This window comes from Streptomyces sp. NPDC047974, assembly GCF_040653375.1.
Classification (GTDB): Bacteria; Actinomycetota; Actinomycetes; order Streptomycetales; family Streptomycetaceae; genus Streptomyces.
Genome location: NZ_JBEZNU010000002.1, coordinates 430,017 through 487,687, shown reverse-complemented (window position 1 = coordinate 487,687; position 57,671 = coordinate 430,017). Strand labels below are relative to the sequence as shown.

The window sequence follows — 57,671 nt, the reverse complement described above, 5'->3', positions numbered from 1 at the left end:
CGGCCGTGCTGCGGGTCGCCTGCTTCGCGGGCGTCACCGCCTTCCGGGGCCTCGTCCCGCTCGTCGTGTGCACGCTGCTGCTCGCCCTCGGCAACCGCGCCGAGCAGGCGGCGAGCCCGCTGCTCGCGATCCGGCTGGCCCCGGAGGGGCAGCGCGGGCAGTGGCTCGCGCTGACCCGGGTCGCCTTCAACGCGGGGGTCGGCGCCGGGGCCCTCCTGGCCGCCGTGTTCGTCGTGGACACGGCGTCGGGGTTCGTGGTCCTCGGGGTCGTCAACGCCGTCGGATTCGCCCTCACCGCCCTGCTGTACCTCCGCGTGCCGCCGGGGCGGCCCTCCGAGGCGGCGCCGCGCCCGGGCCCGGCCGGCGGCGACGGCGTCCGCGCCGCGCCCTGGCGCGACCTGCCGTTCCTGCGGGCGGCGGGCGCCAACGCCGTGCTCCTGACCGCCGCCCTCGCGGTGGAGAGCGCCCTTCCCGTGTTCGTCCTGCGCGAGCTGCGGATGCCGTCGTGGACCGTGGGCGTGCTCTTCGCGGTCAACACCCTGCTGCTCACCGTGCTCCAGCTGCCCCTGAGCCGGTTCCTCGAACGGTTCCGGCCCGGACTCGTCCTCGCGGCCGGCGGACTGGCGTACGGGGCGCTGTACGCGGCCGCCCTGCTGGCCGGGAGCCTGTCGCACGGGACACGGATCGGGCTGCTGGTCGCGGGCATGGCCCTCTACACCCTCGGAGAGCTGGCCGTCTCCCAGGGCGCCATGCTGCTCCTGACGAGCCTGCCGCCCCAGCGGGCGCAGGGCTCCTACCTCGCGTTCAACCAGTTCTTCGCGGGCGGCGCCACGGCCCTCGCCCCGCTGCTCGTGGCCACCCTCCTCGCGAGCTTCCCGCTGACCCTGTGGTGGGTCCTGGCCGCCGGAAGCGTCCTCGCGGCGCTGCTCGCCCTGACGGTCCTCCACGCGGGAGCACCCGCCGGGCGCCCTTCCTCCTCGCACGACTGACCGAACCCGGGCCGCCGAGCATGCTCCGTTTCCCGGCCGGTGGGGTAGATACCGGGCAGGGGAACGACACACCGTGCGGCAAGGGGGAGACCGTGGGGGAAGCGGTGCTCATCTTCGTAGGAATCATGCTTGTTTGCGTGTTCCTCGGAACCGTCTTCGACTCGTCCGGCTCGTCGTCGAGCAAGGACAAGGACAAGGACAAGGACGGCGGGGCCGGCGGCAGCGGGAGCGGCTGCGGGGGCTGCGGAGGAGGCTGCGGGGGCTGCGGCGGGTGAGCGACGCGCGGGGGCCCACCACGCCGCCGCTCAGCCGTCCGGGAGGCTGCGGGGGCCCGCGCAGTGGGCCCCCGTCTCCTCCACCCGGCGGCGCAGCTCCCGGTCGGCCGTGATCACCAGACACGGCCGGCCCCGGGCCCCGCGGGCCAGCTCGGCGATCAGGTCGTCGCCGCTGCCCGGCGCGTCCTCCACCCGCACACCCGGCACGGACCCGACGCCGCGGGCCCGGCCCTCGACCACCAGCACGATCTCGTACGGCCCCGGGAACGGCCCGTCGGCGGGCCCGCCGTGCGCGGCCAGCCGGTCCCGCAGGCGCTCCGCGGCGCCCCGCCGGTCGCGCCACCAGCCGTCCGGCACGGAGCCCACGACGTTGGCCCCGTCCACGACGAGCAGCGGACGGCGGGAGGGCTCGGCTTCGGCGTTCATGCGCCCAGGATGACAGCCACATCCCACCCCCAAGCGCTCACGCTCCGTGACGGAGGGGGGTCGGGGAGGCGGTCCGGGACCCCTCCGGGGGATTCCGCTCGGCGGTGCACCGGGCGCGTTTCCGCAGAGAGGAGAGGTCAATTGGCCTCTCCGCCCTCTTTCGTACGGTTCCGCTCCTCGACAACTCCTGGGCCAAACAGGCGACTTTCAGCCAATCGATATCGGCCGTCGATCGAGAGGTCGGTAGCAGATTCCCCAGGTCTACGGGCAAGTTTGCCAACTACACACCACACACGAACGGTTGACGACTACAGTGTGTGGTCGCTGATCATCGGTAGGCTCATCGCACCTGCCGTCCCCGACCGCAGCCTCCCCCGCACCACCCCCCAACCCCCCAGCCCACGAGTACCCGCAAGCACCCCTCAGTACGCCGATTTCCCGGGCACGTACCAAGGACATCCATGTCACAACTTCGCGCACCCGCCCCGCGGTCCGACCGCCGCGAGGGCGGGCGGCACGGCCGTTCGGGCGCCCGCACCACGACCACCGGCGCCAGCCAGACCAGGCCCGCGACGGCCGCCCCCGTCGAAGTCCGCATACGCCCCCAGCTGTTGCGCACCTCGGTCCTGCCCGCCGTCGCCGTCGCCCTCGGCGGCGCCGCCGCCGTGCTCTTCACCCTCCGCTCCACCGGCACCGCCCCGACGCCCGGCCTGTGGGCCGCGCTCACCGGCGCCGCCGCCCTCACCGTCGCCTCGGTGACGGCCGCCGCACTCGGCGCCGACCGCGCCGCCCGGGCCGTCCTGGACCGGGTCGGCGCGCTGCGCCGCGACGCCACCCAGACGCAGGGCGAACTCCGTACGGTCGTCGAACAGTTGCGCCGCGGCGAGGACCTGGCCCCCCGGCCCGCCCTCCCCGACACCACCCACGGCGACGAGTTCGACCGGCTCGGCGCCGAGCTCGCCCGCTCCCACGAGGCGGCCGTCGCCGCCGTCGTCCAGGCCTCCCGCCTCTCCTCCAGCGTCGGCAACGAGCAGAAGGTCGAGGTCTTCGTGAACCTCGCCCGACGGCTCCAGTCCCTCGTCCACCGCGAGATCCAGCTCCTCGACGAGCTGGAGAACGAGGTCGAGGACCCCGACCTGCTCAAGGGCCTCTTCCAGGTCGACCACCTGGCCACCCGCATCCGCCGCCACGCCGAGAACCTCGCCGTCCTCGGCGGCGCGATCTCCCGCCGCCAGTGGTCCAACCCGGTCACCATGACCGAGGTGCTCCGCTCCTCCATCGCCGAGGTCGAGCAGTACCCCCGCGTCAAGCTCGTCCCGCCGATCGACGGCACCCTGCGCGGCCACGCCGTCGCCGACGTCATCCACCTCCTCGCCGAACTCGTCGAGAACGCCACGGTCTTCTCCGCGCCGCACACCACCGTGCTGCTGCGCGCCCAGTACGTCACCGCCGGCCTCGCCATCGAGGTGGAGGACCGCGGCCTCGGCATGCCGGTCGTCGAGCAGAACAAGATGAACGCCCTGCTCGCCGACCCCGACCAGGTCAACGTCGCCCACCTCCTCCAGGACGGCCGCATCGGCCTGTTCGTGGTCTCCGCGCTGGCCCGGCGCCACGGCATCGCCGTCCGCCTCCAGTCGAACATCTACGGCGGGATCCAGGCCGTCCTCGTCCTCCCGCAGGGCATCCTCGGCGCCGACCCCGAGGGCCTCGCCCAGCACGAGCGCCAGACCGCCGCGGTCACCGGCGCCACCCCGCAGCAGCACCCGCAGCACCCGCAGCAGCCCCAGCAGCCGCAGCAGCCCCAGATCCCGGCACAGGCCCCGCAGGCCCCCGCCCCGCAGCCCCTGCACGCGCAGCACGTCGAGCCGCCGCGGCCCCGGGGCGACGCCCCGACCACGCAGCTCGCGCCGGTCACGGCCGCCGACCCCGCCCCCGTACCCACGGAGGCCCCGGCGCCGGAGCCGTACGCCTACCGGCCGCCCGCCCCGGCGGCGCCGCCCGCCCCGGAACGTCCCTACACCCCGGCGGGCTTCGGCTCCGTGCCGCCGGCGGCACGGCCCGAGGCGCCCGGCCGGCCCGACCTGCCCAAGCGGCGCGCCCAGGAGCACCTCGTCCCCCAGCTGCGCGACGAGCCGCAGGCCCGTCCCGCCGAGGAGCACGCCCTGCACGACCCCGGCCTGATGGCCGCCTTCCAGCGTGGGATCGGCCTCGCCGAATCCCAGCCCACCCCCCAGGAGTCGCTGCGTCACGGCGACGCGCACAAGGAGTAGACACACAATGGCGAGCAATGTGCCGAACGGCCATTCCTCGGATCTCGACTGGCTGCTGAGCGGTCTGGTCCAGCGGGTCCCGTACACCCGCAGCGCGGTCCTGCTCTCCTCCGACGGCCTGGTGAAATCCGTCCACGGGCTCGACCTCGACGCCGCCGACCACATGGCGGCCCTCGCCTCCGGGCTCTACTCGCTCGGCCGCAGCGCCGGCGTCCGGTTCGGCGACGGCGGCGAGGTCCGCCAGGTCGTCGTGGAGCTCGACTCGACCCTGCTCTTCGTCTCCACCGCCGGCTCCGGCACCTGCCTGGCCGTCCTCGCCGGGCGCGAGGCCGACGCCGCCGTCCTCGGCTACGAGATGGCGATGCTGGTCAAGAGCGTGCGCCCGTACCTGATGACGCCCGCCCGGCAGGCGGCCGCAGCGGCGGGTGGCGCCGGTCAGTGAACGCCTCACTCCCGCAGGAAGGGCCCTGGCTCGACGACGCGGCCGGCCGGCTGATCCGCCCCTACACCGTCAGCGGCGGACGGACCCGGCCCACCACCTCGCTCGACCTGCTCTCCCTGGTGATGGCGACCGGCTCCGGCCCCCTGCCCCACATGGGCCCCGAGCACGGCCTGGCCCTCGGGCTGTGCGGCGGGCCCACCTCGGTGGCCGAGATCGCGGCGCACTTAAGGCTGCCGGCGGCCGTCACCAAGGTCCTCCTCTCCGACCTCGTGGACTGTGGCGCCCTCACCGCGCGGGCCCCCCGCTTCCACGCCAACCCATCCGACCGTTCCTTGCTGGAGGCAGTGCTCGATGGCCTACGACAGCGGCTCTGAACGCCATGACGGTCTCGCGGCCGATCCCTTCCCCACCGCGCTGAAGATCCTGGTGGCGGGCGGTTTCGGCGTGGGAAAGACGACCTTCGTCGGAGCGGTGAGCGAGATCGAACCGCTCAGCACGGAGGAGCTGCTGACCTCGGTCAGCGCCGCCACCGACAGCCTGGAGGGCGTGGAGAACAAGACCACGACCACCGTGGCCATGGACTTCGGCCGGATCACCCTCGACGACCGCAACGTCCTCTACCTCTTCGGCACCCCGGGCCAGGAGCGGTTCTGGTTCATGTGGGACGAGCTGTCCGAGGGCGCGCTCGGCGCGGTCGTCCTCGCCGACACCCGCCGCCTCCAGGAGTGCTTCTCGGCGATCGACTTCTTCGAGCGCCGGGGCATCTCCTTCGTGGTGGCGGTCAACGAGTTCGACGGCGCCTTCCGCTACGACCGGGACGAGATCCGGCAGGCCCTCGACCTCGACGCCCTGGTGCCGATCGTCCTCTGCGACGCCCGGATCTCCAGCTCCGCCATCAGCACGCTGCTGACCCTCGTCCAGCACCTCCTCAACTCGACACCGGCCAGCGAGCCGAGCTTCGGAGTCACGCCATGACCTACGACCCGACCGGTCACCTCCTCCTGACCCCCATCGACAAGGAGGCCCCGGACCGGGTCCGGCGGCTGCGCGAACTGGGCCTGGGGGAGCGCCCGGACCCGGCCTTCGACGAGTTCGCGCAGCGGCTCGCCGAGATCACCGGCGCCCCGTTCTCGATGGTCAACTTCATCGACGAGAACCGGCAGTTCTTCGCCGGGCTGCACACCCCGGGCGGCTCCCACTCGGGCAGCGACCTGGGCGCGGCGGCGGCCGGCACCGGCGGCGTCGGCCGCTTCATGGCCCGCGACCACGGGTACTGCCCGCACGTCGTGGTCCGGCGCAAGGCACTCGTCCTGGAGGACGTCTGCGACTACCCGCGCTTCGCGGGCAACCCGGTCGTCGACGAGATCGGCATCCGGTCCTACATGGGCGCGCCGCTGATCGACCGGACCGGCGTGGCGCTCGGCACGATCTGCGTGGTCGACACCGACGTCCGGCCCTGGGGCCGTTCCGGCCTGGAGACCATCAAGCAGATGGCGGCGGAGCTCGTCGAGCAGATCCACCGTCGCGAGGACGGCCGGTTCTGACCCGCGTCCGCGCGTGGGCGAGGGCCCGTACGGCACACCGCCGTACGGGCCCTCGCGTTTCTCCGGTGTCTCAGACGGGAGCGGGCTCCGGTTCCGGGGTGCGGACCAGGTCGGAGAGCCGCTCCGACCAGCTGCCCTTGTCCTGGCCGAGGGCGACCTCGCCGAGCCGCAGGAGCTGGATGTCCGAGGTGCCGGCCGGCGCGAAGATGTGGTGCGCGTCGCGGAGGTAGCGCTCGATGGAGCGGTCGGTGAAGAGGCCGGCGGCGGCGTGGATCTCCATGGCGTTGCGGCCGGAGTCGATGGCCGATTCGACGTTCACCAGCTTGGCGTTCATCAGCTCGGTGTCGCAGGAGAGACCCTGGTCGAGCAGGTGCACCGCGTGGTACGCGGCGAGCCGGGCGGTCATCAGGCGGGACTGCATCTGACCCAGCTTGAGCTTCACCGTGGGCAGCGCGGACAGCGGCTCGCCGTAGCGGATCCGCTCGCTGGCGAAGCGGGTGGTCTCCTCCAGGATCGCGGTGTGGATGCCGAGGGAGACGGCGGTGAGGTTGGCCCGGCCGTAGAGCACGCTGGAGGAGTACGCGACGGCGAGGCCGTCGCCCTCGTCGCCCAGCCGGTTGGCGGCCGGGACCCGGCAGTCCTCGAAGATGAGCTCGCCGAAGCTGAAGCCGTGCAGGCCCATGGCCGGCTGCTGCGGGCCGAGCCGGAAGCCCGGGCGGTCGGACTCGACGAGGAAGGCGGTGAGCCCCTTCGACCCGGGTCCGGTTCTGACCACGACGCCGTGCAGATCGCCGACGTGGCTGTTTCCGACGTAGATCTTGCTGCCGTTGATGATGTAGTCGTCGCCGTCGCGGACGGCGCTCGCCTCCATGCCGAGGACGTGGCCGCCGGAGTCCGGCTCGGTGACCGCGATGGTCGGCAGGCACTCGCCCGAGGCGACCTTCGGCAGCCAGGTCTTGCGCTGGGCGTCGGAGCCGAAGTGGACGATCTTCGCGGTGCCCAGCTGGGAGGCCTGCACCATGGCGCCCATGGCTCCGCTGACCCGGGACAGCTCCTCGATGATGATCGTCTTGGCGAGGTGGCCCGCGCCCATGCCGCCGTACTCCGGGCTGATCGTCGCGCCCAGCCAGCCCTGGGCGGCGATGAGCCGGGACAGCTCGTGGTGGACCGTGCGGGAGGCCTCCATCTCGGCTATGCGGGGGCGCACCTCCCGCTCGGCGAAGTCGCGCACGGTCTCGCGCAGCCGATGATGGAGCCGGCTGCTGAAGTAGCTGTCCATACGAGTACCTCCCTGCGAAACGCCTGTCCGGCGGGGTCCGGACAGGTGGTGCATCGGCGGTGGTCCCGTCCCGAACAGGCCGACCCGTTCATGGTGTTGATCTTTCAGGGGTGGATCAATATCGCCCCCGTATTTGTCCGAAACCTGTGCTGTTGACGATCACTTCCGACTGTGTTGCGGGTGATCTGGAGCCCTGGCGTCCGCCCAGGGCTCCCATGGAGGGGCGAATTCTTGCCACGTTCCGGAGGCACGTGCCGCCGCCCGACGTCGCGCCCCGGAGTGACCCCCGTAAAGCGGTTCGTGACCATCGGGGGAAGTGCGGTATGGTTCTCTTGCACGACGGGCCAGGGGAAACCCCAGGTCAGACGGGTAACGGGACGTGGCGCAGCTTGGTAGCGCACTTGACTGGGGGTCAAGGGGTCGCAGGTTCAAATCCTGTCGTCCCGACTCGAGAGAGTCGTTGGCCGAGGGGCCGTTTCAGAGTCATCTGAAACGGCCCCTTCGGCGTTTCCGGGGACCGGTTCGGCGAGTGAGGTGGGCATCCCGTGCGGATGCGCCCCGGAGCCCGATGCGGTCGGCACCGAGGGCGATTACCGCGTAGCCCGTGAGCCCGTGAGCCCGTGCGTCGGCGGTCGGCTGCGCCAGGATATCGGCCTCATGGAAGAAATTGAAGAGATCATGCAAAAGATGCACGTGATCTGAGGTGAGGGTGGGGGCGTGCGACGCGACCCCACCGATCGAGGTGCACCCCCGGGCGCGGCGCCCCCCGGCCCGACCTGGCGGACCTGGCGTATCGGGTCTGCGAGGAGCGCAGGCGGCGGGCACTTGTCGAGCAATTACGAAACTGGCGCGATATCTTGCGTTCACTTGTTGCGGGTGGTTGAGTGTGCCGCGCCCCACAACGCAGTCGCCGACCTCGGTGGGGCGACCTCCACGTTCTTGCCCGAAGGGGACCACTCGATGAGAAGTGCCAGGCTCCGCCGTGCCCGCCGCGCCAGCGCGGTCACCCTCGTCTCCGCGATGACACTGACCGCTCTCGCCGCTTGCGGCACGAGCAGCAGCAGCGACAACGGCACCGACGGTGCTTCGCAGCCGACCGGCTCGTCCGACGCCTCCGCCCCGCTCGATCCGAAGACGAAGGTCACGCTCACGATCGACTGCATGCCGCCGGCGGCGAAGGCGGCCGAGCTGAAGGAGTGGAAGGAGGACGTCGCCGAGTTCAACAAGACGTATCCGAACGTGACCATCGAGGGCCGGTCCACGCCGGGTCAGTGCCTGGAGCCCCCGCGCTTCACCGCGATGCTGAAGGCGAAGTCGCAGCCCGACGTCTTCTACACGTACTTCACCGACCTGCCCCAGGTCCTCTCGGAGAACGGCGCCGCCGACATCTCCGCGTACGTCAACGACAAGACGGTCCCGGCACTCAAGGACATCGACCCCGACGTCCTCGGCTCCCTCAAGCAGGACGGCAAGCTCTACGGCCTCCCCACCAGCAACTACACGATGGGCCTGCTGATCAACCGCAAGCTCTTCAAGGACGCCGGCCTGGACCCGGACGCCCCGCCGCGCACCTGGGACGAGGTCCGGGCCGCGGCGAAGAAGATCGCCGCGCTCGGTGACGGGGTCGCCGGCTTCGGCGAGTACTCCGCCGCCAACACCGGCGGCTGGCACTTCACCGCCCAGCTGTACAGCCTCGGCGGGGACGTCGTCGACGCGAGCGGCACCAAGGCGGCCTTCAACGACGAGCTCGGCAAGCAGGTCGTGAGGAACCTCCACGCCATGCGCTGGGAGGACGACAGCATGGGCAAGACCCAGCTGCTCAAGTGGGGCGACCTCCAGAAGCAGATCGCCACCGACAAGCTCGGCATGTTCCTCGCCGCCCCCGACGACATCGCCTACATGGTCCAGCAGCTCGGCGCGACGTACGAGAACTTCGGCATGGGCCCGATACCGGGCGGCAGGAACACACTCGCCGGCGGCAACAACTACATGGTCAAGCAGGGCATCTCGTCCGACAAGATCAAGGCCGCCGTCGCCTGGCTCAACTTCAAGAACCTCACCGTCGGCAAGGGCCAGTTCGACTGGGCCCGCACCAAGGCCGACAAGCTCCCGGTCGGCATCCCCCAGCCGAACTTCTGGCTGAACGAGTCCAAGACCAAGGACGACGCGGCCCGCGTGGAGCACGCCACCATGCCGGTCGCGAACTTCAAGACCTTCATGGACAACCCCGTCCCGGGCAAGGCCGAGCCGCCGAAGGCCCAGGAGATCTACAAGATCCTCGACAACGTGATGTCGGGCGTCCTGACGAACGAGGCCGCCGACATCGACAAGCTGCTGTCGACCGCGGAGACGCAGGTCAACCAGGTCCTGGCCAACCAGTGACGGCACCGGGCGGGGCGGACGTGACGCCCGTCCGCCCCGCCCGGCCTCCCACCCCGCCAGTGGACACGGCAGTCCCGTACCAAGGAGCACGCATGTCGGCCCCCAGCCTGACCCCGAGCAAGACGGGGCGTCCCCGCCACCCCGAGCGGCGCCCAGAGGGGCCCGCGGCCCCCGGCGGCGCCTTCGCCAAGAGCCTGCGGCGCAATCTGACGGCCCACGGTTTCCTCATCGGTGCCGTCGTCTGTTTCGCCCTGTTCTCCTGGTACCCGATGGTCAGGGAGTTCCTCCTGGCCTTCCAGAAGACCGAGAGCGGCGAGTCCGTCTGGGTCGGCCTGGACAACTTCCGCACCGTCTTCGACGATCCGGCCTTCTGGCAGGCCTGGGGCAACACCCTCTGGTACACCGCCCTCGCCCTCGTGCTCGGCTTCCTGGTCCCCTTCGCCCTGGCGATCACGATCAACGAGTTCCGGCACGGCAAGGGGTACCTGCGGCTCCTCGTCTACCTGCCCGTGATGCTGCCGCCGGTCGCCGCCGTCCTCCTCTTCCAGTACCTGTACGACCCCGGATACGGCCTCCTCAACGAGCTGCTCGGCTTCCTCCACCTGCCCGGGCAACAGTGGCTCCAGGACGCCGACATCGCGATGTTCTCCCTCGTCATCGCCTCGACGTGGATGAACATGGGCGGCGCCACCCTGATCTACCTCGCCGCGCTGCAGGGCATCCCCGGCGAGCTGTACGAGGCGGCCGAGCTCGACGGCGCCGGCCTCCTCCGCAAGATCTGGCACGTGACGATCCCGCAGACGCGCCTGATCCTCTCGCTGATGCTGCTGATGCAGATCATCGCGACCATGCAGGTGTTCGTCGAGCCGTTCCTGCTCACGGGCGGCGCCGGCCCGGAGGGGTCCACGACCACGGTCGTCTACCTCATCTACCAGTACGCGTTCAACTTCAACAACTACGGCGCCGCGGCGGCCCTCGGCCTGCTCCTGCTCGTACTGCTCGCCGGGTTCTCGGCCGCGTACGTCAAGCTCAGCCGCGCCGAGGAAGAGTAGGACCGGGAGACCAGCATGTCCACACGTACGCTCATCTCACCGGCCGTGCTCGCCAAGCGCCGCGGCAAGCGCCTGTACTGGAGCGCCTTCGCCCTGGTCACCGGCGGCTTCACCCTGGTGTTCCTCGGCCCGTTGTACTGGCTGATCTCCAGCGGGTTCAAGGACACCCAGGAGGTCGTCCGGACACCGCCGACGCTGGTGCCGGAGAGCTTCACCCCGGAGAACTACAGCCGGGCCTGGGAGGTCATGGACCTCTCCTCCCTCCTCCTCAACACCTTCTACTACGCCTTCGGCGCGCTCGCCTTCCAGCTGATCCTCGACGTGGCGGCGGCGTACTCGCTCTCCAAGCTGCGCCCGGTGCTCGGCAAGGCGATCCTCGGCATGATGCTCGCCACCCTGATGATCCCGGCGACCGTCCTCGTCGTCCCGCAGTACCTCACGGTCCTCGACGTGCCGATCGTCGAGCGGAACCTGCTGAACTCCCCGTGGGCGATCTGGCTGCCGTCCGTCACCAACGCGTTCAACATCTTCCTGCTGAAGCGGTTCTTCGACTCGATCCCCAAGGAACTGCTCGACGCCGCGTCCATGGACGGCGCGAGCCCGATGAGGATCCTCCGGTCGATCGTCCTGCCGATCTCCCGCCCGATCCTCGGCGTGGTGTCGATCTTCGCGGTCGTCGGGGTCTGGAAGGACTTCCTGTGGCCGATGCTGACCCTGCCCGATCCGGCGAAGCAGACCCTCAACGTGGGCATCTACTCGCTCTCCAACGGGGTCCCGGTCAACGTCCTCATCGCCGCCCTCACCATCGCCTCCCTCCCCACGCTGATCGTCTTCCTGATCTTCCAGCGCAACATCATGGGCGGTCTCACCGCCGGCAGCCTCAAGGGCTGACGAGCTCCCCGCCCCGCCCCGAGCCTCCGCCGCCGTCCCGGGCCCATCCCGTCCCGCACTCCGGGACGGCGGCGGAGCACCCCTCCCTGCCTTCCTGCCCGAAAGGACCGTTCCGTGGCAGCCCCCATCCCGACCCGCACCGCCGACTGGTGGCGCGACGCCGTCATCTACCAGGTGTACCCGCGCAGCTTCGCCGACGGCGACGGCGACGGCACCGGTGACCTCGCGGGCGTCCGGGCGAGACTGCCCCACCTCGCCGGACTCGGAGTCGACGCCGTCTGGTTCACCCCCTGGTACGCCTCCCCGATGGTCGACGGCGGCTACGACGTCGCCGACTACCGGGCCATCGACCCCTCCTTCGGCACCCTCGCCGAGGCCGAGAAGCTCATCGCCGAGGCCGCCGCACTCGGCCTGCGCGTCATCGTCGACATCGTCCCCAACCACGTCTCCGACCGGCACGCCTGGTTCCGCGAGGCCCTCGCCGCCGGCCCCGGCAGCCCCGAACGCGCCCGCTTCCACTTCCGGCCCGGCCGCGGCGAGAACGGCGAACTCCCGCCCAACGACTGGCCGTCCCAGTTCTCCGGCTCCACCTGGACCCGGGTCCCCGACGGCGAGTGGTACCTCCACCTCTTCACCCCCGAACAGCCCGACCTCAACTGGGCCCACCCGGACGTCCGCCGGGAACACGAGGAGGTCCTCCGCTTCTGGTTCGAACGCGGCGTCGCCGGCGTCCGCATCGACTCCGCCGCGCTCCTCACCAAGGAACCCGGGCTCCGCGACTTCACCGAGGGCGTCGACCCCCACCCGTACATCGACCTCGACGAGATCCACGACGTCTACCGCTCCTGGCGGGCGATAGCCGACGAGTACGGCGGCGTCTTCGTCGGCGAGGTCTGGCTCCCCGACGCCGAGCGCTTCGCCCGCTACCTCCGCCCCGACGAACTCCACACCGCCTTCAACTTCAACTTCCTCGCCTGCCCCTGGGAGCCGGACCGGCTGCGCCGCACCATCGACTCCACCCTCGCCGAACACGCCCCCGTCCAGGCCCCCGCCACCTGGGTGCTGTGCAACCACGACGTCACCCGCACCGCCACCCGCTACGGCCGCGCCGACACCGCCTTCGACTTCGCCGCCAAACGCTTCGGCACCCCCGCCGACCTGGAGCTCGGCACCCGCCGCGCCCGCGCCGCCGCCCTGCTCACCCTCGCCCTGCCCGGCTCCGTCTACCTCTACCAGGGCGAGGAACTGGGCCTCCCCGAGGCCGACATCCCGCTCGACCGCATCCAGGACCCCATGCACTTCCGCTCCGGCGGCACCGACCCCGGCCGCGACGGCTGCCGCGTCCCCCTTCCCTGGGAGGCCGAGGCGCCCTCGTACGGCTTCGGCAACGGTACGGACCCCTGGCTGCCGCAGCCCGCCGACTGGGCCCGCTACGCCGTCGACCGGCAGAGCGCCGACCCCGACTCGATGCTCACCCTCTACCGCGCCGCCCTCGCCCTGCGCCGCACCGAACCCGGCTTCGGCGACGGCACCCTCAGCTGGCTGCCGGCCCCCGACGGCGTCCTCGCCTTCACCCGCGACTCCGGCCTGACGTGCGTCGTCAACCTCTCCGCCGGCCCGGTGGACCTCCCCGCCCACCAGACCCGGCTGCTCGCCAGCGGCCCGCTGGACCCGGCCGGCACCCTCCCCCCGGACACGGCCGTCTGGCTGCGCGCCTGAACCCCGGGGCCGCTTCGGCGGCGCCGACGGTCGGGGATGCGTCGAGCGCGCAAATCGGCTTGCTGAAAAGGCCCGGTGAACGCAATCGACTTGCATAAATTGCGCTAGAGTTGCGTTCATGACGCGACGACTTGCTCAGGTGGCGAAGAAGGTGGGGGTCAGCGAGGCCACGGTGAGCCGTGTCCTCAACGGCAAGCCCGGGGTCTCCGAGGCGACCCGGCAGTCCGTGCTGACGGCGCTCGACGTGCTCGGCTACGAGCGGCCGACCCAGCTGCGCGGCGAGCGGGCCAGACTCGTCGGCCTCGTCCTCCCGGAGCTCCAGAACCCCATCTTCCCGGCCTTCGCCGAGGTCATCGGCGGTGCGCTCGCCCAGCAGGGGCTCACCCCGGTCCTCTGCACCCAGACCAAGGGCGGCGTCTCCGAGGCCGACTACGTGGAACTGCTGCTGCAGCAGCAGGTGTCCGGCGTGGTCTTCGCCGGCGGACTGTTCGCCCAGGCGGACGCGCCGCACGAGCACTACTACCGGCTGGCGGAGCGCAACATCCCGGTCGTCCTCGTCAACGCCTCCATAGAAGGGCTCGACTTTCCCTGCGTCGCGTGTGACGACGCCGTCGCGATCGAGCAGGCGTGGCGCCACCTCGCGTCCCTCGGGCACGAGAACATCGGGCTCGTCCTGGGGCCCGAGGACCACGTGCCGTCCCGTCGCAAGCTCGAAGCGGCCCGCGTGGCGGCCGCGGCCGCGGGCCTGACCTGGGACGACGCGTTCTGCGAGCGGTCCGTCTTCTCCCTGGAGGGCGGGCAGGCCGCGGCGACGCGCCTGCTCGGCCGGGGCGTCACCGGCATCGTCTGCGGCAGCGACCCGCTGGCGCTGGGCGCGATCAGGGCCGCCAGGCGGCGCGGCCTCTCCGTGCCCGCGGACGTCTCGGTCGTCGGCTTCGACGACTCCGCCTTCATGACCGTCACCGAACCGCCGCTGTCGACGGTGCGTCAGCCCATCGAGGCGATGGGGCGTGCCGCGGTGGACCTGCTGATCGCCCAGATCCAGGGCACCCAGCACCACCTGGGGGAGCTGCTCTTCGAGCCGGAGCTCGTGGTCCGCGGCTCGACGGCCCCTCCGCCGGCGCGCTGATCCCCGGAGCGCCCGCCCGCTTCTCTCCCCACGGCACGTCCGACAACCGAACAGCAAGGCCCTGACGGCACCGGTATTCCGCACTGAGCGGCGCGATACCGGTGCCGTCGGCGTTTCCACGAGACGTCGGCTGTCTGCAATCGAACGAGACCCGTTGACAAAGACGTCATCCAGTAGAAACCTTGCGGGCTGGCGGCGCAAATGAGCCACAGGGTTACTCAAGAACACGGCCAGCCGCCTTTCGAATCGTGTCGGAGTCATGACGGGTCCCAGAGCGCGTGATCCTGCCGAACTCCCCCCGGCCTCCTGTGTGTCACCCGACAGGGGCTGTTCCGGACGAAGACGGACCACGGGCCCGGCCCGCATCGCGGAGAGGTCACCATGAGAGGCACACACCCGAGCAGGCGGTTGGGGGTCGGTCTGCTGACAGCGGGCCTGATCTCCGTAGGACTGCTCCCCGTCCCCGCGCAGGCCGCGGCGGACACCAACCTCGCGCTCGGTCGAGCCGCGACGGCCGGCGGCGCCAACGGCGGCTACCCGGCGTCCCACGTCAGCGACGGAAGCCAACAGTCCTACTGGGAAGGCCCGTTGGGCTCCTTCCCGCAGTGGGTGCAGGTCGACCTGGGCACCCAGGTGGACCTCGACCGCCTCGCGCTCAAGCTGCCGACCGGCTGGGAGGCGCGCAACCAGTCCCTCGCCGTCCTCGGCAGCGCCGACGGCACGACGTTCAGCACCATCACCGCCGCCCAGGCACGGGCGTTCGACCCGTCCGCGGCCAACACGGTGAACATCGACCTGCCGTCGGCCACCGCCCGGTTCGTCCGCGTCCAGGTGGGCTCCAACACCGCCTGGAACGCCGCCCAGCTCTCCGAGCTGGAGGTCTACGGCGAGACCGGAGGCGGCGAGGACCCGGGCGACCCGCCGCCGGTCACCGGCACGAACCTGGCCCGCGGCAAGCCCGTCGAGGCCACCTCCACGACCCAGAACTACGCGGCGGGCAACGCCAACGACGACAACACGTCCACCTACTGGGAGTCCGCCGGCTTCCCCGCCTCGCTCACCGTCGACCTGGGCTCCGACGCCGACGTCCAGGCCGTGGTCGTCAAGCTCGACCCGGGCTCCGCCTGGGGCCCGCGGACCCAGTCCCTGGAGGTCCTCGGCCGCGCCTCCGACGCCACGGGCTTCACCACCCTGAAGGCGCGCGCCGACTACGCCTTCAACCCGTCGTCGGGCCAGAACACCGTCACCATCCCGGTCACCGGCCGCGTCTCGGACCTGCGGCTGACCGGCTTCTCCAACTCCGGTGCCCCCGGCGCCCAGGTCGCGGAGATCCAGGTGCTCGGCACGGCCGCGCCCGCCCCGGACTTCGTCGTCAACGAGCTCACCTGGGAGCCGTCCACCCCGTCCGAGGCCGACGACGTGACCGCCAAGGTCACCGTCCGCAACGCCGGCACCGCGGCGGCCCCGGCCACGACGGCGAACGTCAGCGCCGAGGGCACCGTCGCGGGCTCGGCCCCGGTCCCCGCGCTCGCCGCCGGACAGTCGGCGACCGTGAACGTCCCCCTGGGCAAGCGGCCGATGGGCTCCTACACGGTCTCGGCGGCCGTCGACCCGACGGACACCGTCCCCGAGCTCGACAACGGCAACAACAGCCGCACCGCGACGAACAAGCTGACCGTCACGCAGACCCCGGGCCCGGACCTGACGGTCACCGGCATCACCCCCAACCCGTCCACCCCCGCGGTCGGCGCGCCCGTCTCCTTCACGGTCGCCGTCAAGAACCGCGGTACGTCCTCCGTCCCGGCGGGCAGCGTCACGCGCCTCACCGTCGGGTCCACCACCCTGAACGGCACCACCCCGGCCATCGCCGCGGGCGCCACCGCGGACGTCGCCCTCAGCGGCACCTGGACGGCCACCGACGGCGGCGTCAACCTCACCGCGACCGCCGACGCCACCGGCACCGTCGCCGAGACCAACGAGAACAACAACGTCTTCGGCCGGTCCCTCGTCGTCGGACGCGGCGCCGCCGTGCCGTACACCGAGTACGAGGCCGAGGACGCGCGCTACCGCGGCACCCTGCTGTACACCGACTCCACCCGCCCGTTCGGCCACACCAACTTCGCCACCGAGTCCTCGGGCCGCGAGTCGGTGCGCCTCAACGCGCAGGGCGACTACGTGGAGTTCACCTCCACCAATGCCGCCAACTCCATCGTCGTGCGCAACTCGATCCCCGACGCGCCGGGCGGCGGCGGCCAGGAGGCCACCCTCAGCCTCTACGCGAACGGCCAGTTCGTCCGCAAGCTGACCCTCTCCTCCAAGCACAGCTGGCTGTACGGCACCACCGACCAGCCGGAAGGGCTCACCAACACCCCCGGCGGGGACGCGCGGCGCCTCTTCGACGAGTCCAACGCCCTGCTGACCCAGTCCTACCCGGCCGGCACCACGTTCCGGCTCCAGCGGGACGCCGGCGACAACGCCGCCTTCTACGTCGTCGACCTGATCGACCTGGAGCAGGTCGCCCCGCCGGCCGCGAAGCCCGCCGAGTGCGTCTCGATCACCCAGTACGGAGCCGTGCCCAACGACGGCATCGACGACACCGACGCCCTCCAGCGCGCCGTCACCGCCGACCAGAAGGGCGACATCCCCTGCGTCTGGATCCCGGCCGGCCAGTGGCGCCAGGAGCAGAAGATCCTCACCGACGACCCGCTGGACCGGGGCACCCACAACCAGGTCGGCATCCGGGACGTCACCGTCCGAGGCGCCGGCATGTGGCACTCCCAGCTCTACACGCTGACCCCGCCGCACCTCGCGAACGGGATCAACCACCCGCACGAGGGCAACTTCGGCTTCGACATCGACGACAACACCAAGATCTCGGACATCGCCATCTTCGGCTCCGGCACCATCCGGGGCGGCGACGGCAACGCCGAGGGCGGCGTCGGCCTCAACGGCCGCTTCGGCAAGAACACGAAGATCAGCAACGTCTGGATCGAGCACGCCAACGTCGCCGCCTGGGTCGGCCGCGACTACTCCAACATCCCCGAGCTGTGGAACCCGGGCGACGGCCTGGAGTTCAGCGGGATGCGGATCCGCAACACCTACGCCGACGGCGTCAACTTCTCCAACGGCACCCGCAACTCCACCGTCTACAACTCGTCGTTCCGCAACACCGGCGACGACGCCCTCGCCGTCTGGGCCAACAAGTACGTCAAGGACACCTCGGTGGACGTCGGCCACGACAACCACTTCCGCAACAACACGGTCCAGCTGCCGTGGCGGGCCAACGGCATCGCGGTCTACGGCGGTTACGGCAACACCATCGAGAACAACGTGGTCTCCGACACCATGAACTACCCGGGGATCATGCTCGCCACCGACCACGACCCGATCCCCTTCTCCGGGCAGACGCTGATCGCCAACAACGCCCTGTACCGCACCGGCGGCGCGTTCTGGAACGAGGACCAGGAGTTCGGCGCGATCACCCTCTTCGCCCAGGGTCCCGACATCCCGGGCGTCACCATCCGGGACACCGACATCCACGAGTCGACCTACGACGGCATCCAGTTCAAGACCGGCGGCGGCGCCATGCCGAACGTCAAGGTCACGAACGTGAAGATCGACAAGTCGCTCAACGGCTGCGGAATCCTCGCGATGGGCGGAGCGCGCGGCAGCGCCACGCTGACGAACGTCACCGTCACGAACTCGGCCAAGGGCGACGTCTGCTCGCAGCCCGGCACGCAGTTCGTCTTCAACCAGGGCTGACGCCCCGATCCCCCTGCCGTGGGGACGCCCGGCCCTGCGTCCGGGCGTCCCCACCCCACCCCCTCCACGAAGCGAGGAACGATGAGAACCCCCACCTGGCGGTCACGGTGCCTGAGCGCCGCGATCGCGACGAGCCTGCTGGCTCTGGGCGGTCCCCTGACGGCCGCCCACGCCGCCGGCGGACCCAACATCGCGCTCGGCGACACGGCCGCCGCCGGCAGTGCCCAGCCCGGCTACGGCGCCGGCAACATCACCGACGGAAACCAGGGCACGTACTGGGAGAGCGCCGGCGGCTCCCTGCCCCAGTGGGTGCAGGCCGACCTCGGCACCGCCACCCGCGTCGACGAGGTGGTGCTGAAGCTGCCCGCCGGCTGGGAGGCCCGGAACCAGACCCTGTCCGTCCAGGGCAGCGCGGACGGCACCGGCTTCTCCACCCTGAAGGCCTCCGCCACCTACACCTTCAGCCCCGGCTCGGCCAACACGGTCACCGTCGCCTTCCCGGCCACGCTGACCCGCTTCGTCCGGGTGAACGTCACCGCCAACACCGGCTGGCAGGCCGCCCAGCTCTCCGAGCTGGAGGTGCACGCGGCCGAGGGCTCCTCCGCGAACCTCGCCGCGGGCAAGACCCTCACCGCCAGCAGCCACACCGAGGTGTACGCCGCGCCCAACGCCAACGACGGCAACCGGGCCAGCTACTGGGAGAGCGGAAACAACGCGCTGCCGCAGTGGCTCCAGGCCGACCTCGGCGCCTCCGTCGCCGTCAACCGGGTCGTCCTCAAGCTGCCCGCCGGCTGGGGCGCCCGCAGCCAGACCCTGAAGATCCAGGGCAGCACCGACGGCACCGCCTTCACCGACCTCTCGGCCTCCCGGGCGTACGCCTTCGACGCGGGCAACGACAACACCGCGACGATCACGCTGGACTCCACCACCACCCGCTACGTGCGCGTGCTGGTGACCGCGAACACCGTCCAGCCCGCCGCCCAGATATCCGAGCTGGAGGTCTACGGACCGGCCACCGGCGACATCCAGGCCCCGTCCGCCCCCGCGAACCTGGCCTACACCCAGCCCGCCACCGGGCAGATCAGGCTCACCTGGAACGCCTCCACCGACAACGTGGGCGTGTCCGGCTACGACATCTACGCCGACAACGTCCTGCTGACCTCCGTCGCGGGCGACGTCACGAGCTTCACGGACAACCGCCCGGCCGACCGGACCGTCTCCTACCGGGTCCGGGCCAAGGACGCGGCCGGCAACCAGTCCGGGGACAGCAACACCGTCACCCGCATCGGCGACGGCGGCGACACCCAGGCCCCCACCGCCCCCGCGAACCTCGGGTACACCGAGCCCGCGAGCGGCCAGGTGAAGCTGACCTGGACGGCCGCCACCGACAACCGCGGCGTCACCGCGTACGACGTCTACGCGAACAACGTGCTGCGCGGCAGCGTCCCGGGCCAGACCACCACCTACACCGACACCCAGCCGGCGAGCGCCACCGTCGGCTACCACGTGGTCGCCAAGGACGCGGCGGGCAACACCTCGGTCGCCTCCAACAGCGTCACCCGCAACGGTACCGGCGGCACCGGCTCCAACCTCTCCGTCGGCAGGACGATCGAGGCGTCGTCGGCGACGGGGAACTTCGCCGCGGCCAACGCCAACGACAACAGCACCGCCACCTACTGGGAGGGCGGGGGCGGCGCCTACCCGCAGACCCTCACCGTCAAGCTCGGCGCCAACGCCGACCTCGACCGGCTCGTCCTGAAGCTCGACCCGGCCCAGGCCTGGCAGGCCCGCAGCCAGACCATCGAGGTCCTCGGCCGCGAGCAGAGCGCGACCGGCTTCACCAGCAAGATCGCGGCCAAGGGCTACTCCTTCGACCCCGCGAGCGGGAACACGGTCACCATTCCGCTGACCGCGCGGCTCGCGGACGTCCAGCTGAGGTTCACCGCCAACACCGGCGCGCCCGGCGGCCAGATCGCCGAGTTCCAGGTCGTGGGCGTGCCCGCGCCCAACCCGGACCTGACCGTCACCGGACTGTCCACCACGCCCGCCGCGCCCGAGGAGGACGACGAGATCACCGTCTCGGCCGTCGTCCGCAACGACGGCGCCGCGCCCGCGGCGGCGAGCAGGGTCGCCGTCCGCCTCGGCGGCACCAAGGTCGCGACCGGGCAGGCCCCGGCGCTGGCCCCCGGCGAGCAGGCCACCGTCCCCGTCTCCCTCGGAGTGCGCGCCGCGGGCTCGTACGAACTGAGCGCGGTCGCCGACGAGGCGAACGAGGTCCTGGAGCAGAACGAGACCAACAACACCCACACCCGGTCCACCGCCCTCGTGGTCAAGCCGGTCGCCGGCTCCGACCTGCTCGCCACCTCGGTGACGACCAGCCCGTCCAGCCCGACCGCCGGTGACGCCGTCACGTTCAAGGTCGCGGTGAAGAACCAGGGCACGGAGCCGACCGCGGCCGGCGACCGCGCGGTGACACTGGAGCTCCTCAACGCTCAGGGCGGCGTGGTCAAGACCCTGACGGGCGCGCAGAGCGGCGCCCTGGCGCCCGGAGCCTCGGCCGTCGTGAGCCTCGGCACGTGGACGGCCGTCAACGGCTCCTACACGGTCAGGACGGTCATCGCGGCCGACGCGAACGAACTTCCCGTGAAGCGGGAGAACAACACGCAGTCGCAGCCGCTGTTCGTCGGTCGCGGCGCGAACATGCCGTACACGATGTACGAGGCGGAGGACGGAGCGGCAGGCGGCGGAGCCTCCGTCGTCGGACCCAACCGCACCGTCGGCGACGTCGCGGGCGAGGCGTCCGGCCGCAAGGCCGTCACCCTGGACGCGACCGGCGAGTACGTCGAGTTCACCACCCGCGCCGCGACCAACACCCTGGTCACCCGCTTCTCGATCCCGGACGCCCCGGGCGGCGGCGGCATCGACACGACCCTGAACGTCTACGTCGACGGCGTGTTCAAGAAGGCGCTGCCGCTCACCTCGAAGTACGCCTGGCTGTACGGCGCCGAGGCCGGCCCCGGCAACGACCCGGGCTCCGGCGCCCCGCGCCACATCTACGACGAGGCGAACCTGATGTTCGGGGAGACCATCCCCGCCGGCAGCAGGATCAGGCTCCAGAAGGACTCCGCGAACGCGGCCGCGCACTACGCGATCGACTTCGTGAACCTGGAGCAGGTCGCCCCGGTCGCGAACCCGGACCCCGCCACCTACACGGTGCCGGCCGGCTTCACGCACCAGGACGTGCAGAACGCCCTCGACAAGGTCCGCATGGACACCACCGGGAAGCTCGTCGGCGTCTACCTGCCGGCCGGTGACTACCAGACCTCCGGCAAGTTCCAGGTCTACGGCAAGGCCGTCAAGGTCGTCGGCGCCGGCCCGTGGTTCACGAAGTTCCACGCGCCGACCACGCAGGACAACACGGACATCGGCTTCCGCGCGGAGGCCACCGCGAACGGCTCGCTCTTCAAGGGCTTCGCCTACTTCGGCAACTACGTCACCCGCATCGACGGGCCGGGCAAGGTCTTCGACTTCCAGAACACCGCCGACATCGTCATCGACGACATCTGGAACGAGCACATGGTCTGCCTGTACTGGGGCGCCAACACCGACCGGATGACGATCAGGAACTCCCGCATCCGGAACATGTTCGCCGACGGCGTCAACATGACCAACGGCTCCACCGACAACCTGGTGTCCAACAACGACGCCCGGGCCACCGGCGACGACAGCTTCGCGCTCTTCTCGGCGATCGACGCCGGCGGCGCGGACATGAAGAACAACGTCTACGAGAACCTCACCACCACGCTCACCTGGCGGGCCGCGGGCCTCGCGGTCTACGGCGGCTACGACAACACCTTCCGCAACATCCACATCGCCGACACCCTCGTCTACTCCGGCATCACCATCTCGTCGCTGGACTTCGGCTATCCGATGAACGGCTTCGGGACCATCCCGACGAACTTCGAGAACATCTCGATCGTCCGGGCCGGCGGCCACTTCTGGGGCAGCCAGACCTTCCCCGGCATCTGGATCTTCTCCGCCTCGAAGGTCTTCCAGGGCATCCGGGTCAGCCACGTGGACATCGTCGACCCCACCTACAGCGGCATCATGTTCCAGACCAAGTACAACGGATCCCAGCCCGAGAACCCGGTGAAGGACACCGTCTTCACCGACATCTCCATCACGGGCGCCCAGCGGAGCGGCGACGCCTTCGACGCCAGGTCCGGCATCGGCGTCTGGGCCAACGAGATGCCCGAACCCGGCCAGGGCCCCGCCGTCGGCGAGGCGACGTTCGACTGCCTGCGCATGCAGGACAACGCCGAGAACATCCGGAACACCACCAACTTCAAGATCAACGTCAATCCCTGCTGACCCCGCCCCGCCCCACGGCGGGAGCACCGGCGCCCACCGCATCCGGCGGTGGGCGCCGGTCTCGTTCGCGGTGCGCTCCATGGCGTGAAAGTGACTTGTGCCCGCAGTGTGGACCCCTCTTCCGAGGCATATTTAGGTTAGGCTAACCTTCGTCGCGTGCATGTTGGTGAAGAGAACTCCGCGATCCCGCGTCCGCGCGGACACGAGCTGTCGGCCACGGGTGTCACCGTGGCCTACGACGGTGTCGACGTCGTCCACGAGGCGTCGTTGACGCTGCGGCCGGGCCAGGTGACCGTCCTGGTCGGTCCCAACGGCAGCGGCAAGTCGACGCTGCTGCGGACCGTCGCGCGGCTCCAGCGGCCCCGTGCCGCCGCGCTCGTCATCGACGGGGACACCGACGGGCTCGCCCTGAGCCCGCGTGAGTTCTCGCGCCACGTGGCCCTGCTGACCCAGGGCCGGCCCACGCCCGGCGGACTGACCGTGCGGGACGTCGTCGAGTTCGGCCGCTACCCGTACCGGGGACGCTGGGGCAAGGCCGACCCGGGCGGCCGGGAGGCCGTGGACCGGGCGCTCGCCCTGACCGGCGTCGAGGAATTCGCCGACCGGGGCGTCGAGCACCTGTCCGGCGGACAGCTCCAGCGCGTGTGGCTCGCCGGCTGCCTCGCCCAGGAGACCGGCGTGCTGCTCCTCGACGAACCGACCACCTACCTCGACCTGCGCTACCAGGTCGAACTCCTCGACCTGATGCGCGACCTGGCCGACGACCACGGCATCGCCGTCGGCGCCGTCCTCCACGACCTGGACCAGGCCGCCGCCGTCGGCGACCGGATCGTCCTGCTCCACGCCGGGCGCATCGTCGCCGACGGCCTCCCCGAAGACGTCCTGACGGCCGAGCGGCTGACCGAGACCTACGGCATCCGCATCGACGTCGACCCCGACCCCCTCACCGGACGGCTCCGCACCCGCGCGATCGGCCGCCACCACACGCGAAGCGAAAGGCTCAGCACCCCCTCATGAGACGACACCTCGCCACCGCCGCGGTCCTCGCCGCGGCGGCCCTCACCCTGACCGCCTGCGGCACCACCGAGCCCGCCGCCGACGACAAGGCGAAGACGCCCGCCGAGAAGATCACCCTCACCGACGCCTCCGGCCGGAAGGTCGTCCTCGACGGCCCCGCCCGGAAGGTCGTCGGCACCGAGTGGCACGAGGTCGAGCTGCTGGTCTCGCTCGGCGTCGACCCGGTCGGCGTCGCCGACGTCAAGGGCTACAAGACCTGGGACACCGCCGTCCCGCTGAAGAACGAGCCGAAGGACATCGGCACCCGCGGCGAGCCGAGCATGGACACCATCGCCGCCCTGAAGCCGGACCTCATCGTCGCCAGCACCGACCTGCCGCCGGCCGCCGTCAAGCAGCTGCGCGCCGTCGCCCCGGTGGTGGAGGTCAAGTCGGCCGACGCGGCCGACCCGATCGGGCAGATGAACAAAAACCTCGACCTGCTCGCCCAGGCCACCGGCACCACCGACAAGGCCGCCGAACTCAAGAAGGCCTTCGAGGCCAAGGTCGAGGAAGGCAAGAAGGCCCTCGCCGGCGCCGGCCTCGGCGGCGCCAAGGTCGCCTTCGCCGACGGCTACCTGGTCTCCAACCAGGTCTCCATCCGCCCCTTCACCAGCGGCTCGCTCATCGGCGCCGTCAACGAGAAGCTGGGCCTGAAGAACGACTGGAACGTCAAGGGCGACCCGGCGTACGGCCTCGGCACCACCGACGTCGAGGGCCTGACCAAGCTCAGCGCCGACGTCCACTTCGCCTACATCGGCAACGACGGCGACGAGAGCAGCACCCCCTTCACCGGCGCCCTCGCCAAGGACAAGGTGTGGACCTCGCTGCCGTTCGTGAAGAAGGGCAACGTCCACCGACTGCCCGACGGCATCTGGATGTTCGGCGGCCCGGGCTCGATGACGCAGTACATCGACTCGATCATCGCCCTGACGAAGTAGACGAATAAAGAGGCCATGGCCGTCACCGCAACCACTCCCGCCACCCGCCCGCCGGCGGCCCCGTCCCGGACGGGCGCGGCCGCGGTGACGGCCGCACTGCTCCTCCTCGTCGCGGGGCTCGCCCTCGTGGACATCACCCAGGGCACCGCCTCCGTCGGTGCCACCGAGGTCTGGAAGGCCCTCACCGGCGAGGCCGATCCGGCCGACGCGTCCGTCGTCATCGCCTCGCGCCTGCCGCGGATGGCCGCCGGGCTGCTCGTCGGCGTCGTCCTCGGCATGGCCGGCGCCGCCCTCCAGGCGGTCAGCCGCAACGTGCTCGCCGCCCCCGACACCCTCGCCGTCAACGCCGGCTCCTACTTCGCCCTCGGCCTCACCGCCGCCACGGGCGTCTCCCTCCCGCTGCTCGCCTCCTCCGGCATCGCCTTCGCCGGCGGCCTCACGGCGGCGGCCGTCGTCCTCGGCCTCTCCGGCCTGGGCACCGGCACCGTCCGCCTCGTCCTCGCCGGCAGCGCCCTCACCCTCGGCCTGACCGCCATGACCGAGGGACTGCTCCTGCTCTTCCCGCAGGAAGCCGAGGGCGTCTACCACTGGAACCAGGGCAGCATCTCCCAGAACGGCTTCGACGGCGTCCTCCAGATGGCGCCCATCGGCGTCGTCGGCCTCGCCGGACTGCTGCTGCTCGCCCGCCGGATGGACGCCCTCGCCCTCGGCGACGACGCCGCCCGCGGCCTCGGCGTCCCCGTCCGCTCCACCCGCATGACCGCCGTCGTGCTCGCGGCCCTCCTCGCCACCGCCGCCGTCACCCTCGCCGGACCGGTCGGCTTCGTCGGCCTGTGCGCCCCGGCCCTCGTCCGGCCCCTCGCCCGCCGCTTCCGGGGCTTCGCCCGCACCCGGATCGGCATTCCCGTCGCGGGTCTCGTCGGCGCCGGCCTCGTGCTCGGCGCGGACGTGCTGCTGCGCACGCTCGTCCCCGCGGACACGGCGGTCGCCGTGCCGACCGGCGTCGTCACCAGCCTCGTCGGCGCCGCCTTCGTGATCGCCATGGCCGCACGGCTGAAGGACACCGGCGGAGTCCCCGCCGACCGGCTGCGCATCCGGAGCCGCGCCGTCTTCGTCGGGGTCACGGCCGTCCTCGTGGCCGTCCTCGTCGGCGTCGTCATCGCCGCCGTCCTGCTCGGCGACGCCAAGCTGCTCCTCGGCGACGTCGCGAACTGGGTCACGGGGCAGGCCGGGCGGACCGTCGGCTTCGTCCTCGACACCCGGGTGCCCCGGGTCCTCGCGGCGCTCCTCGCCGGCGCGGGGCTCGCCCTGGCCGGCACGCTCGTCCAGGCCGTGACCCGCAACCCGCTCGCCGAGCCCGGCATCATGGGCGTCTCCGGGGGCGCCGCGCTCGGTGCCGTCCTCCTCGTCACGACCGTGCCGATGGCCGGCGGATGGGGGGTGGCGGGTGCCGCGTTCGCGGGCGCCGCCGTGGCCTCCGCGCTGCTCTTCGGACTGGCCGCGCGGGGCGGTTTCCAGCAGACCAGGCTCGTCCTCGTCGGCTTCGCCCTCCACTCCGCCGCCGCCGCCCTCGTCAGCCTGCTCGTCATCCTGACCGACCCGTTCAACGCCACCAAGGCCCTCACGTGGCTGTCCGGCTCCACCTACGGCCGGACCCTGCCCGACGTGGTGCCGCTCGCGGTCGCGGTCGCCGTCGGTCTGGCCGTCGCGGTCGCGCGCCGCACCGAGCTCGACCTCGTCTCCCTCGACGAGGACACCCCGCGGCTCCTCGGGCTCTCCCTCGGCAGGGGCCGCCTCGGCTTCCTCGTCCTCGGTGTGGTGCTCAGCGCCGCCGCCGTGGCCGCCGCCGGCGCCATCGGCTTCGTCGGGCTCGTCGCCCCGCACGCCGCCCGTGCCCTCGTGGGCCGGCGGCACGCGCGCGTCGTCCCGGTCGCCGTGCTCCTCGGCGCGCTCCTCGTCTGCACCGCCGACCTGGTGGGCCGGACCGTCATCGCGCCGGCCCAGCTGGGCGCCGGGACCATGACCGCGGTGATCGGCACGCCGTACTTCCTGTACCTGCTGGTGCGCAGCCGCCGGTAGCCGCGTACGACCGTCCGGCCACGGCCCCTACCGGGGGTCGTGGCCGTCGGTCCTCCCCGGGGTGAAGTACTCCTCGGCCCGGAACTCCGCGCCGTGTTCGTTCCGCACGCGGTGCAGGACGAGCCCGGGCCGTCCGCCGCCGAGGTGGTCCGCGCCGGTGACGACGACCACGCCCTCGTCCTCGTGGTGGCGGATGTGGCCCGGCTCGCCGGAGTACAGGCCCCGGGAGACCGTCGCCGTGAGGACGTCGAGCCGGCGGCCGGCGTGGTGGGTGAAGGCGTTGGGCCGCAGCGGGCGCCGGGCCTCGACGAAGCCGGCGATCTCCTCGGCGGAACGCGTCCAGTCGATCCGTCCGTCCTCGTCGGAGCCGCTCCGCAGGACCTCCGTGAACCGCTCCGGTCCGTGGTGGACCGTGCCGGCCGGACCCGGGTCGAGGTGGTGGTGGACCCGGCGGAGCAGGGAGGCGAGCACCTCGCGCTCGCTCGCGCTCAGCGGGGCCAGGACCTCGTCGTCCGTGGCGGCGATGTCCGCGTTGAGCAGGTCGAGGTAGGCGCGGCCCTCGGGGGTCAGCCGGACGAGGATCCTCCGCCGGTTGCCCGGATCGCGGGCGCAGTCGACGTGTCCCGTCCGCTCCAGGTCGTTGACGATCTTCACCAGGTCGCTGGAGTTCATGTCGAGCCGGGCGGCGAGGAGCGTCTTCATCTGCGGGCCGAGGTCGGCCACCATCGCCATGACGGTGAGGTGCCACAGCCGCAGGTTGTGGGCGGCCAGCCGCTCGGTGAGCCGGCGGCGCGCGGCCTTGCCGACCGCGTACATGAGGTACGCGTTGAGGTTGAGCACGCTCGGGGGCGTCATGCTCAGGCGGGGCGGGCCCGTGGGCGCCGCCGCGGGACGCCCGGCGTCCCCCGCCGCGGCCCCGGGCGCGGTCCCGGGGCCGGTCGCGGAGGCGCCGGTGTCCGCCGTCAGGGCCGCCACGTCCCCGGCGAGCGTGAGATCGGTGCCCGCCAGCGCTCTGAAGACCTGGGCCCAGTCGGTCGTGGGCGTGTTCGAGATGCCGACGACGGTGAACTTCGCTCCGGACGCGTCGCACGCGGTGCCGGAGACGACCGGTCGTTCCATGTGTTCCCCCTTGTTCACCCGGCGGTGTGGTCCGGCCGACCGGGTCGGGTCGTACGCGTACCGGCGCCCCTCGGGACCGTCCGAGGGGCGCCGGAGTCCCTGGGGCGTGCGCCCCGCGCGCTCACGGCCGTTCGGTGAGGTACCCGCCCATGGAGGTGAAGTACTCGGTGGCGGGCAGTTCGCGGCCGTCCTCCGTCCGGACGCGCGTGACGGCGAGGCCGTGGTTGCGGCCCGTGCGGGCGTCGGCGCCGGCGACGATCACGACGCCGTCGCCCTCGCGGTAGAAGACGCGGCCGGGAGTCCCGCCGTAGCGGCCCTCCGACACCACGGCGGAGAGGATCTCCAGGCGCTTGCCCCGGTGGAAGGTGAAGGCGCTGGGGTAAGGCGCCGACTGGGCGCGTACCAGGCGCTCCAGGACCTCGGCCGGCCAGTCCCAGTCGATGCGGATGTCCTCTTCGGCGCGCTTGTGGAAGAAGCTGGCCTGCGAGCGGTCCTGCTTCGTGAACTCGGTCTCCCCGGCGGCGATCCGGGCGAGCGCGCCGATCGTGACGGGGGCGATGAGGTCGACGGTCTTGTGGAAGAGGTCGGTGGCCGTGTCGGTGGGCTCCACCGTGACCGCGCGCTGGTCCACGATGTCGCCGGCGTCGAGCACCTCGTCCATCAGGTGGGCCGTGACGCCCACCTCCCGCTCGCCGTTGACGAGGGCCCAGATCAGGGGGGAGAAGCCGGCGTACTTGGGCAGGAGGGAGTCGTGGACGTTCAGCGTGCCGTGACGGGGGAGCGAGTAGACGCGCGGCGGGATCCACGTACGCCAGTTGTTGGCCACGATGATCTCCGGATCTGCGGCCTTGAGGAGGTCGAACAGCTCCTCGTCGTCCGGCCGGTTGCGGATGGCGACGGGGACGCCGTGCTCCTCGGCCAGATCGGCGACCGAGTCGCTCCAGATCTTCTCGTAGGCGTGCTCGCTCTTGGGATGTGTCACGACCATCACGACGTCGTGCTCGGACTCCAGGAGTGCTTTCAGGGTGCGGTGACCCCACGTCTGGTAACCGAACATGACGACCCGCATGAGGGTTCCTCCTCGAAAGAGCGAATGACGGCCGCAAGTAAAGCAAGGCTTACCTAACATTGCAATAGCCCAACGTTTTCAAGCCAGTTGATAGGTGAACCTTCGTCAGGTGTCCGGTTTGTACGGTCGACAGCCCACCGCAGGTCAGGTTAGCTTTACCTAAGTTCCGACTGGCTGACGGTGACACCGAGCCGGTGTCGCGTTCTCTTCCCCACGCCTGACAAGCGGCAGTTCCGCACGATGGGAGTGACATGTCTCAGGGTCTTCCTGGCGACGCCCCTCTGGTCCACGACCTCATAGGAATCGGCTTCGGGCCGTCCAATGTGGCCATGGCGCTCGCGCTCAGCGAGCACAACGCCCGCGTCGGGAGGGAGGAGGCCGTCACCGCGCACTTCTTCGAGCGGCAGCCGGGCTTCGGCTGGCACCGCGGCATGCTGATCGACGACGCCACCATGCAGGTGTCCTTCCTCAAGGACCTGGTGACGCTGCGGAATCCGGCCAGCGAATACAGCTTCCTCTGCTACCTGCGGAGCAAGGGCCGGCTGATCGACTTCGTCAACCACAAGAACCTCTTCCCGCTGCGCGTCGAGTTCCACGACTACTTCGAGTGGGCGGCGGCCAAGGTCGACGACATGGTCTCCTACGGCCACGAGGTGGTCGCCATCGAGCCCGTCGTCCGCGACGGCGTCGTCGAGTACCTCGACGTCACCGCCAGGACCGGCACCGAGACGGTGGTCCACCGCGCCCGGAACCTCGTGATCGGCACCGGACTCCGGCCGCTGATGCCCGAGGGCGTCGCGCGCACCGACCGCGTGTGGCACAACTCCGAGCTGCTCACGAAGGTCGACGGCCTGGACGGTACGGACCCCACCCGCTTCGTCGTCGTCGGCGCCGGGCAGAGCGCGGCCGAGAACGTCGCGTACCTGCACCGCCGCTTCCCCGAGGCCGAGGTGTGCGCCGTCTTCTCCCGCTACGGCTACAGCCCCGCGGACGACAGCAGCTTCGCCAACCGCATCTTCGACCCGGACGCCGTCGACGAGTACTTCACGGCCCCCGGCGACGTGAAGCGCAAGCTGATGGACTACCACGGCAACACCAACTACTCGGTCGTCGACATCGACCTCATCGACGACCTGTACCGGCAGGCGTACCAGGAGAAGGTCCTCGGCACCGAACGCCTCCGCTTCCTCAACGTCTCCCGGCTCACCGGAGTCGAGGAGAGCGGCGACCGGGTCCACGCCACCGTCACCTCCCTGGTGACCGGGGAGGACACGGTCCTCGACGCCGACGTCGTCGTGTACGCGACCGGCTACCGCCCCGCCGACCCCGTCGGACTCCTCGGCCCGGTCGCCGACCGCTGCCTCCGCGACGAGGAGGGCCGCGTCCGCGTCGAGCGCGACTACCGCCTCACGACCGACCCCGACGTGCGCTGCGGCATCTACCTCCAGGGCGGCACCGAGCACACCCACGGCATCACGTCGTCCCTCCTCTCCAACACCGCCATCAGGGTCGGCGAGATCCTCGACTCCATCCTCGACCGGGGGCCGGCGCCCGCACCCGGCGCACCCCGGCCGGTCGCCGACGGCATCGGCTCGGCCCGCTAGGCCGTCTCTTCCGGATCATGCCGGGCTCGCGGCGTCTGGCACGCGCGCTCGCCGCGTTGTCGTCGGTCGCCGATGTCCCCCAGCTACCGCTGGGAGGTGCCCCCACCGCATGGACTCCCTCCTCCGCCTTGCGGCCGCACGCGCCAGACGCCGCTCCCTGATCCGGCCTGATCCGAAAGAAACGACCTAGAGCCCGTCCGACGACTCCGGCCGAGCCCCCCACTCGCCACGCCCGCCGGGCGACGCCGTCGCCCCCGGCGGGTGCGGCACGCACTGTGAGATCCCCCGAAAGGAACAACTGTGTTCACTGGTACGCGCCCCGCTCCGACGCGGTTCCTCAGACACCTGCCACAGGTCGCCGTCGCCACGGTCGCCGCGCTCGCCCTGTCCGCCTGCGGGGGCGGTACGGAGAAGACCGAGGCGAAGCCCGAGGCCACGGCCGGCACGGAGGGGACGGCCGCCGCCTTCCCGGTGACGGTGCAGCACAAGTACGGCAGCACGACCATCGACAAGGCGCCGCAGCGGGTCGTCACCCTGGGCCTCTCCGACCAGGACGCCGTCCTCGCGCTCGGCATCAAGCCGGTCGGGGCGGTGGACTGGTTCAAGGAGGACCCGTACGGCAAGTGGCCGTGGACGAAGGACAAGTGGGGGTCCACGAAGCCGGAGATCGTCGGCGAGCGCGACGAGTACAACATCGAGAAGATCGCGGCGCTCAAGCCCGATCTCGTCATCGCGCAGTACTCCGGCATGAAGAAGGAGCAGTACGACACGCTCTCGAAGTTCACCAAGGTCGTCGCGCAGCCCCAGGGCGTCCCCGACTACGGCGCCTCCTGGCAGGTGATGACCCGGCAGATCGGCAAGTCCCTCGGCAGGACGGCCGAGACGGACAAGCTGATCGCCGACATCGACGCCCGCTTCAAGGCCGCCCGCGACAAGCACCCCGAGTGGGCGACCAAGACGCTCGTGGTGGCCGACAGCTTCGAGGCCGGCAAGTACTCGGCCTTCACCAAGACCGACCCCAAGGCGATCTTCTTCAAGGAACTCGGCTTCCAGGCCAAGCCCGAGATCGACTCCCTCGCCAAGCCCGGGTGGAACGTCGCCGAACTCAGCGCCGAGAAGCTGAACGTCCTCGACGTCGACCGTCTCGTCTGGGTCACCTCCAGCACCGACGCCAACGACCGGATCAAGGCCGAGCCGCTCTACAAGAAGCTCAAGGTGCACCAGGAGAAGCGCGACCTGTTCGTGCCCTACCAGGGCCCGGACATCGGCGCCGCGTTCTCCTTCAACACGGTCCTGTCGATCCCCTACGCCATCGACGAGATCGAGCCGCTGCTGACGGCCGTCAAGTAGTTCCGCCCCTCACCGCCGCACCGCCAGGGAAAGGCACAACGTACGATGTTTGACGTCGAGTCGGACCGGACATCCGCGCCCGGGATGCCCTTGACGGGTGGGCAGACCGGCATCTGGCTGGCCCAGCAGATCGAACCGGACAGCTCCGCCTACAACATCGTCTTCGCCCTGGACCTGCGCGGCGCCGTCGACCTCGGCCGCCTCGGCGCCGCGGTGCGGCGGGCCGTCACGGAGGCCGAGTGCCTCCACGTCCGCATCGCGCCGGCGGCGGACGGCGGGCTCCGCCAGACGCCCGTCGCCGTCGCCTTCGAGGTCCCCGTCGTCGACCTGCGCGACGCGGCGGAGCCGGAGGCGGCCGCCGCCGAGTGGATCACCGCCGACCGGGACCGGCCCGCCGACCCGGCCGGCGGCCCGCTCTTCGCCCAGGCCCTGCTCCGGCTCGCCGACGACCGCGTGTGGTGGTACCAGCGGTACCACCACCTCCTCGTCGACGGCATGGGCGTCGCGCTGATCTCCCGGCGCGCCGGCGAGCTCTACACCCTGGGGGAGCGGGCCCCCGCGGGCCCCGGCCGGTCCCTGCGAAGCCTGGTCGACGCGGACCTCGCCCACCGGGCCTCCGAGCGGTACGCGGCCGAGCGCGCCTGGTGGCGGGAGCGCCTGGCCGGCCTGCCGGAACCGGCCCGCCTGGTCGAGCGGGCGCCCTCGCTCACGACCCGCCGGCTGAGGCGGTCGGTGGAGCTGTCCGCCGAGGAGACCGGGCGGCTGCGCCGGGCCGCCGACCGCGCGGGCTCCCGCGCCTCGCGCGTCCTGATCGCCGCCGTGGCCGCGTATCTCCACCGGGTCACCGGAGAGCAGGACCTCGTCCTCGGCCTGCCGATCGCGGCACGCCAGGACGAGGTGGCGGCCACCGTCCCCGGCATGGTCTCCAACATCGTCCCGCTCCGCCTGACCGTGCGGCCCGCCACCACCGCGTCCGCCCTCGTGGCCCACGTCGGCGAGGCCGTCGCCGAGGCGGTCGCGCACGGCCGCTACCGCGCCGAGGACCTGGCCAAGGAGCTCGGGCTCGTCGACGGCGTCGCCGAACTCGTCGGCCCCACCGTCAACATCCTGCCCCGGCCCGACGACCTGCGCTTCGGGGACGGCACCGCCGAACTCCGGCCGGAGTGGCTCGGCCCCGTCAGCGACCTGGCCTTCGGCTTCGGCGAGGTCCCGGACACGGGCGGCGTCTCCGTGTACCTCGACGCCGACGCGGCCGTCTGCGACGAGGGCACCCTGCGGGCCCACGAACGCCGCTTCCTGGCGCTACTGCACGCCCTCACCGAGGAACCCGACCGCCCCGTCGGCCACCTCGACCTCACCTCCGACACCGAACGCGCCCTCCTGCTCGACGAGTTCGGCGTGGCACCGCGCGAGACCGCCGACCTCTCCTGGCCCGCCGCCTTCGAGGCGCAGGTGCGCCGCTCGCCCGAGGCCGTCGCGCTCGTCTTCGAGGAGCGCGAGCTGACCTACGCGGAGCTCGACGCCGCCGCGAACCGACTCGCCCGCCACCTGGCCGACGGCGGCGTCCGCGCCGAGGACGTCGTCGCCGTGGCCCTGCCGCGCTCCCCGGAACTCGTCGTCGCCCTGCTCGCAGTGATGAAGGCCGGCGCCGCCTACCTGCCGCTGGACGCCGACCACCCGCGCGACCGCATCGCCTACATGCTGGACGACGCCGGGGCCCGCACCGTGATCACCGTACGGGAGCTCGCCGGCGAACTCCCCGAGGCGCCCGGCGTCACCCGTCTGGTGCTCGACGACCCCGCCACCGCCGAGGCCCTCGCGCGCCGCGACGCCACCGCCCCCGGCGTGCCGGTCGCCCTGGACCAGGCGGCGTACGTCATCTACACCTCCGGCTCCACCGGCCGCCCCAAGGGCGTCGTCGTCCCGCACGACGGCGTCGGCAGCCTCGTCGCCACCGCCACCGACCGCATCGGCATCACCGCCGACAGCCGCGTCGTCCAGTTCGCGTCCGTCGGCTTCGACGTGACCGTCTGGGACCTGATCATGTCGCTGTGCGTCGGCGGCCGGATCATCGTCGTCCCCGCGGAGCGCCGCGTCGCCGGCCCCGCCCTGACCGACTACATCGCGCGGCACCGGGCCACCCACATGATCCTGCCGCCGTCCCTGGTCTCCGCGCTGCCGCCGGAGTGCGAACTGCCCGACGGCGCCGTCCTGATCGTGGGCACCGAGGCCGTGCCCGGCGAGCTCATCGCCCGCTGGGCGGGGCGGGTCCGGGTCGTCGTCGCGTACGGGCTCACCGAGGCGAGCGTCAACTCCACGCTGTGGCCCGCCGACCCGGAGCGCCCGGGCCCGGCCCCCATCGGCCGGCCCGACCCCAACACCCGCGCCTACGTCCTCGACACGGCCCTCCGCCCGGTCCCGGTCGGTGCCGAGGGGGAGCTGTACGTCGCCGGGCGCGGCCTGGCGCGCGGCTACCTCGGCCGGCACGGCCTGACGGCGGAACGATTCGTCGCGGACCCGTACGGCGCGCCCGGCAGCCGCATGTACCGCACCGGCGACCGCGTCCGCTGGGGCGCCGACGGCAACATCGAGTTCCTGGGCCGCGCCGACGGCCAGATCAAGATCCGCGGGCACCGGATCGAACCGGGCGAGATCGAGAGCGCGTTCATGGCCTGCCCGGGCATCGCCCAGGCCGCCGTCCTCGCCCGCGAGGACCACCGGGGCGTCAAGCGCCTCGTCGCCTACCTGGTGGGCGAGGACGGCACGGACACCGAGTCCGCCGTCGCCGCCGCCCGCGCCCGCGCCGCGGACGCCCTGCCCGACCACATGGTGCCGTCCGCCGTCGTCGTGCTCGACGGGCCGCTGCCGCTCACCCCCAACGGCAAGCTCGACAAGCGCGCCCTGCCCGAGCCGCGCTGGACCGCCGTCGGCGGCGCCGACGCGCCCACCGGGCCGGCCGAGACCACGCTCGCCGCGCTCTTCGCCGACGTCCTCGGCCTGCCCTCCGTCGGCGTCCACGACAGCTTCTTCGAGCTCGGCGGCGACAGCATCGTCGCCATCCAGTTCGTGAACCGCGCCCGCGAGGCGGGGCTCGCCCTCACCCCGCGCCAGGTGTTCCGGCTCCGCACCGTCGCCGCGCTCGCCCGGGCCGCCGGCGAGGCACCCGCCGCGGCCGCCCCGGTCGCGCTCGACGAGGACGCCCTGCCCGTCTCCCCCCTCCAGGAGGGCTTCTACTTCCACGCCGCCTTCGACGAGGACGCCGCCGACCTCTACGTCGTGCAGGAACTCCTCGACCTCGACGGCCCGGTGGACCCCGAACGGCTGCGCCACGCCCTCCAGTCGACCCTCGACCGGCACCCCCTGCTGCGCGCCTCCTACCGCCAGCTGCCCGGCGGCGAGGTCGTCCAGCGGCTCGCCGACCACGTCACGCTGCCGTGGCGGCAGGCCGACACGGCCGAGACCGGGATCGGGGCGCTGCTCGCCGCCGACCGCGCCGAACGCTTCGACCTGACGCGGCCGCCCCTCCTCCGGGCCACCCTGATCAAGGACGGCCGGCGCCACCGCCTCCTGCTCACGCTGCACCACATCGTCGCCGACGGCTGGTCCGTCACCGTCCTCCTGCGCGAACTGGCCGCCGCCTACCGGGGCGACGCCCTGCCCGAGCCCGCCGACCCCCGCCCGTACCTGTCGTGGCTGGCCGCCCGCGACCGGGACGGCGCCCGCGCCGCCTGGCGCGCCGCCCTGGCCGGCCTCGACGAGCCCACCCGGCTGGCCGCGACCGACGACGCCGAGCGGGCCCCCGCCAGGCCCGAGCACGTCGACACCCGGCTGCCCGAGGGCTTCACCGCCGAGCTGCACGCCTTCGCCCGCGCCCACGGCCTCACCCTCGGCACCGTCCTGCACGGCGCCTGGGCCCTGCTCCTCGGCGCGCTCACCGGCCGCCACGACGTCGTCTTCGGCACCACCGTCTCCGGACGCACCACCGAGGTCGCGGGCCTCGACTCCGCCGTCGGGCTGTTCATCAACACCGTCCCGGCCCGCGTCACCCTGCGCCCCGACGAGTCACCGGCCGACCTCCTGCGCCGGGTCCAGGACGAGCACGCCGCCCTCCTCGACCACCAGCACCTCGGCCTCGCCGACATCCAGCGGCTCGCCGGCGGCGGCGAGCTCTTCGACACGCTCGTGGTCCTGGAGAACTTCCCGGCCGGCGACCCGGAGGACGGCACGGAGCCCGGCGCCCTGCGTGTCACCGGCGTCGAGGTGCTCGACGCCGTGCACTACCCGCTCGCCCTCGTCGTCGACCCGGGCGACGGCCTGCTGCTGCGGTTCAAGCACGACGCCGCCCGCCTCGACGGGGTGACCGTGGCCGTCCTCGCCCGCCGGTTCACCGCGCTGCTGCGCACCCTGGTGGCCGAGCCCGGGCGCACCGTCGCCCGCACCGACGTGCTCTCCGACCGCGAGCGCGACCACCTCGCCGCGGCCCACGCCACCGCGCACGACGTCCCCGACGCCACCCTCGTCCAGCTGATCGCCGCGCAGACGGCCCGCACCCCGGACGCCCCCGCCGTCGTCTTCGAGTCCACCACCCTCACCTACGCCGAACTCGACCGGCGCGCCGAGGCCCTGGCCGCCCGGCTGCGGGCCGACGGGGCGGGCCCGGAGGCGTACGTCGCGGTCGCCGTGCCCCGCTCGGCCGAACTGATGGTCGCCCTCCTCGGCGTCCTGAAGGCGGGCGCCGCCTATCTGCCCCTCGACCTGGACTACCCGGCCGAACGCATCGCGTACATGCTCGCCGACTCCGGTGCGCGGACCGTCGTGACGACCGCCGACGCCGTCCACCGGCTGCCGGACGCGGCGGGCCTCGTCCCCCTCGTCCTCGGCCGGGAGGACACGGCGGCCGGTGCCGGGGCACCCGGGCGCCCCGCCGGACCCGACCACCCCGCGTACCTCATCTACACCTCCGGCTCCACCGGCCGCCCCAAGGGCGTCGCCGTCACCCACCGGGCGGTCGTCAACCGGCTCGCCTGGATGCAGGACGCGTACGGGCTCACCGCCGACGACCGGGTGCTGCAGAAGACCCCGTCGAGCTTCGACGTGTCCGTGTGGGAGTTCTTCTGGGCGCTCACCGCGGGGGCGACGGTCGTCCTCGCCCGCCCGGACGGCCACCGCGACCCCGGCTACCTCGCCGAGCTGATCCACTCCCGGCGGATCACGACCGCGCACTTCGTCCCCTCGATGCTGGCCGCCTTCACCCAGGCCATGGAGGCCGACGGCGGCCCGCCCGACTGGGCGGCGAGCCTGCGGCGGGTGTACTGCAGCGGCGAGGCGCTCACCGGAGCCCAGGCCCGCGGCTGGTCGGAGCTCACCTCCGGCTCCGCGCACGGCCCCGTGCCGCTGCACAATCTGTACGGCCCCACGGAGGCGGCCGTCGACGTCACGTACTTCCCGTACGAGGGCGGGACGGAGCTCGCCGTCCCCATCGGCCGGCCCGTCTGGAACACCCGCCTGCACGTGCTCGACCCGTTCCTGCGCCCGGTGCCCGACGGCGTCCCCGGCGAGCTGTACCTGGCCGGCGTCCAGCTGGCCCGCGGCTACCACGACCGGTCCGGCCTGACCGCCGAGCGGTTCGTCGCCGACCCGTTCGGTGAGCCCGGTGCGCGCATGTACCGCACCGGCGACCTGGTCCGCCGCCGTGCCGACGGGGCCGTCGAGTACCTCGGCCGCACCGACCGGCAGGTCAAGATCCGCGGCAACCGGATCGAACTCGGCGAGGTCGAGGCCGCGCTGGCCGCCCTGCCGGGCGTCGGCCGCACCGCCGTCATCGTCCGCGACGGCGCCCTCCTCGGCTACGCCGTCCCGGCGCCCGGCACCGCCCCGGACGGCACCGCCCCGGACGGCGAGGCCCTGCGCGCCGCCCTCGCCGGGGCGCTGCCCGCGGCCATGGTGCCCGGCGCCGTCGTGACCCTGGACGAGCTGCCGCTGACACCGAGCGGAAAGCTCGACCAGAACGCCCTGCCGTCACCGGAGTTCACCCCTCGGCCCGGCGGGCGCGGCCCCCGCGACGCGCGGGAGGACGCCTTCTGCCGGATCTTCGCCGAGGTCCTGGGCGCCGAGGGCATCGGCGCCGACGACGACTTCTTCATGCTCGGCGGCGACAGCCTCACCTCCATCGCCGTCGCCACCCGGGCCCGTGAAAGGGGACTGATCATCAGCCCGCGCGATGTGTTCGAGCACCGTACGCCCGCCGCGCTCGCCGCGACGGCCGCGCACGAGCCCGACGGGCCGGCCGGGCCCGCCGGGTCCGACGAGGCAGCCGCTCCCGGGACCGTTCCCGGGGCCCCGGCCGCCGGGGTGACCGTGTCCGCGTCCGACGCCGGGCAGGCCGCCGCCGCGCTCCAGGCGGTGCTCGCCGCGCAGGCCCTGTCCGGCGCCGAGGTCGACCCGGCGCTGCGCGCCCTGCTCGACCGGCTGACCGCCGCCACGCCGGCCGAGCCCCCCGTGCCCGCCCCGCCGGTCGGCCTCGACCTCACCCCGGAGGAGGCCGCCCGCGTCGAGGCCGTCGCCGCCGGGCTCACCGTCGCCGACGTGTGGCCGCTCTCCCCGCTCCAGGAGGGCATGTACTTCCACGCCACCTACGACAGCGGCGACGCCCTCGACGTCTACCTCTCCCAGGAGACCCTGGACCTCGACCACCGCCTGGACGCGGACCGGCTGCGCGCCGCCTGCCGGGCCCTCCTCGACCGCAACGCGAGCCTGCGCGCCGGCTTCACCAGCGACGGCCTGCCCCGGCCCGTGCAGTTCATCGCCGACGGCGCCGAGATCCCGCTCACCGTGACCGACCTGACCGGCCTCGCCCCGCAGGAGCGGACCGCGCGCGTCGAGGAGCTGCTCGCCGCCGACCGCCGGCAGCGCTTCGACCTGTCCGCGCCGCCGCTCTGCCGCCTCCGGCTGCTCCGGCTGGGCGACGGCCGCGACCGGCTCGTCGTCACCCACCACCTCATCCTCTGGGACGGCTGGTCCGCCTGGCTGTTCCTGGAAGAGCTGTTCACGCTGTACGAGCGGTCCGGCGACACCACCGGCCTGCCCGCCCCGGGCTCGTACCGCGACTACCTGGCCTGGCTGGACCGGCAGGACGCGACCCGCGCGCTCGGCGCCTGGCGCGAGGCCCTCGCCGGCTTCGACGAGCCGACGCTCGTCGCCCCCGCAGGCCGCGACGCGGGCCCCGTCATCCCCGCCGACCACCACGCCGTCCTGTCCCGGGAGTCCAGCGACCGGCTGCGCGCCCTCGCCCGCCGGCACGGCCTCACCCTCAACACCGTGCTCAACGCCGCCTGGGGACTGGTCCTGTCCGCGCTGACCGGACGCGGCGACGTCGCCTTCGGCACCGCGGTCGCCGGACGGCCCGCCGACGTGCCGGACGCGGCCGGCATCATCGGCATGTTCCTCAACACGATCCCCGCCCGCGTCTCCTTCGCCCCGGACGAGCCGCTGCTCGACCTGCTGCGGCGGATGCAGTCCGAGCGCGCCGCCGTCATGCCGTACGAGTACGTGGGCCTCGGCACCCTCCAGCAGGAGACCGGGCACCGCCGCCTCTTCGACACCCTCTTCGTGCTCCGCTCCGCCGACGGCGAGGAGCGGGCCGCCGAACTGCGCAGGCGGCACGGCATCACGGACGTGGCGAACGTCGACGGCACCCACTTCCCGCTGACCCTGATCGTCACCCCCGAGACCCGGCTGCGGGTCACCCTGGCGGCCCGGCCCGACCTCTTCGACGCCGAGGCGTCCGCGACCGTCCTCAGCCGGTTCACCACCGTCCTGGAGAGGCTCGGCGAGCTCCTCGCCGGCCCCGACGCCGCCTCGGCCGGCACCGCCGCCGTGGACCTGCTGCTGCCCCCGGAGCGCGCCGCCCTGACGGCCGCGTGGGACGCCAGCCGCGAGCCCGTGCCGAACGAGACCGTCGCCGACCTGCTGACCGCCCAGGTCGCCCGAACCCCGGACGCCGTGGCCCTGGTCTTCGGCGAACGCGCCCTCACGTACGCCGAACTGGACGCGCGCGTCAACCGGATCGCCCGGCTGCTGCTCGCCCGGGGCGCCGGACCCGAGAAGGCCGTGGCGCTCGCGCTGCCCCGCTCCCTCGACATGGTCGCGGCCCTCTTCGCCGTCCTGCGGACCGGCGCCGCCTACCTGCCGCTCGACCTCGACCACCCGGCGGACCGGCTGCGGCTGATGGCCGAGGACACCGGACCGCTGTGCCTCGTCTCCACCACGGCCGTCGCCCCGACCCTGCGCGGCCCCGGGGGCCCCGCCGCCCCCGAACTCCTCCTCGACGACGAGGCCGTGGCCGCCGAACTGGACGCGCTGCCCGGCTCCACGATCACCGACGCCGAACGGCCCGCGTTCGCGCGCGACGTGCGGGACCGCCTGGAGCACCCGGCGTACGTCATCTACACCTCGGGCTCCACCGGCCGGCCCAAGGGCGTCGTCACCCCCTACCGGGGTCTGACGAACATGCAGCTCAACCACCAGAAGGAGATCTTCGACCCGGCGATCGCGTCCGCCGGCGGACGGCGGCTGCGCGTCGCGCACACCGTCTCCTTCGCCTTCGACATGTCCTGGGAGGAGCTCCTCTGGCTCGTCGAGGGCCACGAGGTCCACGTCTGCGACGAGGACCTGCGCCGCGACGCCGAGGCGCTGGTCGCCTACTGCGACGCCCACCGCATCGACGTCGTCAACGTCACGCCCACCTACGCCCAGCTCCTCGTCGAGGAAGGCCTGCTCGACCACGACGAGGCCGCCGGGAAGCACCGGCCCGCCCTGGTCCTGCTGGGCGGCGAGGCCGTCCCCGACACCGTCTGGGACCGGCTGCGCCGCACCGAGGGCACCTACGGCTACAACCTGTACGGACCCACCGAGTACACCATCAACACCCTCGGCGGATCGACGACGGACAGCGCCACCTCCACGGTCGGCGTCCCGATCCGCAACACCCGCGCCCACGTCCTCGACGCCATGCTGCGGCCCGTCCCGCCGGGCGCGCCCGGCGAGCTGTACATCGCCGGCACCGGGCTCGCCCGCGGCTACCACGACCGGCCCGGACTGACCGCCGAACGGTTCGTCGCCGACCCGTTCGGCGAGCCCGGCGAGCGCATGTACCGCACCGGCGACCTCGTGCGGCAGCGCCCCGACGGACTGCTCGACTTCCTCGGCCGCACCGACGACCAGGTCAAGATCCGCGGCTACCGCGTCGAACTCGGCGAGATCGCGGGCGCCCTGTCCGCGCACCCGGCGGTCGCGCACGCCGCCGTCGTCGTCGACGAGTCCACCGGCACCAGGCGCCTCGCCGGCTACGTCGTCCCCGAGGCGGGCACCGAGGCCGACGAGGAGCTGCTCCAGCACCTGCGCGACCACCTGAAGGCCGGCCTGCCGGACTACATGGTCCCGTCCGCGCTCGTCACCGTCGCCACCCTCCCGCTGACCGTCAACGGCAAGCTCGACGTCCGGGCCCTGCCCGCCCCCGACTTCGCCGGGACCACGACCAGCCGCCCGCCGCGCACCCCGCGCGAGGAGACGCTCTGCGCGCTCTTCGCCGAGGTCCTGGGCCTGCCCGAGGGCAGCGTCGGCATCGACCGCGACTTCTTCGAGCTCGGCGGCCACTCCCTGCTCGCCACCCGGCTCGTCAGCCGCGCCCGGACCGCGCTCGACGCCGAACTGGCCATCCGCGACCTGTTCGAGGCGCCCACCGTCGCCGAACTGGTGGAGCGGGCCGACCGTCGCGGCGGCGCGGCCCGCCCCGCGCTGACGGCCGGCGAACGCCCCGACGAGCTGCCGCTCTCCCACGCCCAGCAGCGGCTCTGGGTGATCCAGCAGATCGAGTGCACCTCGGCCGCGTACAACTTCCCGCTGGTCATGCGGATGCGCGGTCGCCTCGACACCGAGGCGTGGCGCGCCGCCCTCGGTGATGTGACGGAACGTCACGAGGCCCTGCGTACCGTCTTCTTCACCACACCGGACGGCCGGACGCTCCAGCGGGTGCTGCCCGCCGGGCAGGCGCGCCCCGTGGTGGAGACGGTCCGCGCCGCCGAGGAGGAGCTGCCCGGCCTCGTCGACGCGGCCGTCAACCGGCCCTTCGACCTCGCCGCCGAACTGCCCCTGCGGGCGACGATCGTGGAACTGGGGCCCGAGGACCACGTCGTCGTCCTGCTGCTCCACCACATCACCACCGACGAGTGGTCGGACCGCCCCTTCCTCCGCGACCTGGCCGCCGCCTACGCCGCCCGCACACGCGGCGGTGCCCCCGCGTGGGAGCCGCTGCCGGTGCAGTACGCCGACTACGCGCTCTGGCAGCAGCGGCTCCTCGGCGACCCGGCGGACGGCGACAGCCTGGCCGCGCGGCAGCTGGAGCACTGGCGCACGACGCTGGCCGGCGCCCCCGAGGAGTTGGACCTCCCCACGGACCGGCCGCGGCCCGCCCGCCCGGCGTTCACCGGAGCCGAACTGGACCTCGCCTTCGACGCCACGACCCACGAGGGCCTCAGGCGGCTCGCCCGGGAGACCGGCGCCAGCATGTTCATGGTCGTGCACGCGGCCGTGGCCGCCCTGCTGCACCGGATGGGCGCCGGCACCGACCTCCCCCTCGGCGCGCCCATCGCGGGGCGTGGCGACGAAGCCCTCGACGAACTCGTCGGCTTCTTCGTCAACACGCTCGTGCTGCGCACCGACCTGAGCGGCGACCCCGGCTTCACCGAACTGCTCGCCCGGGTCCGCGAGACCGACCTCGCCGCCTTCTCCCACGCGGACGTGCCCTTCGAGTCGGTCGTCGAGGCGCTCAACCCGACGCGCTCGCTCTCCCGCAACCCGCTCTTCCAGGTGATGGTCGGCTACCACGCCCGCACCGGCGAGGAGCAGGCGCTGCCCGGACTCGCCGTGGAGTACGTGCCGTTCCGGATCCGCTCAGCCAAGTTCGACCTCGTGTTCAGCTTCACCGAGCACACCCCGGCCGACGGCGGCACCGGCTCCCTGGGCTGCCGCCTGGAGTACGCCACCGAGCTGTTCGACCCGGAGACCGCCGCGGAGCTCGCCGACCGGCTCCGCCGGCTCGTCGCCGCCCTCGTCGCCGCGCCCGAACGGCCCCTGTCGCAGCTGGAGATCCTCACCGGCGAGGAGCGCCGGCTGGTCCTGGAGGGCTTCAACGGCCTGCCGCGCGAGGTCGAGGAGGAGCCGTTCCCGGCCCTGTTCGCCCGGCGCCTGGCCGAGCGGCCCGACGCCGTCGCCGTCGTCGACCGCGCCCGCTCCGTCACCTACGCCCAGCTCGACGCCCGCGCCGACCGTCTGGCCCGGCTGCTCGCCGCGCGCGGCGCCGGAGCCGAGAGCGTCGTCGGCGTGGCCGTACCCCGGTCCGTGGACATGGTCGCCGCGGTGCTCGCGGCCCTGAAGCTGGGCGCCGCGTTCCTCCCGCTCGACCTCGCCCACCCGGCCGACCGGCTCGCCTACATGATCGAGGACTCCGGAGCGGCCCTCGTGGTCGGCACCGAACCGGTCGCGGGCAAGATCCCCGACGTGCCGGGCGTGCCCGTCGTCCTGCTCGACGCGCCGGACACCGCCGCCGAGCTCGACGCCCTCCCCGGACAGCCCCTGGAGAGCGCTCCGGTCGCCCTCGACCAGGCCGCCTACGTGATCTACACCTCCGGCTCCACCGGCCGCCCCAAGGGCGTGGTCGTGCCCCACGAGGGCATCGCCAGCCTGGTCGCGACGGCCGTCGACCGCATGGGGCTGCGCCCCGACAGCCGGGTGCTGCAGTTCGCCTCGATCGGCTTCGACGTCTTCGCGTTCGAGCTGGCGATGGCGCTCTGCCACGGCGGACGGCTCGTCCTGATCACGGACGAGGCGCGGGTCGCCGGACCGGCGCTCACCGACTTCCTCGCGGACCAGCGGATCACCCACATGATCCTGCCGCCGTCACTGGTGTCGGCCCTGCCGCCCGGCTGCGAACTGCCGGAGGGATCGACCGTCCTGGTCGGCACCGAGACCGTGCCGCCGGACCTGTTCGAGCGGTTCGGCGCCACCGCCGACCTGATCTGCGCCTACGGACTCACCGAGGCCACGGTCAACTCCACGCTCTGGCCGGCCCGCGAGCACGGCGGCACCCCGGCCGGCCGGGTCCCGATCGGCCGACCCGACCCCAACACCCGCGCCTACGTGCTCGACGAGCACCTGCGGCCCGTGCCGCCCGGCGTGGTGGGCGAGCTGTACGTCGCCGGGCGCGGCCTCGCCCGCGGCTACCTCGGCAAGCCGGGCCTGACCTCCGAGCGGTTCGTCGCCGACCCGTACGGCGCGCCCGGCAGCCGGATGTACCGCACCGGCGACCGGGCCCGCTGGCGCCGCGACGGCAACCTCGACTTCCTCGGCCGGGTCGACACCCAGGTCAAGGTGCGCGGCTTCCGCATCGAGCTGGGCGAGATCGAGGCGGCCCTCGCCGGGCACCCCGCGGTCGCCCAGGCCGCCGTCCTGCCCGACCGCGACGGGGACATCGTCCGCCTCATCGGGTACGCCGTCCCCGAGTCGGGCGACCTCGACCCCCAGGAGCTGCGCGCCCACGTCGCCGGCCTGCTCCCCGAGTACATGGTCCCCGCGCTCGTGGTGCCGCTCGACGGCCCGCTGCCGCTGACCCCCAACGGCAAGCTGGACCGCAAGGCGCTGCCCGCGCCCGACTGGTCGGCCATGACCGGGGACGCCCGCCCGGCCACCGCGACGCAGGCCCGCCTGGCCGAGCTGTTCCGCGAGATCCTCAGGCTCGACAGCGTCGGCGTGCACGACAACTTCTTCGCCCTCGGCGGCCACTCGATGGCCTCGATGCGGCTCCTCGGCCGCATCCGCACGGAGTTCGGCGTCGAGCTCGGCATCCGGGACGTCTTCGACGCCCTCACCGTCGCCGGTCTCGCGGGCAAGCTCGACGGCGCGGCGGCCGCCCGCCCGGCGCTGCGTCCCGCCGCGCACGGGGACGGGCCGCTGCCGCTCGCGCCCGGCCAGCGCACCCAGTGGCGGGCGTACCGCCGCGGCCCCGGCTTCGACCACGCGCTGGTCCTGCGCGCCACCGACGGCTTCGACGCGGACGCGCTCGCCGCCGCCCTCGCCGACACCGCCGGCCGCCACGAGCCGCTGCGCACGGCCTTCGCGGAACGCGACGGCGCCGTGCACCAGCGCCCCGTCGACGCCCCCGTCCTGGTCGCCGAGGAGTGCGCCGACCTGGACGCCCGGCTGCGGGAACTCGCCGCCGGGACCTTCGACGCGGAGCGGGAGGCCCCGCTGCGGGCCCGCCTGCTCACGGGCGGGGACGGTACGCAGGCCCTGCTGCTCGCCCTGCACTATCTGGCCGTCGACGAATGGTCCGTGGTCCCGCTCTTCCGCGACCTCACCACCGCCTACGCGGCCCGCGTCCGGGGCCTCGCGCCCACGTGGGAGCCGCTGCCCGTCTCGTACGCCGACTACACCCGCTGGGCCCACGAGATCCTCGGCGACCCCACGGACCCCGACAGCCGCGGCGGACGACAGCTCGCCTTCTGGCGGGAGACCCTCCGGGACGTCCCGGAGCGCCTCGCCCTGCCGGGCGACGGCCCGCGGCCCGGCGCCGCCGGACCGGCGGGACACCCCGCGGACCACGTCGCCTTCGTGCTCGACGAGGAACTGCACGCGGCCGTCGACAAGCTGGCCCGGGCCACCGGCACCAGCATGTTCATGGTGCTGCACTCCGCGCTCGCGGCCCTGCTCACCGCGCACGGAGCGGGCACCGACCTGCCCATCGGCACGATGGTCGCGGGACGCACCGACGACCGGCTCGCCGATCTGGTCGGCAGCTTCCTCAACACGGTGGTGCTGCGCACCGACACCGCGGGCGACCCGACCTTCGCCGAACTGCTGGGCCGGGTGCGGGAGACCACGCTCGGCGCCCTCGACCGGCAGGACGTCCCCTTCGACGAGGTCGTCCGGGCCACCGGCCTGCCGGCCGACGGACCCCAGGTCATGGTGGTCCACCACGAGCAGGCCGAGCTGAGCCGGCTCGAAGGCGGCCTGGGCTCGCTGGAGGTCGTCCCGACCGGACGGACCCGGGCCGAGCTGACGCTCGGCTTCCACGAGCCGCGCGGCGACGGTCCCGTGCACTGCGCGCTCGTCCACGCCACCGACCTGATGGGCACCGCCGAGGCACGGCGGCTCACCGACGAACTGCTCCGGCTGCTGCGCACCGTGGCGGCCCGACCGGAACAGCCGCTGTCCGAGCTGTTCACCGCACCGTCCCAGAGGAGTGACACCGCATGACGACCAACCCGTTCGAGGACCCGCAGGGCACCTTCCTGGTCCTCGCCAACGACGAGAACCAGCACTCGATGTGGCCGGCCTTCGCCGAGGTCCCGGCCGGCTGGCGCACCGTCGCGGGCCCCGGCACGCGCGAGGCGTGCCTGGCCTACGTGGAGGAGAACTGGACCGACCTGCGGCCCGCGAGCCTCGCCGCCGCGCAGCGGGGCTGAGCCTGCCGGTCCGTACGTACGCCGCCGCCCGCGGAGGATTCCCTCCGCGGGCGGCGGCGTACGCGCGTGGTTCCTACCGGACGCCGCGCGCCGGCCCGGGCCCGGCCTCGCCCGAGTCCTCGCCGCCGTCCTCGGGGGCGTCCGCCGCCCGCCGGCTGTCCGACCACGCCGCCCACAGCGCGGCGTACGGGCCGCCGGCCGCGACGAGTTCGTCGTGGGTGCCGGTCTCGACGACCCGGCCCTGGTCCAGGACGACCACCCGGTCCGCCGCCGCGGCCTGGGGCAGCCGGTGGGCGACCAGCAGGCCCGTACGTCCCTCCAGGGCGCGGGCCGCGGCCTCCTCCAGGACGCGGGCGCCCGCGCTGCCCGCGTCGGCGGTCGCCTCGTCCAGGATGGCGACCGGCGGGTCCGCGAGCACGAGCCGGGCCAGCGCGAGGTGCTGGGCCTGGGCGACCGTCAGCCGGTGACCGCCCTCGCCCACGACGGTGGCCAGGCCCTCGGGCAGGGCCTCCGCCCACTCCAGGGCGCCGACGCGGTCGAGCGCCTCCCGCAGCTCCCCGTCCGTGGCCTCCGGCCGGGCCAGCCGGAGGTCCTCGGCCAGCGGACCGGCGAACACGTGCACCTCCTGGCTGATGAGGGTCACCGCCCGCCGGACGCCCTCCGGGCCCAGCTCGCGGACGTCGACCCCGCCGAGGGAGATCGCACCGCCGGTCGGCCGGTGCACGCCCGCGATGACCTTGGCCAGCGTGGTCTTGCCCGCGCCGCTCGCGCCCACCAGCGCCACCCGCTCGCCGCTGCGCACCTCCAGGTCGACGTCGGTCAGCACCGGACGTCCGTCCGCGTACGCGTGGCCGAGCCCGGTCACCTTGACCGCGCCGTCGACCGGCGCGGCCCCGCCCTCCGGCGTCCGCTCGGCGGCCAGGTTCGCGACGCCGATCAGGCGGGCGAGGCTGGCGCCCGCCGACTGGGCGTCGTCGATGAGGAAGAGCGCGGCGTTGACGGGGTTGAACAGGCTGTGGAAGTACAGGGCGGCGGCGGTGGCCGTGCCGATGCTCACCGATCCGTCCCGGACCATCAGGAAGCCGGTGCCGAGCATGGCGGCGAGGCCGATGAACTCGGCGAGGTTCAGCCGGGAGAAGAAGCCGGTGACGATGTGCAGCCCCCGCAGCGCCACGTCGCGGGCGGCGCCCGAACGGTCGTCGAGCAGGGTGGCGTGCCGGTCGTTCAGCCGGAACGCGCGGACGGTGCGCACCCCGCCGATGCTGTCGAGCAGCTGGTGCTGGAGCGCGCCGGTGGCGATGCGGTGCTCGGCGTACACGGGGGCGGCCCGCCGCAGGTACCAGCGGACGGACAGCACCTGGACGGGCATGGCGAGGAGCGCGGCGAGGAGGAACCGGCCGTCCAGGACGGCGAGGCCGACCAGGGTCAGGACGATGGTGAGCGCGGAGCGGGTGAACTCGGGCAGGGCCTGGCGCACCGACTTGGCGATCACCGAGACGTCGTTGGTGACGCGGGAGACGAGGTCGCCGGAGCCGGCCGCCTCGACGCGTTCGAGGGGCAGCCGGAGCGCCCGCTCGATGAACCGCTCGCGCACGGCCGCGAGCACCGTCTCGCCGAGCCGGGCCACCAGGGCGCTGCCCCACGCGGCGGCGGCGCCGCGCGCCAGCGCCACCACGACGAGCAGGACCAGGGGCACCGTCAGGGCGCCGGGGCCCTCGCGGTCCACCACCAGGTCGACGATGTGGCCGAGCAGCGGGGCGGTCAGCAGGCCGATCCCGGTCCCGGCGACCAGGACGAGGACGGCGGCGACGACGAGGAACCGGTGGCCGCGCAGGATCGCGCGGAGCGCCGCCCGGCTCTCCGCGCCGCTCGCCGTCGGAAGGAGCGCGCGGCTCCGGTCCTGCCCGCGGGCCTGGTCCTGCCCGCGGTCCCGGTCGGGCTCGCGCTCCCGGTCGTCCGCGCGGCCCCGGTCGTCCGCGCGGTCCTGGTCCTGCGTGCTGATCGCGCTCATGGCCGTCTCCGCCTCCGTGTTCCCCGTCGTGCGCGTCGTCCCGGCGAGGCCCGCGGGGTCCTCGTGCAGGGCGGTCATCCGAGCACCGCCGCGCGGTAGGTCTCGTCTCCGGCGACGAGGGCGGTGTGCGCGCCCTCGGCCGCCACCGTCCCCCCGTCGAGGACGACCACCCGGTCCGTCACCGCGAGGAGGGCCGGGCTGGTGGTGATCAGGACCGTGGTGCGCCCCTGCCGGACGTCCCGCAGCCGGGCGGCGATCCGGGACTCGGTGACGGTGTCCACGGCGGTCGTCGGATCGTGCAGGACGAGGACGGTGCGGTCGGCGGCGAGCGCCCGGGCGAGCGCGACGCGCTGGCGCTGGCCGCCGGAGAGGGACCGGCCGCGCTCGGCGAGCACCGTGTCGGCCCCGTCGGGCAGCAGCAGGGCCACCTCGTCCGCCGTGGAGGCGGACAGGGCGGCGTCGACGGCCGGGGTGCCGGTGCCGTCGGCGCCCGCCCGCACGTTCTCCAGCAGGCTGCTCTCGAACAGGTCGGCGTCGTGGGGGGCGACGAGGACCGAGCGGCGCAGCCGGTCGGGGTCGAGCTCGGTGAGGGGCACGCCGTCGAGTTCGACGCGTCCGTCGGCCGGGTCCGTCTCCCGGGCGAGGGCGAGGAGCAGGTCGTGGGCGACGGCCGGGTCCCGGGTCACGACGCCGGTGAGGCTGCCGGCCGGGAGGTCGAGGTCGACGCCGCGCAGGGAGCCGAGTCGGACGTCCCGCAGCCGGACGTGTCCGGCCGCCGTACCGTCCGGGGCCCGCTCGCCGCCGTCCACGGCGGCGGGGGAGGCGAGGACCTCGGCGATCCGCCGGGCGGAGGCGCGCGCCTGGGCGAACTCGGCGTTGGCGTAGGCGAGCAGCTGGAAGGGGCCGAGGAGGAACTGCGCGAGGCCGACCGCGGCGACCAGGTCGCCGACGCTGATGCTGCCGCGCATGGCGAGGTAGGCGCCGGTGATGCCGATGACCGCGATGAAGACGCCGGTCAGGGCGAGCAGCGCCCCCTCGTGCCCCGCGCGGCTGCGGGCCGCCCGCAGCGCCGCGGCGAGGGAGTCCTGGCTGGTGGTGCGGTAGCGGGCCACGGCGGCGGACTCGGCGCCCATGCCCTTGAGGACCCGGAGTCCGGAGACCAGGTCGGCGGCGACGCCGGAGGCGTGCGCGGCGCTCTCCTGTTCGGCCTCGCTGCGCCGTTCCAGGGGCCGGCTGATGCGGTGGCCGAGCCACAGCAGCGGCGGGATGCCGAGGAGGACGAGCAGGCCGAGCGGCACGGAGATCCGCAGCAGGGCGACCGCGCTGACCACGAGCGCGGCGATCGCCGCGCAGCCGTAGGGGAGGACGGTGGCGACCGAGCCGACGCGGCGGGCGTCGTTGGTGGCGATGCTGGTCAGCGCGCCCGGGAGCCGGTTCGCGTCGGCGCCGCCGCGCGGGTCGAGCACGCGGGCGCCGAGTTCGAGCCGGAGCCGGTGCGCGGCGTGCTCGCCGGCGCCCTCGGCGATCCTGGCGCTGGTCCGGTAGCAGGTGGACAGCACGAGGAAGAGGACGCCGAGCACCAGGAGCCATCGCACGAGCGCCGGCGTGGAGCCGGTGGCGACGGCCGTGTCGATGGCGGCGCCGATGACCACGGGCACCAGCGCCTCGCACGCCTGATGGGTCATGCCGAGCAGGGACGCCGAGACGACCCTCCGGCGCTGTCCCCTGATCGCACCGCGGAGGACGTGCCCCCCGGTCGGTCCTCCGATTGGCATGTGACCCTCCGTCTGGAGTCTGGAAAGTTAGGTAAGGCTACTCTAAGATCGTGACCGCTCACGCGAGGGTCGAACACCCCTGCGGACGTGGACCCTTCGATCCATCTCCCCCTGGATTCAGGCGCGTTGACCCGACCTCCACGTTCGGTTAGCCTCGCCTAAGTTGCAAGTCTCCTACGCGTCGAGTCACTGACTCATCCCTACAGCACACGAACGATCGCGGTACGCGTGCACCGCCGTCAGGGGGAACAGTCGTTGCCGGTCGAAACCCAGGCGGTGTCCGACGAGGAGACCGCCCCCGCCGTCGTGCCCACGCCCCGTGGCACCGCCACCGTGCTGCGGAGCGCCGGGCTGCTCGCCGTCCTCGCCGCGCTCGTCCTCGTCTGTCTGCTCAGCGTGTGGACGGGCACGCGGGGAATCCCCTTCACCGCCACCTGGAACGCGCTGTGGCACCCCGACGGGTCCGAGACCTCCGTCATCATCCATGACTACCGCATCCCCAGGACCCTGCTCGGCCTCCTCGTCGGCGCGGCCCTCGGCCTGTCCGGAGCGCTGATGCAGGCGCTGACCCGCAACCCGCTCGCCGAGCCCGGTCTCCTCGGGATCAGCCTGGGATCCTCGACGGGGGTCGTCAGCGCCATCGCCTTCCTGGGCATCGGCTCCGTCCTCGGCTACGTGTGGTTCGCCCTGGCCGGCGCGGCCCTCGCCTCGGCCCTCGTGTACCTCCTGGGCTCCTCGGGGCGCAAGGTCGCCACCCCGGACCGGCTGGTCGTCGCCGGCGCGGCGGTGACCGCGGTGCTGTACGCCTTCAACTCGGCGGTCCTGCTGCTGAATCCGCGCGCCTTCGACCAGTTCCGCTTCTGGACGGTCGGCTCGCTCGCCGGCCGGTACCTCGACGTCCTGTACGTGATCCTCCCCTTCGTCGCCGTCGGCCTCTTTATCGCCCTGCTGCTCGGCCCCGCGCTCAACGCCCTCGCCCTGGGCGACCAGATGGGCCGGGCCCTCGGCGTCGACGTCCACCGCACCCGGATCCTCGGCGCCTTCGGCGTCGTGCTGCTGTGCGGCGCCGCGACCGCCGCCGCCGGGCCGATCGCCTTCGTCGGCCTCGTCGTCCCGCACATCGCCCGCTTCGTCGTCGGCCCGGACCAGCGCTGGGTGCTCGCCTACTCGATGGCGCTCGCCCCGGTGCTGCTCGTCGGGGCCGACGTGGTGGGCCGGGTGATCGGCGCCCCCGGCGAGGTCCAGGTGGGCATCGTCACCGCGTTCATCGGCGCCCCCGTCTTCCTCGCCCTGTGCCGTCGTCGAAAGCTGGTCATGCTGTGAGCGCCGTACGCGAGGGCGGACCCGCCCCGCACCCCGGGTCCCGGGACACGCCGGGCCGGTTCGCCCACCGGCCGCGCGTGATCACCGGTACGGTCCTGCGCACCCCCGCCGGCGGGCTCTCCGTACGGGTCCGGGGCAGGGCGCTGGCCGTGACCGCCGCGATCCTCGCCGCCCTCCTCGCCGTCACGCTCGTCTCGCTGACCACCGGGGACTACGAACTGACCGTCGGCGAGGTGCTCCGGGCCCTCACCGGCGGCGACTCCGGAGGCGCCGACTTCATCGTCAACACCCTGCGCCTGCCCCGGCTGCTGACCGCCCTGGCCGTGGGCGCCGCCCTCGCCGTCAGCGGCGCCCTCCTGACCAGCCTCACCGGCAACGCCCTGGGCAGCCCGGACATCATCGGCTTCACCAACGGCTCCGCCGTCGGCGCGCTCACCGTCATCATCGTCCTGCACGGCAGCATGACGCAGATCGCGACCGGCGCCCTGATCGGCGGCCTCGCCACCGCCGCCGCCGTCCACCTCCTCATGCTGGGCCGCGGCCTCCAGGGCTTCCGGCTCGTCGTCATCGGCATCGGGGTCAGCGCGCTGCTCCTCGCCGTCAACTCGTACCTGATCACCCGGGCGACCTTCCAGGAGGCCCTGGAGGCCCAGGCGTGGCTGATCGGAAGCCTGGGCAACCGCGGCTGGACGCACGCGAACGCCATCCTGATCGCGGTCGCCGTCCTCCTCCCGCCCGCCTTCCTCCTCTCCCGCCGGCTCGCCATGGTCGAGATGGGGGACCTCACCGCCACGGCCCTCGGCGTCGACGTCGGCCGCACCCGCGCGGTGCTGCTCCTCATCAGCGTCGCGCTGGCCGCCTTCGCCACGGCCGTGACCGGACCCATCTGGTTCATCGCCCTGGCGGCGCCCCAGCTCGCCCGGCGCCTGACCCGCACCGCCGGCCCCGCCCTGCTGCCCGCCGCGCTCATGGGCGCGCTGCTCCTCGCGGCGAGCGACCTCGCCGCGCAGCGCCTCTTCGCCCCGGCCCTCCTCCCGGTGGGCACGGCCACCGGCACCATCGGCGGGCTGTACCTCATCTGGCTGCTGATCACCGAGTCGCGAAAGAGCCGCGCATGACTGGAACGAACACCCCGACGCCCCGGCTGCGCGCCGAGGACCTGACGCTCTCCTACGACCAGCGGACGGTGGCCGAACACCTCGGCGTCGCCATTCCCGACCACTCCTTCACCGTGATCATCGGACCCAACGCCTGCGGCAAGTCCACCCTCCTCAAGGCCCTCGCGCGGATGCTCAAGCCGCGCGGCGGACAGGTCTACCTGGACGGCGCGGCCATCTCCTCGTACCGCTCGCGCGAGGTCGCCCGCCGCATCGGACTCCTGCCGCAGACCTCCACCGCCCCCGGCGGCATCACCGTCGGCGACCTCGTCGCCCGCGGCCGCTACCCCCACCAGGGCATGCTCAAGCAGTGGTCCGCCGAGGACGAGACGGCCGTCGTGGAGGCCATGCGGCAGACCGGGGTCCTGGAGCTGGCCGACCGGCCCGTCGACGACCTCTCGGGCGGCCAGCGCCAGCGCGTGTGGCTCTCCATGGTCCTCGCCCAGCAGACCTCCCTGCTGCTCCTCGACGAGCCCACCACCTTCCTCGACATCGCCCACCAGGTCGACGTGCTCGACCTGTGCGCCGAACTGCACGCCCGCAAGGGGCACACCGTCGTTGCGGTGCTCCACGACCTCAACCAGGCGTGCCGCTACGCCACCCACCTCGTCGTGATGCGCCCCGGCGGCGTCATCGCCGCCCAGGGCGCCCCCGCCGACGTCATGACCGCCGATCTGGTCGAGGACGTGTTCGGGCTGCCCTGCCGCATCATCGACGACCCCGAGACCGGTACGCCCCTGATGGTGCCCGCCGCGCCCAAGCGGTTCGCGCCGGAGGAGACCGAGGGCGGCGAACCGGCCGCCGCCGACGCCGTGATGGCCGAACGACGCTAGGACGGACCGCCCATGATGCTCTGCACGAGGCTGACGAACGGGAACATCCTCACCATGGACCCGGACCACCCGGTCGCCCACGACCTGGGCATCTGGCACGGCCGCGTCGTCGGCCTGGACGAGGCCGTGACCGGACTGCCCGCCCGGGAGGTCGTCGACCTCCAGGGGGCCACCGTGCTCCCCGGGTTCATCGACAGCCATGTGCACCTGGCGTGGACCGGGCTGAAGGCGCGCACGCCCAGCATCGCCGGCCTCACCCGTGTCGACGACGTCCTCGCCGCCGTGGCGGACGCGGCCGCCCGCCGCCCGCCCGGCGCGTGGGTGAGCGTCGGCGGCTACGACCAGCGGGCCCTCGGCCGCCACCTGACCGCCGCCGAACTCGACACCGTGAGCCAGGGCCGCCGGATCTTCCTCATGCACGACTCCGGCCACGCCTGCGTGGTCGACACCGCCGTGCTCGACCTGCTCCCGGCCGAGGTCCCCCACGAGGACGGCCTCCTCGTCGAGAGCGCCATGGGCGCCGTACGGCGGCTCCGCCTGCCCTACGCCCAGGCCGAGCTCGCCGACGCCATCGAGCACGCGGGCCGGGTCTGCCTCTCGGAGGGCGTCACCGCCTGCGCCGAGGCCGGGATCGGCGGGGGCCTGCTCGGCCACAGCCCGGTCGAACTCGGCGCCTACCAGCTCCTGAGGGACGAGGGCCGGCTGCCGCTGCGGGTCCAGCTCATGCCGGGCGGCGACACCCTGAAGCCCGCCGGGGCCCACGCGCACGACGGCATCCCGCGCGCCCTCGACCTCGGCCTGCGCACCGGCTTCGGCGACGACTGGCTCTCCGTCGGCGCCCTCAAGATCTACACCGACGGCGGCATGATGGCGCGGACGGCCGCGCTCACGGAGCCGTACGAGGGGATGGGCGACCACACCGGGCAGCTCCAGGACGACCCGGAACGCCTCACCGAGCTCATCGTGGACGGGCACCTCGGCGGCTGGCAGCTCGCCGTGCACGCCATCGGCGACCGGGCGGCCGACCTCGCCCTCGACGCCCTGGAGCGGGCGCAGAAGCTGCGCCCGCGCCCCGACGCCCGCCACCGCGTCGAGCACGCCGGGCTGATCCGCCCCGACCAGCTCCCGCGCTTCGCCGCGCTCGGCGTCAGCGCGGTCGTCCAGCCCGGCTTCCTGCGCTCCTTCGGCGACGACTACGCCGCCGTGATGGGCGAGCGCCGGGCCCCCTGGATGTACCGGGGCAGGGGCTTCCTCGACCACGGCGTGACCCTCGTCGGCAGCTCCGACCGGCCCGTCACGGACGGCGCGCCGCTGCGGGCGATCCAGTTCATGGTCGAGCGCGCGTCCTCGTCGGGGGCCCTCATCGGTCCCGGCGAGGCCATCACGGTCGAGGAGGCCCTGCGGGCCTACACCGTCGCGGGCGCCCATGCCTGCCGCTGGGAGGACAGCGCCGGCAGCCTCACCCCGGGCAAGCGGGCCGACCTGGTCGTCCTCGGCGACGACCCGCGCCGCGTCGATGCCTCCCGGATCGGGGACATCGAGGTCGTGACGACGCTCGTGGACGGCCGTGACACCAAGGGGACGTGGGCGGCATGACGGGGCCGGCGGACGGACTCGGGGCATGGGCGCACCTCTGGCGGGCGCCCGAGGAGCCGCCCCGGTGGGTCGTCTGGACGGGGGCCGGGGAGACCCTGGTCTTCGACGTGGAACTGAACGTGCCGGCCCCGGTGGAGGACGCGCTGCTCCCGGAGGTCCTCCGCCGCATGCGCGCGGCCGGGGCTCCGGAGAGCGACGCCTACCCGGGCCGCGCGTGCGGGTGAGGCCGTACCGGCCGACTTGGTTCACGGAGAAGGTAAGGCTAACCTAACTCTCGTTGGTCTCACCGGAGTTGCGCGGCGGTCCGACCGCCCCCGGCTCCGTCGGGGAGCCCCGCCGCGCCCGGTGGAATCCGAGGAAGGAACGCCTTGACCACGGCACCGCCGCCTCCCGCAGCGCCGTCCCGCGCCCCCCGCCCGTCCGTCGCCGCCGAGTTCACCGTGCGGGCGGCACGCCGGGACGACGGTCCGGAACTCGCCGCGCTCTCCCGTCCGTTCGCCCGCACGGGGGAGCTGCGGGAGCGCCCGCTCTCCCTCTACCTCGCGCGGGCGGCCGACTTCCTCGTCGCCCAGGGGCCCGACGGCGCCCTCGAAGGCTGCCTCGGGCTGCGCGAACACGCCACCGCCGGGGTGCTGTACAACTTCTGCGTCGTCCCGCACCGCCAGGGATCGGGCATGGGCAGCCGTCTGCTGCAGGCGGCGACGGCCAGGGCCCGCAACCGCTCGCTCACGGCCCTGTTCACGGCGACGACCGGAAGCGGCCGCCTCTTCCTCCGCAACGGCTTCGCACCGGTCCGCCCGAGCCGGGCGCCGGCCGCGTGGGCGCGGTCCCTGGACCCGGGCCGCGACGCCCGCGTCCTGGCCCGCGCCCTGGAGGCGTGAGGGCCCCGCCAGGGGCCCGTGGTCACGGACGCGCGGCGTCGAGGATCGCGGGGAGGGCCGCCGTCAGCGCCCTCGCCCGGTCCTCGCCGATCGTCAGGGCGGGGGCCAGGCGTACGACCCCGGGCCCGGCCGCGTTCACGAGGAACCCGGCGTCCTGGGCCGCCCGCTGGACCCGCGCGGCGACCGGCTCGGTCAGCGCGACGCCCAGGAGCAGCCCCGCTCCCCGCACCTCGTGGACCGAAGGGTGCCCGAGCGCCTCGATGCCGTGCTTCAGCCGTTCGCCGAGCCAGGCGGCATGGGGGAGGAGCCCCTCCTTCTCGACGGTCTCCAGGACGGCCAGCGCGGCCGCGCACGCCACGGGGTTCCCCCCGAAGGTGGAGCCGTGCTGCCCGGGGCCGAGCAGGGCGGCGGCCGGGCCGAAGGCGACCGCGGCGCCGATCGGCAGCCCCCCGCCCAGCCCCTTCGCCAGCGTCACCACGTCCGGGTCCACGTCCTCCACCGCCTGGTGGGCGAACCAGTGCCCGGTGCGGCCGACCCCGGTCTGCACCTCGTCGAGCACGAGGAGGCTCCCGGACGCACGGGTGATCTCGCGCGCCGCCCGGAGGTATCCCGCGGGCGCGGGCACCACGCCCGCCTCGCCCTGCACCGGCTCGACGACCACCGCGGCCGTCCGCTCGGTGACGGCCGCGCGCAGGGCGGCCACGTCCCCGTACGGCACGTGCGAGACCTCGCCGGGCAGCGGCAGGAAGGGCTCGCGCTTCGCCGGCTGGCCGGTGAGGGCCAGCGCCCCCAGGGTCCGGCCGTGGAAGCCGCCCTGCGCCGCCACGACGTGCGGCCGCCCGGTCCTGCGGGCGATCTTGAAGGCGGCCTCGACGGCCTCCGCGCCGGAGTTGGCGAAGAAGACCCGGCCCGGCCGCCCGAGCAGGTCGAGCAGCCGCTCGGCGAGGGCGACGGCCGGCTCGGAGACGTACAGGTTCGACACATGGCCGAGCCGGGCGACCTGGGCGGAGACCGCGGCCACCACGGCGGGATGGGCGTGCCCCAGCGAGTTCACCGCGATCCCGCCGGTGAAGTCCGTGTAGACGCGCCCCGCCTCGTCCCAGACCAGGCTGCCCTCGCCGCGCACCAGGGCCAGCGGCGGCGTGCCGTACGTGTCCATCATGACGGCCTGCCAGCGCTCGGTCAGCGGGGCGGACGCACCGGCGGTCACGGGCGGACCTCCAGCCGGGCGGGGACGGCGGCCGGCTCGTCCGGGACGATCGTGGTTCCCCGGGCCTCCGCCGAGAACAGGCCGTGCAGCACCGCGTGCGGCTGCCGCCCGTCGAGGACCTGGGCCCGGCCCACGCCCGCCCGCACGGCCCGCAGGCAGCCCTCCATCTTCGGCACCATGCCGCTCGCGAGCCCCGGGAGCAGGACGCCCAGCTCCGCGGCGGTCAGACGCTCGATCACCTCGGTGCCGTGCGGCCAGTCCGCGTACAGCCCGTCGACGTCGGTGAGCACCACGAGCCGGTCGGCGCCGAGGGCGACCGCCAGGGCGGACGCGGCGAGGTCGGCGTTGACGTTGTACACCTGGCCGTCCGTGCCGCGCGCGATCGGGGAGACGACCGGGACGAGCCCCTCGTCCAGCATCGCCCGCACGGTCTCCGGCGACACGGCCACGATGTCGCCCACGAGGCCGATGTCCACGAGCCGCCCGTCCACCGACGCCGGGCGCCGTACGGCCGTCAGCAGCTCGGCGTCCTCGCCCGACAGTCCCACGGCGAACCGGCCGTGGGCGTTGAGCACGCCGACGAGCTCCCGCTGGATCCGGCCGGTCAGGACCATCCGGAC

General features: G+C 73.3%; 35 protein-coding genes and 1 tRNA gene (2 of these 36 cut by a window edge). 28 read left to right on the top strand and 8 right to left on the bottom strand.

Translation table 11 applies throughout. From position 1 onward, the window contains the following. Positions 1 to 989 carry the 3' portion of an MFS transporter gene (locus AB0E19_RS05225; protein ID WP_362173507.1) on the top strand. It extends 274 nt beyond the left edge of the window, so only the last 989 of its 1,263 coding nucleotides appear in the window; the start codon falls outside the window, past its left edge; the stop codon is at positions 987 to 989. Positions 990 to 1,126: 137 nt separating this feature from the next. Further along, positions 1,127 to 1,264, top strand: coding sequence for a hypothetical protein (locus tag AB0E19_RS05220; protein ID WP_362173504.1), 138 nt, complete (start codon positions 1,127 to 1,129; stop codon positions 1,262 to 1,264). A 30-nt stretch (positions 1,265 to 1,294) separates the two neighbouring features. Here the strand turns inward: AB0E19_RS05220 and AB0E19_RS05215 are convergent, their stop codons facing one another. Continuing rightward, positions 1,295 to 1,690 carry an NTP pyrophosphohydrolase gene (locus AB0E19_RS05215; RefSeq protein WP_362173501.1) on the bottom strand — a complete coding sequence of 132 codons (396 nt, stop codon included), beginning with the start codon at positions 1,688 to 1,690 and terminating at the stop codon, positions 1,295 to 1,297. A 461-nt stretch (positions 1,691 to 2,151) separates the two neighbouring features. On the opposite strand from AB0E19_RS05215, the gene AB0E19_RS05210 reads away from it, so the two are divergent. The 5 genes from AB0E19_RS05210 to AB0E19_RS05190 are packed head-to-tail and all read left to right on the top strand — an operon-like array spanning position 2,152 to position 5,946. Further along, positions 2,152 to 3,960 (top strand): ATP-binding protein, encoded by a 1,809-nt coding sequence (locus tag AB0E19_RS05210; RefSeq protein WP_362173498.1) that lies wholly within the window; start codon positions 2,152 to 2,154, stop codon positions 3,958 to 3,960. Positions 3,961 to 3,967: 7 nt separating this feature from the next. Further along, positions 3,968 to 4,402: a roadblock/LC7 domain-containing protein gene (locus AB0E19_RS05205; protein ID WP_362173495.1), complete on the top strand. Its 435-nt coding sequence runs from the start codon at positions 3,968 to 3,970 to the stop codon at positions 4,400 to 4,402. Beyond that, positions 4,399 to 4,776: a DUF742 domain-containing protein gene (locus tag AB0E19_RS05200; RefSeq protein WP_362173492.1), complete on the top strand. Its 378-nt coding sequence runs from the start codon at positions 4,399 to 4,401 to the stop codon at positions 4,774 to 4,776. The genes AB0E19_RS05205 and AB0E19_RS05200 overlap by 4 nt, the downstream gene beginning before the upstream one ends. Next, positions 4,754 to 5,377, top strand: a complete 624-nt coding sequence (locus AB0E19_RS05195) for an ATP/GTP-binding protein (RefSeq protein ID WP_360609401.1) — start codon at positions 4,754 to 4,756, stop codon at positions 5,375 to 5,377. The genes AB0E19_RS05200 and AB0E19_RS05195 overlap by 23 nt, the downstream gene beginning before the upstream one ends. Beyond that, entirely contained in the window at positions 5,374 to 5,946 is a 573-nt protein-coding gene (locus AB0E19_RS05190; RefSeq protein ID WP_169089935.1) for a GAF domain-containing protein, read from the top strand. Before AB0E19_RS05195 ends, AB0E19_RS05190 begins: the two co-directional genes overlap by 4 nt. A 70-nt stretch (positions 5,947 to 6,016) precedes the next feature. On the opposite strand, the gene AB0E19_RS05185 is transcribed toward AB0E19_RS05190, so the two are convergent. Further along, complete coding sequence (locus AB0E19_RS05185) at positions 6,017 to 7,225, bottom strand: acyl-CoA dehydrogenase family protein (RefSeq protein ID WP_362173487.1); 1,209 nt, start codon at positions 7,223 to 7,225, stop codon at positions 6,017 to 6,019. Positions 7,226 to 7,598: 373 nt separating this feature from the next. Here AB0E19_RS05185 and AB0E19_RS05180 point away from each other — a divergent pair. The 11 genes from AB0E19_RS05180 to AB0E19_RS05130 all read left to right on the top strand — a co-directional run bounded on the left by AB0E19_RS05180 (position 7,599) and on the right by AB0E19_RS05130 (position 26,604). Beyond that, positions 7,599 to 7,672, top strand: a tRNA-Pro gene (locus AB0E19_RS05180). Positions 7,673 to 8,185: 513 nt separating this feature from the next. Beyond that, positions 8,186 to 9,607 carry an extracellular solute-binding protein gene (locus tag AB0E19_RS05175; protein WP_362173484.1) on the top strand — a complete coding sequence of 474 codons (1,422 nt, stop codon included), beginning with the start codon at positions 8,186 to 8,188 and terminating at the stop codon, positions 9,605 to 9,607. A 92-nt stretch (positions 9,608 to 9,699) separates the two neighbouring features. Continuing rightward, complete coding sequence (locus AB0E19_RS05170) at positions 9,700 to 10,659, top strand: sugar ABC transporter permease (protein ID WP_362173481.1); 960 nt, start codon at positions 9,700 to 9,702, stop codon at positions 10,657 to 10,659. Between the two features lie 15 nt (positions 10,660 to 10,674). Then, on the top strand, positions 10,675 to 11,550 hold the full coding sequence (locus AB0E19_RS05165; protein ID WP_362173478.1) for a carbohydrate ABC transporter permease: 876 nt from the start codon (positions 10,675 to 10,677) through the stop codon (positions 11,548 to 11,550). A 114-nt stretch (positions 11,551 to 11,664) separates the two neighbouring features. Then, positions 11,665 to 13,269, top strand: coding sequence for a glycoside hydrolase family 13 protein (locus AB0E19_RS05160; RefSeq protein WP_362173475.1), 1,605 nt, complete (start codon positions 11,665 to 11,667; stop codon positions 13,267 to 13,269). A gap of 118 nt (positions 13,270 to 13,387) precedes the next feature. Further along, on the top strand, positions 13,388 to 14,398 hold the full coding sequence (locus AB0E19_RS05155) for a LacI family DNA-binding transcriptional regulator (protein WP_362173472.1): 1,011 nt from the start codon (positions 13,388 to 13,390) through the stop codon (positions 14,396 to 14,398). Positions 14,399 to 14,779: 381 nt separating this feature from the next. Continuing rightward, on the top strand, positions 14,780 to 18,160 hold the full coding sequence (locus tag AB0E19_RS05150; protein WP_362173469.1) for a CARDB domain-containing protein: 3,381 nt from the start codon (positions 14,780 to 14,782) through the stop codon (positions 18,158 to 18,160). Between the two features lie 81 nt (positions 18,161 to 18,241). Then, positions 18,242 to 22,531, top strand: a complete 4,290-nt coding sequence (locus AB0E19_RS05145; RefSeq protein WP_362173466.1) for a discoidin domain-containing protein — start codon at positions 18,242 to 18,244, stop codon at positions 22,529 to 22,531. 156 nt (positions 22,532 to 22,687) lie between these two features. After that, positions 22,688 to 23,548, top strand: a complete 861-nt coding sequence (locus AB0E19_RS05140; RefSeq protein ID WP_362173463.1) for an ABC transporter ATP-binding protein — start codon at positions 22,688 to 22,690, stop codon at positions 23,546 to 23,548. After that, positions 23,545 to 24,525: an iron-siderophore ABC transporter substrate-binding protein gene (locus tag AB0E19_RS05135; protein WP_362173460.1), complete on the top strand. Its 981-nt coding sequence runs from the start codon at positions 23,545 to 23,547 to the stop codon at positions 24,523 to 24,525. Before AB0E19_RS05140 ends, AB0E19_RS05135 begins: the two co-directional genes overlap by 4 nt. Positions 24,526 to 24,540: 15 nt before the next feature. Continuing rightward, a complete protein-coding gene (locus tag AB0E19_RS05130) occupies positions 24,541 to 26,604 on the top strand; it encodes an iron ABC transporter permease (protein WP_362173457.1) in 2,064 nt (687 codons plus the stop codon). 27 nt (positions 26,605 to 26,631) lie between these two features. Here AB0E19_RS05130 and AB0E19_RS05125 read toward each other — a convergent pair whose 3' ends face one another. Both AB0E19_RS05125 and AB0E19_RS05120 read right to left on the bottom strand, forming a co-directional pair. Then, positions 26,632 to 27,723 (bottom strand): winged helix DNA-binding protein, encoded by a 1,092-nt coding sequence (locus tag AB0E19_RS05125; protein WP_362173454.1) that lies wholly within the window; start codon positions 27,721 to 27,723, stop codon positions 26,632 to 26,634. Positions 27,724 to 27,844: 121 nt separating this feature from the next. Next, complete coding sequence (locus AB0E19_RS05120) at positions 27,845 to 28,792, bottom strand: methionyl-tRNA formyltransferase (RefSeq protein WP_362173451.1); 948 nt, start codon at positions 28,790 to 28,792, stop codon at positions 27,845 to 27,847. Between the two features lie 251 nt (positions 28,793 to 29,043). On the opposite strand from AB0E19_RS05120, the gene AB0E19_RS05115 reads away from it, so the two are divergent. From AB0E19_RS05115 to AB0E19_RS05100, 4 genes are all read left to right on the top strand, one after another. Beyond that, on the top strand, positions 29,044 to 30,396 hold the full coding sequence (locus AB0E19_RS05115; RefSeq protein WP_362173448.1) for a SidA/IucD/PvdA family monooxygenase: 1,353 nt from the start codon (positions 29,044 to 29,046) through the stop codon (positions 30,394 to 30,396). A gap of 300 nt (positions 30,397 to 30,696) precedes the next feature. Further along, a complete protein-coding gene (locus AB0E19_RS05110) occupies positions 30,697 to 31,746 on the top strand; it encodes an iron-siderophore ABC transporter substrate-binding protein (RefSeq protein WP_362173445.1) in 1,050 nt (349 codons plus the stop codon). An 84-nt stretch (positions 31,747 to 31,830) separates the two neighbouring features. After that, positions 31,831 to 46,056: an amino acid adenylation domain-containing protein gene (locus AB0E19_RS05105; RefSeq protein ID WP_362173442.1), complete on the top strand. Its 14,226-nt coding sequence runs from the start codon at positions 31,831 to 31,833 to the stop codon at positions 46,054 to 46,056. Further along, on the top strand, positions 46,053 to 46,265 hold the full coding sequence (locus AB0E19_RS05100) for an MbtH family protein (protein WP_362173439.1): 213 nt from the start codon (positions 46,053 to 46,055) through the stop codon (positions 46,263 to 46,265). Before AB0E19_RS05105 ends, AB0E19_RS05100 begins: the two co-directional genes overlap by 4 nt. A 73-nt stretch (positions 46,266 to 46,338) precedes the next feature. Here the strand turns inward: AB0E19_RS05100 and AB0E19_RS05095 are convergent, their stop codons facing one another. Both AB0E19_RS05095 and AB0E19_RS05090 read right to left on the bottom strand, forming a co-directional pair. Then, a complete protein-coding gene (locus AB0E19_RS05095; protein ID WP_362173436.1) occupies positions 46,339 to 48,354 on the bottom strand; it encodes an ABC transporter transmembrane domain-containing protein in 2,016 nt (671 codons plus the stop codon). Further along, positions 48,351 to 50,051 (bottom strand): ABC transporter ATP-binding protein, encoded by a 1,701-nt coding sequence (locus tag AB0E19_RS05090; protein WP_362173432.1) that lies wholly within the window; start codon positions 50,049 to 50,051, stop codon positions 48,351 to 48,353. Before AB0E19_RS05090 ends, AB0E19_RS05095 begins: the two co-directional genes overlap by 4 nt. Before the next feature lie 255 nt (positions 50,052 to 50,306). Here AB0E19_RS05090 and AB0E19_RS05085 point away from each other — a divergent pair, with 255 nt between their 5' ends. The 6 genes from AB0E19_RS05085 to AB0E19_RS05060 all read left to right on the top strand — a co-directional run bounded on the left by AB0E19_RS05085 (position 50,307) and on the right by AB0E19_RS05060 (position 55,841). Further along, positions 50,307 to 51,374, top strand: coding sequence for an iron chelate uptake ABC transporter family permease subunit (locus tag AB0E19_RS05085; RefSeq protein ID WP_362173429.1), 1,068 nt, complete (start codon positions 50,307 to 50,309; stop codon positions 51,372 to 51,374). Further along, complete coding sequence (locus AB0E19_RS05080) at positions 51,371 to 52,492, top strand: iron chelate uptake ABC transporter family permease subunit (RefSeq protein ID WP_362173426.1); 1,122 nt, start codon at positions 51,371 to 51,373, stop codon at positions 52,490 to 52,492. The genes AB0E19_RS05085 and AB0E19_RS05080 overlap by 4 nt, the downstream gene beginning before the upstream one ends. After that, positions 52,489 to 53,364: an ABC transporter ATP-binding protein gene (locus AB0E19_RS05075; RefSeq protein WP_362173422.1), complete on the top strand. Its 876-nt coding sequence runs from the start codon at positions 52,489 to 52,491 to the stop codon at positions 53,362 to 53,364. Before AB0E19_RS05080 ends, AB0E19_RS05075 begins: the two co-directional genes overlap by 4 nt. A gap of 15 nt (positions 53,365 to 53,379) precedes the next feature. Beyond that, positions 53,380 to 54,960 (top strand): amidohydrolase, encoded by a 1,581-nt coding sequence (locus AB0E19_RS05070; RefSeq protein ID WP_362173803.1) that lies wholly within the window; start codon positions 53,380 to 53,382, stop codon positions 54,958 to 54,960. Then, positions 54,957 to 55,184: a hypothetical protein gene (locus AB0E19_RS05065; protein WP_362173419.1), complete on the top strand. Its 228-nt coding sequence runs from the start codon at positions 54,957 to 54,959 to the stop codon at positions 55,182 to 55,184. Before AB0E19_RS05070 ends, AB0E19_RS05065 begins: the two co-directional genes overlap by 4 nt. A gap of 216 nt (positions 55,185 to 55,400) precedes the next feature. Further along, complete coding sequence (locus AB0E19_RS05060; protein WP_362173800.1) at positions 55,401 to 55,841, top strand: GNAT family N-acetyltransferase; 441 nt, start codon at positions 55,401 to 55,403, stop codon at positions 55,839 to 55,841. A 22-nt stretch (positions 55,842 to 55,863) separates the two neighbouring features. On the opposite strand, the gene AB0E19_RS05055 is transcribed toward AB0E19_RS05060, so the two are convergent. Beyond that, on the bottom strand, positions 55,864 to 57,051 hold the full coding sequence (locus tag AB0E19_RS05055; RefSeq protein WP_362173416.1) for an acetylornithine transaminase: 1,188 nt from the start codon (positions 57,049 to 57,051) through the stop codon (positions 55,864 to 55,866). Next, positions 57,048 to 57,671 carry the 3' portion of an acetylglutamate kinase gene (gene argB, locus AB0E19_RS05050; protein WP_362173413.1) on the bottom strand. Its footprint extends 255 nt past the window's final position, so only the last 624 of its 879 coding nucleotides appear in the window; the start codon falls outside the window, past its right edge; its stop codon occupies positions 57,048 to 57,050. The genes AB0E19_RS05055 and argB overlap by 4 nt, the downstream gene beginning before the upstream one ends.

Coding starts and splice junctions, on each gene's coding strand:
- AB0E19_RS05215 (WP_362173501.1), bottom strand. CDS start 1,690: ATGAACGCCGAAGCCGAGCCCTCCCGCCGTCCGCTGCTCGTCGTGGAC.
- AB0E19_RS05210 (WP_362173498.1), top strand. CDS start 2,152: ATGTCACAACTTCGCGCACCCGCCCCGCGGTCCGACCGCCGCGAGGGC.
- AB0E19_RS05205 (WP_362173495.1), top strand. CDS start 3,968: ATGGCGAGCAATGTGCCGAACGGCCATTCCTCGGATCTCGACTGGCTG.
- AB0E19_RS05195 (WP_360609401.1), top strand. CDS start 4,754: ATGGCCTACGACAGCGGCTCTGAACGCCATGACGGTCTCGCGGCCGAT.
- AB0E19_RS05190 (WP_169089935.1), top strand. CDS start 5,374: ATGACCTACGACCCGACCGGTCACCTCCTCCTGACCCCCATCGACAAG.
- AB0E19_RS05185 (WP_362173487.1), bottom strand. CDS start 7,225: ATGGACAGCTACTTCAGCAGCCGGCTCCATCATCGGCTGCGCGAGACC.
- AB0E19_RS05175 (WP_362173484.1), top strand. CDS start 8,186: ATGAGAAGTGCCAGGCTCCGCCGTGCCCGCCGCGCCAGCGCGGTCACC.
- AB0E19_RS05170 (WP_362173481.1), top strand. CDS start 9,700: ATGTCGGCCCCCAGCCTGACCCCGAGCAAGACGGGGCGTCCCCGCCAC.
- AB0E19_RS05165 (WP_362173478.1), top strand. CDS start 10,675: ATGTCCACACGTACGCTCATCTCACCGGCCGTGCTCGCCAAGCGCCGC.
- AB0E19_RS05155 (WP_362173472.1), top strand. CDS start 13,388: ATGACGCGACGACTTGCTCAGGTGGCGAAGAAGGTGGGGGTCAGCGAG.
- AB0E19_RS05150 (WP_362173469.1), top strand. CDS start 14,780: ATGAGAGGCACACACCCGAGCAGGCGGTTGGGGGTCGGTCTGCTGACA.
- AB0E19_RS05145 (WP_362173466.1), top strand. CDS start 18,242: ATGAGAACCCCCACCTGGCGGTCACGGTGCCTGAGCGCCGCGATCGCG.
- AB0E19_RS05135 (WP_362173460.1), top strand. CDS start 23,545: ATGAGACGACACCTCGCCACCGCCGCGGTCCTCGCCGCGGCGGCCCTC.
- AB0E19_RS05130 (WP_362173457.1), top strand. CDS start 24,541: ATGGCCGTCACCGCAACCACTCCCGCCACCCGCCCGCCGGCGGCCCCG.
- AB0E19_RS05125 (WP_362173454.1), bottom strand. CDS start 27,723: ATGGAACGACCGGTCGTCTCCGGCACCGCGTGCGACGCGTCCGGAGCG.
- AB0E19_RS05120 (WP_362173451.1), bottom strand. CDS start 28,792: ATGCGGGTCGTCATGTTCGGTTACCAGACGTGGGGTCACCGCACCCTG.
- AB0E19_RS05115 (WP_362173448.1), top strand. CDS start 29,044: ATGTCTCAGGGTCTTCCTGGCGACGCCCCTCTGGTCCACGACCTCATA.
- AB0E19_RS05105 (WP_362173442.1), top strand. CDS start 31,831: ATGCCCTTGACGGGTGGGCAGACCGGCATCTGGCTGGCCCAGCAGATC.
- AB0E19_RS05100 (WP_362173439.1), top strand. CDS start 46,053: ATGACGACCAACCCGTTCGAGGACCCGCAGGGCACCTTCCTGGTCCTC.
- AB0E19_RS05095 (WP_362173436.1), bottom strand. CDS start 48,354: ATGACCGCCCTGCACGAGGACCCCGCGGGCCTCGCCGGGACGACGCGC.
- AB0E19_RS05090 (WP_362173432.1), bottom strand. CDS start 50,051: ATGCCAATCGGAGGACCGACCGGGGGGCACGTCCTCCGCGGTGCGATC.
- AB0E19_RS05075 (WP_362173422.1), top strand. CDS start 52,489: ATGACTGGAACGAACACCCCGACGCCCCGGCTGCGCGCCGAGGACCTG.
- AB0E19_RS05070 (WP_362173803.1), top strand. CDS start 53,380: ATGCTCTGCACGAGGCTGACGAACGGGAACATCCTCACCATGGACCCG.
- AB0E19_RS05065 (WP_362173419.1), top strand. CDS start 54,957: ATGACGGGGCCGGCGGACGGACTCGGGGCATGGGCGCACCTCTGGCGG.